General features: G+C 74.7%; 47 protein-coding genes and 1 pseudogene (1 of these 48 running past the window's edge). 20 read left to right on the top strand and 28 right to left on the bottom strand.

Annotated elements, in window-relative coordinates:
* Window positions 1-129, top strand: the 3' portion of a protein-coding gene (locus tag ACIPLC_RS12410; protein WP_400472916.1) for a putative bifunctional diguanylate cyclase/phosphodiesterase. Its footprint begins 3,045 nt before the window's first position; 129 of the gene's 3,174 nt are visible here — the last part of the coding sequence; its start codon lies beyond the left edge, outside the window; the stop codon is at window positions 127-129.
* A 9-nt stretch (window positions 130-138) separates the two neighbouring features.
* On the opposite strand, the gene ACIPLC_RS12405 is transcribed toward ACIPLC_RS12410, so the two are convergent.
* Window positions 139-1,098, bottom strand: coding sequence for a hypothetical protein (locus ACIPLC_RS12405; RefSeq protein WP_400472915.1), 960 nt, complete (start codon window positions 1,096-1,098; stop codon window positions 139-141).
* A 362-nt stretch (window positions 1,099-1,460) separates the two neighbouring features.
* On the opposite strand from ACIPLC_RS12405, the gene ACIPLC_RS12400 reads away from it, so the two are divergent.
* The 6 genes from ACIPLC_RS12400 (at window position 1,461) to ACIPLC_RS12375 (ending at window position 8,196) form a co-directional block, all read left to right on the top strand.
* The gene (locus ACIPLC_RS12400; protein ID WP_400472914.1) at window positions 1,461-2,093 is read left to right on the top strand and encodes a papain-like cysteine protease family protein; all 633 of its coding nucleotides are present in this window, start codon (window positions 1,461-1,463) and stop codon (window positions 2,091-2,093) included.
* 4 nt (window positions 2,094-2,097) lie between these two features.
* Window positions 2,098-2,964 carry a hypothetical protein gene (locus ACIPLC_RS12395; RefSeq protein ID WP_400472913.1) on the top strand — a complete coding sequence of 289 codons (867 nt, stop codon included), beginning with the start codon at window positions 2,098-2,100 and terminating at the stop codon, window positions 2,962-2,964.
* A 181-nt stretch (window positions 2,965-3,145) separates the two neighbouring features.
* Entirely contained in the window at window positions 3,146-5,851 is a 2,706-nt protein-coding gene (locus ACIPLC_RS12390) for a ricin-type beta-trefoil lectin domain protein (protein WP_400472912.1), read from the top strand.
* A 493-nt stretch (window positions 5,852-6,344) separates the two neighbouring features.
* Window positions 6,345-7,070 (top strand): RHS repeat-associated core domain-containing protein, encoded by a 726-nt coding sequence (locus ACIPLC_RS12385; RefSeq protein WP_400472911.1) that lies wholly within the window; start codon window positions 6,345-6,347, stop codon window positions 7,068-7,070.
* Between the two features lie 43 nt (window positions 7,071-7,113).
* Window positions 7,114-7,506: a hypothetical protein gene (locus ACIPLC_RS12380; RefSeq protein ID WP_350883049.1), complete on the top strand. Its 393-nt coding sequence runs from the start codon at window positions 7,114-7,116 to the stop codon at window positions 7,504-7,506.
* A 222-nt stretch (window positions 7,507-7,728) separates the two neighbouring features.
* On the top strand, window positions 7,729-8,196 hold the full coding sequence (locus ACIPLC_RS12375; RefSeq protein ID WP_400472910.1) for a hypothetical protein: 468 nt from the start codon (window positions 7,729-7,731) through the stop codon (window positions 8,194-8,196).
* Here ACIPLC_RS12375 and ACIPLC_RS12370 read toward each other — a convergent pair.
* From ACIPLC_RS12370 to ACIPLC_RS12350, 5 genes are all read right to left on the bottom strand, one after another.
* On the bottom strand, window positions 8,153-8,395 hold the full coding sequence (locus tag ACIPLC_RS12370; protein ID WP_400472909.1) for a helix-turn-helix transcriptional regulator: 243 nt from the start codon (window positions 8,393-8,395) through the stop codon (window positions 8,153-8,155). The two genes, ACIPLC_RS12375 and ACIPLC_RS12370, sit on opposite strands and share 44 nt — an antisense overlap.
* Window positions 8,396-8,499: 104 nt before the next feature.
* Window positions 8,500-9,468, bottom strand: a complete 969-nt coding sequence (locus tag ACIPLC_RS12365; RefSeq protein WP_400472908.1) for a DUF4331 family protein — start codon at window positions 9,466-9,468, stop codon at window positions 8,500-8,502.
* Window positions 9,469-9,612: 144 nt separating this feature from the next.
* Window positions 9,613-9,801 carry a DUF397 domain-containing protein gene (locus tag ACIPLC_RS12360; RefSeq protein WP_400472907.1) on the bottom strand — a complete coding sequence of 63 codons (189 nt, stop codon included), beginning with the start codon at window positions 9,799-9,801 and terminating at the stop codon, window positions 9,613-9,615.
* Window positions 9,802-9,980: 179 nt separating this feature from the next.
* Window positions 9,981-11,102: a serine hydrolase domain-containing protein gene (locus tag ACIPLC_RS12355; RefSeq protein ID WP_400472906.1), complete on the bottom strand. Its 1,122-nt coding sequence runs from the start codon at window positions 11,100-11,102 to the stop codon at window positions 9,981-9,983.
* Window positions 11,103-11,167: 65 nt separating this feature from the next.
* Entirely contained in the window at window positions 11,168-11,839 is a 672-nt protein-coding gene (locus ACIPLC_RS12350; protein WP_400472905.1) for a DUF4097 family beta strand repeat-containing protein, read from the bottom strand.
* 366 nt (window positions 11,840-12,205) lie between these two features.
* Between ACIPLC_RS12350 and ACIPLC_RS12345 the strand changes: the two genes are divergently transcribed.
* Window positions 12,206-13,426, top strand: a complete 1,221-nt coding sequence (locus ACIPLC_RS12345) for an alpha/beta hydrolase family protein (RefSeq protein ID WP_400472904.1) — start codon at window positions 12,206-12,208, stop codon at window positions 13,424-13,426.
* 248 nt (window positions 13,427-13,674) lie between these two features.
* Here the strand turns inward: ACIPLC_RS12345 and ACIPLC_RS12340 are convergent, their stop codons facing one another.
* The 3 genes from ACIPLC_RS12340 to ACIPLC_RS12330 all read right to left on the bottom strand — a co-directional run bounded on the left by ACIPLC_RS12340 (window position 13,675) and on the right by ACIPLC_RS12330 (window position 17,150).
* Window positions 13,675-14,427 carry a hypothetical protein gene (locus ACIPLC_RS12340; RefSeq protein ID WP_400472903.1) on the bottom strand — a complete coding sequence of 251 codons (753 nt, stop codon included), beginning with the start codon at window positions 14,425-14,427 and terminating at the stop codon, window positions 13,675-13,677.
* A gap of 89 nt (window positions 14,428-14,516) precedes the next feature.
* Window positions 14,517-15,065, bottom strand: coding sequence for a PadR family transcriptional regulator (locus ACIPLC_RS12335; RefSeq protein WP_400472902.1), 549 nt, complete (start codon window positions 15,063-15,065; stop codon window positions 14,517-14,519).
* A 30-nt stretch (window positions 15,066-15,095) separates the two neighbouring features.
* Window positions 15,096-17,150 (bottom strand): FAD-dependent oxidoreductase, encoded by a 2,055-nt coding sequence (locus tag ACIPLC_RS12330; RefSeq protein WP_400472901.1) that lies wholly within the window; start codon window positions 17,148-17,150, stop codon window positions 15,096-15,098.
* Window positions 17,151-17,332: 182 nt separating this feature from the next.
* On the opposite strand from ACIPLC_RS12330, the gene ACIPLC_RS12325 reads away from it, so the two are divergent.
* A complete protein-coding gene (locus ACIPLC_RS12325) occupies window positions 17,333-18,592 on the top strand; it encodes an FAD-dependent monooxygenase (protein WP_400472900.1) in 1,260 nt (419 codons plus the stop codon).
* 96 nt (window positions 18,593-18,688) lie between these two features.
* On the opposite strand, the gene ACIPLC_RS12320 is transcribed toward ACIPLC_RS12325, so the two are convergent.
* A complete protein-coding gene (locus ACIPLC_RS12320) occupies window positions 18,689-19,264 on the bottom strand; it encodes a TerD family protein (RefSeq protein ID WP_350883073.1) in 576 nt (191 codons plus the stop codon).
* 250 nt (window positions 19,265-19,514) lie between these two features.
* On the opposite strand from ACIPLC_RS12320, the gene ACIPLC_RS12315 reads away from it, so the two are divergent.
* Complete coding sequence (locus ACIPLC_RS12315; protein WP_400472899.1) at window positions 19,515-19,808, top strand: hypothetical protein; 294 nt, start codon at window positions 19,515-19,517, stop codon at window positions 19,806-19,808.
* Window positions 19,809-19,862: 54 nt separating this feature from the next.
* Here the strand turns inward: ACIPLC_RS12315 and ACIPLC_RS12310 are convergent, their stop codons facing one another.
* Window positions 19,863-21,437, bottom strand: a complete 1,575-nt coding sequence (locus tag ACIPLC_RS12310; RefSeq protein ID WP_400472898.1) for a glycerol-3-phosphate dehydrogenase/oxidase — start codon at window positions 21,435-21,437, stop codon at window positions 19,863-19,865.
* Complete coding sequence (locus ACIPLC_RS12305; RefSeq protein ID WP_400472897.1) at window positions 21,434-22,111, bottom strand: TetR/AcrR family transcriptional regulator; 678 nt, start codon at window positions 22,109-22,111, stop codon at window positions 21,434-21,436. Before ACIPLC_RS12305 ends, ACIPLC_RS12310 begins: the two co-directional genes overlap by 4 nt.
* Window positions 22,112-22,131: 20 nt before the next feature.
* Between ACIPLC_RS12305 and ACIPLC_RS12300 the strand changes: the two genes are divergently transcribed.
* Entirely contained in the window at window positions 22,132-23,754 is a 1,623-nt protein-coding gene (locus ACIPLC_RS12300; RefSeq protein WP_400472896.1) for an FAD-binding oxidoreductase, read from the top strand.
* The gene (locus ACIPLC_RS12295; protein ID WP_400472895.1) at window positions 23,751-24,662 is read left to right on the top strand and encodes a diacylglycerol kinase; all 912 of its coding nucleotides are present in this window, start codon (window positions 23,751-23,753) and stop codon (window positions 24,660-24,662) included. Before ACIPLC_RS12300 ends, ACIPLC_RS12295 begins: the two co-directional genes overlap by 4 nt.
* A gap of 28 nt (window positions 24,663-24,690) precedes the next feature.
* Here the strand turns inward: ACIPLC_RS12295 and ACIPLC_RS12290 are convergent, their stop codons facing one another.
* The 9 genes from ACIPLC_RS12290 to ACIPLC_RS12250 form a co-directional block, all read right to left on the bottom strand.
* Window positions 24,691-25,611: a DUF6891 domain-containing protein gene (locus tag ACIPLC_RS12290; protein ID WP_400472894.1), complete on the bottom strand. Its 921-nt coding sequence runs from the start codon at window positions 25,609-25,611 to the stop codon at window positions 24,691-24,693.
* An 87-nt stretch (window positions 25,612-25,698) separates the two neighbouring features.
* On the bottom strand, window positions 25,699-26,238 hold the full coding sequence (locus ACIPLC_RS12285; RefSeq protein ID WP_400472893.1) for a GNAT family N-acetyltransferase: 540 nt from the start codon (window positions 26,236-26,238) through the stop codon (window positions 25,699-25,701).
* A gap of 116 nt (window positions 26,239-26,354) precedes the next feature.
* Window positions 26,355-27,713: a DUF2252 domain-containing protein gene (locus tag ACIPLC_RS12280; protein ID WP_400472892.1), complete on the bottom strand. Its 1,359-nt coding sequence runs from the start codon at window positions 27,711-27,713 to the stop codon at window positions 26,355-26,357.
* Window positions 27,714-27,883: 170 nt separating this feature from the next.
* Entirely contained in the window at window positions 27,884-29,458 is a 1,575-nt protein-coding gene (locus ACIPLC_RS12275) for a multicopper oxidase family protein (protein ID WP_400472891.1), read from the bottom strand.
* The gene (locus ACIPLC_RS12270; RefSeq protein WP_400472890.1) at window positions 29,455-29,925 is read right to left on the bottom strand and encodes a hypothetical protein; all 471 of its coding nucleotides are present in this window, start codon (window positions 29,923-29,925) and stop codon (window positions 29,455-29,457) included. Before ACIPLC_RS12270 ends, ACIPLC_RS12275 begins: the two co-directional genes overlap by 4 nt.
* A gap of 259 nt (window positions 29,926-30,184) precedes the next feature.
* The gene (locus ACIPLC_RS12265) at window positions 30,185-32,854 is read right to left on the bottom strand and encodes an FtsX-like permease family protein (protein WP_400472889.1); all 2,670 of its coding nucleotides are present in this window, start codon (window positions 32,852-32,854) and stop codon (window positions 30,185-30,187) included.
* Between the two features lie 43 nt (window positions 32,855-32,897).
* Window positions 32,898-33,770 carry an ABC transporter ATP-binding protein gene (locus ACIPLC_RS12260; RefSeq protein ID WP_400472888.1) on the bottom strand — a complete coding sequence of 291 codons (873 nt, stop codon included), beginning with the start codon at window positions 33,768-33,770 and terminating at the stop codon, window positions 32,898-32,900.
* 197 nt (window positions 33,771-33,967) lie between these two features.
* Window positions 33,968-34,759, bottom strand: a complete 792-nt coding sequence (locus ACIPLC_RS12255; protein ID WP_400472887.1) for an aminotransferase class IV — start codon at window positions 34,757-34,759, stop codon at window positions 33,968-33,970.
* Window positions 34,752-35,816 carry a GNAT family N-acetyltransferase gene (locus tag ACIPLC_RS12250; RefSeq protein WP_400472886.1) on the bottom strand — a complete coding sequence of 355 codons (1,065 nt, stop codon included), beginning with the start codon at window positions 35,814-35,816 and terminating at the stop codon, window positions 34,752-34,754. The genes ACIPLC_RS12255 and ACIPLC_RS12250 overlap by 8 nt, the downstream gene beginning before the upstream one ends.
* 175 nt (window positions 35,817-35,991) lie before the next feature.
* Between ACIPLC_RS12250 and ACIPLC_RS12245 the strand changes: the two genes are divergently transcribed.
* The 6 genes from ACIPLC_RS12245 to ACIPLC_RS12220 all read left to right on the top strand — a co-directional run bounded on the left by ACIPLC_RS12245 (window position 35,992) and on the right by ACIPLC_RS12220 (window position 44,139).
* Window positions 35,992-37,452 carry a glycosyltransferase 87 family protein gene (locus ACIPLC_RS12245; RefSeq protein ID WP_400472885.1) on the top strand — a complete coding sequence of 487 codons (1,461 nt, stop codon included), beginning with the start codon at window positions 35,992-35,994 and terminating at the stop codon, window positions 37,450-37,452.
* A complete protein-coding gene (locus tag ACIPLC_RS12240) occupies window positions 37,338-38,519 on the top strand; it encodes a glycosyltransferase family 4 protein (RefSeq protein ID WP_400473030.1) in 1,182 nt (393 codons plus the stop codon). Before ACIPLC_RS12245 ends, ACIPLC_RS12240 begins: the two co-directional genes overlap by 115 nt.
* A gap of 317 nt (window positions 38,520-38,836) precedes the next feature.
* Window positions 38,837-39,799: a thiopeptide-type bacteriocin biosynthesis protein gene (locus ACIPLC_RS12235; RefSeq protein ID WP_400472884.1), complete on the top strand. Its 963-nt coding sequence runs from the start codon at window positions 38,837-38,839 to the stop codon at window positions 39,797-39,799.
* 1 nt (window position 39,800) lies between these two features.
* Complete coding sequence (locus ACIPLC_RS12230) at window positions 39,801-42,545, top strand: lantibiotic dehydratase (RefSeq protein ID WP_400472883.1); 2,745 nt, start codon at window positions 39,801-39,803, stop codon at window positions 42,543-42,545.
* Between the two features lie 12 nt (window positions 42,546-42,557).
* Complete coding sequence (locus ACIPLC_RS12225; RefSeq protein ID WP_400472882.1) at window positions 42,558-42,728, top strand: hypothetical protein; 171 nt, start codon at window positions 42,558-42,560, stop codon at window positions 42,726-42,728.
* Between the two features lie 142 nt (window positions 42,729-42,870).
* Window positions 42,871-44,139 (top strand): lanthionine synthetase LanC family protein, encoded by a 1,269-nt coding sequence (locus ACIPLC_RS12220; RefSeq protein ID WP_400472881.1) that lies wholly within the window; start codon window positions 42,871-42,873, stop codon window positions 44,137-44,139.
* Between the two features lie 46 nt (window positions 44,140-44,185).
* On the opposite strand, the pseudogene ACIPLC_RS12215 reads toward ACIPLC_RS12220, so the two are convergent.
* The 3 genes and pseudogenes from ACIPLC_RS12215 to ACIPLC_RS12205 form a co-directional block, all read right to left on the bottom strand.
* Window positions 44,186-44,841: pseudogene (locus ACIPLC_RS12215) on the bottom strand (response regulator).
* Complete coding sequence (locus ACIPLC_RS12210) at window positions 44,826-46,136, bottom strand: sensor domain-containing protein (RefSeq protein WP_400472880.1); 1,311 nt, start codon at window positions 46,134-46,136, stop codon at window positions 44,826-44,828. The pseudogene ACIPLC_RS12215 and the gene ACIPLC_RS12210 overlap by 16 nt, the downstream one beginning before the upstream one ends.
* A gap of 9 nt (window positions 46,137-46,145) precedes the next feature.
* Window positions 46,146-47,084 carry a DMT family transporter gene (locus ACIPLC_RS12205; RefSeq protein WP_400472879.1) on the bottom strand — a complete coding sequence of 313 codons (939 nt, stop codon included), beginning with the start codon at window positions 47,082-47,084 and terminating at the stop codon, window positions 46,146-46,148.
* Window positions 47,085-47,310: 226 nt separating this feature from the next.
* Here ACIPLC_RS12205 and ACIPLC_RS12200 point away from each other — a divergent pair, with 226 nt between their 5' ends.
* The gene (locus tag ACIPLC_RS12200; RefSeq protein ID WP_400472878.1) at window positions 47,311-48,219 is read left to right on the top strand and encodes a LysR family transcriptional regulator; all 909 of its coding nucleotides are present in this window, start codon (window positions 47,311-47,313) and stop codon (window positions 48,217-48,219) included.
* Window positions 48,220-48,486: 267 nt separating this feature from the next.
* Window positions 48,487-49,767, top strand: a complete 1,281-nt coding sequence (locus ACIPLC_RS12195) for a carbohydrate-binding protein (protein WP_400472877.1) — start codon at window positions 48,487-48,489, stop codon at window positions 49,765-49,767.
* 78 nt (window positions 49,768-49,845) lie between these two features.
* On the opposite strand, the gene ACIPLC_RS12190 is transcribed toward ACIPLC_RS12195, so the two are convergent.
* The 4 genes from ACIPLC_RS12190 to ACIPLC_RS12175 all read right to left on the bottom strand — a co-directional run bounded on the left by ACIPLC_RS12190 (window position 49,846) and on the right by ACIPLC_RS12175 (window position 56,558).
* Window positions 49,846-52,758, bottom strand: coding sequence for a hypothetical protein (locus tag ACIPLC_RS12190; RefSeq protein ID WP_400472876.1), 2,913 nt, complete (start codon window positions 52,756-52,758; stop codon window positions 49,846-49,848).
* Entirely contained in the window at window positions 52,758-54,644 is a 1,887-nt protein-coding gene (locus ACIPLC_RS12185; protein WP_400472875.1) for an HSP90 family protein, read from the bottom strand. Before ACIPLC_RS12185 ends, ACIPLC_RS12190 begins: the two co-directional genes overlap by 1 nt.
* Before the next feature lie 54 nt (window positions 54,645-54,698).
* A complete protein-coding gene (locus ACIPLC_RS12180) occupies window positions 54,699-55,727 on the bottom strand; it encodes a hypothetical protein (RefSeq protein ID WP_363588315.1) in 1,029 nt (342 codons plus the stop codon).
* A 327-nt stretch (window positions 55,728-56,054) separates the two neighbouring features.
* On the bottom strand, window positions 56,055-56,558 hold the full coding sequence (locus ACIPLC_RS12175; RefSeq protein WP_363632548.1) for a hypothetical protein: 504 nt from the start codon (window positions 56,556-56,558) through the stop codon (window positions 56,055-56,057).
* Window positions 56,559-57,136: the final 578 nt, after the last annotated feature.

Here is a 57,136-nt window from a genome sequence, read left to right as displayed (position 1 = left end):
CACCCCGAACAGCGCGACCTCCTCGCCGCCATGGGCTGCCCGCTCGGCCAGGGCTACCTCTTCGCCCACCCCATGACCGCCCCCCAGGCCCGCGCCCTCGTCGGCGACACCTCGTACGAACCGGCCTGACCGGAGAACTCAGGTCCACGCCCAGCGGATTCCCGCGACCCCGGGCCCCAGCGCCGTCGCCACCACGTGCGCCAGGTGGTGGCTGTCCAGGGTGAGGTCGACGCTGCTGTCGTCCGGCCCCTCCGAGTCGCGGGCCGTGAACCACTGGCACTGCACCGGGAGTTCACCCGGATCGAAGCGCACCCGCAGGACGTAGTGGTCGGCCGGGAAGCGGAAGGCCGCGCGGTACCGGCAGCACTCGGCGTCGCTGTGCGGGCGCACCTCGAAGGAGAACACCTGGGTCTCCGAGCAGTGCAGCGACCGGTCGAAGAGCAGTTCCGCGAGCACCACCCGGGCCGCCGGATCCCGGCGCACCCGGCCCAGCCGGCAGCTGTCCCCCGCCACGATCTCGACGGCCCCCTCGTCCACCCCCTCGTCGCAGTCGTAGATCAACAGCGCCCGGTCGACCCCGTCCTGACGGGCCCGGACCGCCACCATCGAACTGAGCGCGGTCAGTTCACGACGCCGTCCGACCGTCACCGTCGCGTGCTCGGTGACCACCTGGAGCTTCCCGGCCGCCGGGCTGTCCAGGTCCGCGAGCAGCCCGCGCAGATCGCCCGGGGTGCGCACGAGCTGCGCGTACGGGCGAGGCCGGTCGGCGGCCCCGTCCGCCCCGCCGCGTGGGCGCGGCGCGCCGAGCAGGGCGGTGAGCGAGTGCGCCGGCAGTCCGAGGATCTCCTCCAGCGCGGCCACCACCCGTAACGACTCCGGGCGTTCCGGCCGGCGCAGCCCGCGCTGCCAGTAACTCAGGGTCGTGACGGCGATCCGCAGGCCGCGCTCGGCCAACCGGCTGCGCAGCCGCTCCAGCGGCAGGCCGCGGGCCTCGATCGCGGTGCGCAGCGCGAGGCCGAAGGGCCCGGCCCGCAGCGCGGCCAGCACTGCGGCGCTCTCCGGGGCGGCGCCGGACGACGGTTCCTGACGACTGGCCATCGGGGCTCCCGGGGCTACTGGCCCGCCGGCGGTACAGGGGGAAGCGGCGGCGGTGTGGGGGGACGCGGCGCGCTGTGAAATTACCGGCTTCCCCCGGCGGCGTCCATATCCGGGAGCCAAGCCCGGGCCGCCGGTCTGCGACGCGGCACCTCCCCCGGGCCGCCCGTCTTCACAACCCCGTTCACAGTGCCGCCCGCTCCCCGCCGCAGGGGCTGGGAGCGGCCCGGCGGGCTGCCTACGCTTCCTCACACCGGTCCGGACCCGCCGCGTCGGCCGCGCGGCAATCCCCCACAAGGCACATCCCAGGGCGGCGCCGGGTGCACACGGTGCCGTCCGTGCCTCCCGCACGAAGGAGTTCCCCCATGAGTGGACCCATCCGTGGGTCGTCCCTGCGCGCCGGCTTGGCCGCGCTGTGCATGCTGGCCGCCGTCGTGACCACCGGCGCCGGCACCGCCTCGGCCTCCCCCCAGGCCGCATCGACCGGCACCGCCGTCGTCACCACCCAGGACGCGGCGGGCAGTTCCAAGCTGAACATCTCCATGCAGGCGCAGGAGCAGGACCAGTGGTGCTGGGCCGCCTCCGGCGACACCATCGCCACCTTCCTCGGCCACGGCACCGACCAGAACTCGTTCTGCGACCTCGCCTACGGCCAGGACACCTCGTACCAGTGCCCCAACCAGCCCGGCCAGCTCTCCTGGGTGCAGAACGCGCTCTCCGCCCTCGGCGTGTCCCCCGGCCAGGAGACCGGCGCGCTGTCCTTCACCACCATCGTCAGCGAGATCAACGCGGGCCGGCCGATCGAGACCGGCATCTCCTGGCTGGCCGGCGGCGGACACGCCCAGGTCATCTACGGCTACGACCAGAGCAACAAGTCGATCTACTGGGGCGACCCGTGGCCCAGCAGCAACCGCTACAACCTGGCGTCGTACAGCTACTACGCCGGCTACAACGGCCAGTTCAACTGGAACGACTCGCTGTACCGGATCGGGGCGTGACACGATGACGCACTTCCGCGCCCCGCGCGCCCTCGCCGCCATCGCCCTGGCCGGCAGCGGACTGCTCGCCGTCGCCGCCCCCGCCGTCGCCGCCCCCGCCGTCGCCGCCGACCCGGCCACGGCGGCCGGTGTCCCGTCCGCCCCGTCCGCGGCCGACGTCACCGCGGCCGCCGCGGCGGCGAAGGCCGCCCCCGTCGTGCGGACGCTCGGCGGGTTCTTCGCCCACGGCACCGGTCAGGGCTCCGACGCCCGCCAGGCAGCGGCCGCCGCCCCGGCCCGGGTGGTCGGCGCCACCGTGCCGGTGTACTACCTCAACCCGGCCTTCGTCGCGGCGTCCTCCGTCGGGGCCCCGGTCGCGAAGTTCGCGTTCATGGCGACCGAGGCCGACGCGGCCGACGGCCGCAAGGCCTCGGTGTGGACGGCCCCCGACCCGCACGACAGCGGGTCCTGGGCCGAGATCAACATAGCCTCCGGCAGCGACGAGACCGACCACGCCGCCGCCGCGGCAGCACTGGGCCGGGGAGCCGTGGCCTTCGAGGAGCCGCAGATCCGGGCCTGGTACGCCCTGGTCGACGGCCAGGTCCGACCGCTCAACCCGGACGCGGTCCGGTCCGTGGGCACCTCGGGCATCACGCTCACGCAGTACCAGCAGGTGGTCCACGACCGGTACGCCGACAAGCTGCCCGGCACCGACTACGCCAAGGCGCACCTGCTCGGCGGCTTCGACCGGGGGACGGCCCCGGTCGCGGCGCCGGCCGGCGACTCCACCCCGACCGCCGCCCTGCTCACCGGGGCGGGCACCCTCCTCGCCGCCCTCGGGCTCGGCACGGCGCTGTTGCGCCGCCGCCGGGCGGGCCGCACCACCGCCTGACGGCACCTGCACGCCTCTCTTTGCGGAGGCGAAAACGGAAATTTCTCAGGGGAATTGACAGTAGGTCAATTTCCGTCAAAACAACCTCAGGCCTCGCTCGCATCCGCGGGCGAGGCCTTCTCTACGCGTCGGATGCGCCCCGTATCAGCGCTCCTGACGCTCGGCCTGCTGGTGCAGGCCGGTGTGGTGGTGGACCAAGTTCGGCTGGCTGGGCAAGCTGCCCAAGCCCAAGCTGGAGGGCAACAAGGCGACCTACGTCAACGCCCGCCCCGGCGTCGACCTGGTCCTCGAAGCCACCCGGACCGGTTTCGAGCAGTTCCTGATCGTCAAGGACCGCTCCGCCGTCGCCCAGACCGGCACGATGACGATCCCGCTGGACACCACCGGGCTCACCGTCTCGCCGCAGCAGGCCGGTTCGATCCAGCTGCTCGACAAGGCGACCGGCAAGAGCGCGGTCAAGATCCCGGCCCCCGTCATGTGGGACGCCGCGATCGACCCGGCCTCGCAGGAGCACCTGAACCGCGGCCCGGTCGGCAACGCCACCCCGCTCACACTGTGGGGCTGCAACGGCGGTGACAACCAGCAGTGGGAGGTTCGTACCGACGGCACGGTCATGAACCGTCACTCGGGCCAGTGTCTCGACGCCGACAAGGGCGCCTCGATCTGGGTCTGCTGGACCGGGCCGAACCAGGTCTGGGACGTCCAGACCTCCGGCACCACCTACGAGCTGAGCGAGCTGGACGGCTCGAAGACCGTCTTCGCCCGCCAGGCCGGTTCGAACATCTACCAGGTGGTCAGCGAGACGGGGGCGGAAGCCGCGTCGACCACCCGCTACCAGTACGACACCACTGACGGCCGCTCGCTGGTCAAGCGCGTCATCCCGACCGTCGAGCCAGGCGTCGACGACGTCAACGGCTGCACCGTCGACCCGCTGCCGCGCGGCTGCGAGGTGATGGAGTACGACTACGCGAAGGCCACCACCGCCACCTCCTCGACGCCGGGTGACTACCTGGACCGGGTGCGAGGCGTGAAGGTCTGGTCGTGGAACCCAGCCACCTCCAAGCAGGAGGCCGTCGAGGTCGTGCACTACGTGTACGACGACCGCGGCCGCCTGGCTCAGGTGTGGGACCCGCGTCTGGCCACCCCGCTGAAGACCTCGTACAGCTACGACGACGCCGGCCGGGTCACCCGGATCGGCGCTGCCGGTGAGTTGCCGTGGAACTTCGACTACGGCAAGGCCGCAGCCGATCAGGACCCGGGCCGTCTCCTCAAGGTCCGCCGCGGCACGCTCTCGCCGGGCAGCAAGGACCAGGTCAACGGCGAGATCGCGACGTCGGTCGTCTACGAGGTGCCGCTGACCCGCGGCGCGGGCGGCCCGTACGACCTCTCCGGTGCGGACGTGGCCAAGTGGGCGCAGACCGATGCGCCGACCGACGCCACCGCCGTGTTCGGCCCCGAGGACGACCCCGGCACCAACACCGCCTCGGCGGCGAAGCCCGGCCCGGACGGCTACAAGCCAGCCGGTGTCCACTACCTCAACGCGTCCGGCAGCGAGGTCAACACCGCGACACCGTCGGTCACCCCGGGCGGTGACATCGACACCAAGGAGTACGACCGCTACGGCCACGTCGTCCGCGCCCTGGAGGCCACCAACCGCTCCATCGCGCTCGGCACGCACCCGGACGCGGACAAGATCGCAGCCGAACTGAACCTCACCACGGCCGACTCCGTAACCCGGGCACGCCTGCTGGACTCCCGCACCGTCTTCACGGCAGACGGACTGGACGTGGCGGAGACGCTCGGTCCGGTTTACCGCGCGTCGCTCGCCGAGCAGGTCAACCCGACCCTGGCCGCCGGGACTTCGGTCGTCGCCCGCGACCACAACACCAACACCTACGACGAAGGGAAGCCCGACGGCCAGGCCTACCACCTGGTCACCACCGCCACCGACGGCGCCCGCATCGACGGTTACGCCGACGACGTCGAACTGCGCGTCACCAAGACCGGCTACGACACGCCGATCGGCGGTACCTCCGGCTGGACGCTCAAGGTGCCCACCGCAGTCACCACCGACGCCCTCGGCACCAAGCCCACCTCGACGGTGAAGTACAACGCCTCCGGACGCGCGCTGGAGTCCCGCAAGCCGGGCTCGAACGGTGCCGACGCCGGAACGGTGAAGTCGGTGTTCTACACCGCCGGAGCCAACCCGGACGACGCCGCGTGCGCCAACCGTCCCGAGTGGGCGGGCCTGCCCTGCGTCACGATGCCGGGCGGCGCGATCACCGGATCCGACGACACGCGGATGCCGACCACCCTGCCGGTCAAGCGGGTCACCCGCTACTCGGCGTTCAACGAGCCCGAGGAGACCACCGAGACCAACGCGGGCAAGAGCCGAAAGACCGTCACCGTCCACGACGGGCTGGATCGCGTCGTCTCGACCGAGATCACCTCGGATGAGGGCAAGCCGCTGCCGAAGGTCACCGTCGAGTACGACCCGGCCACCGGCGACGCGGTGAAGACCACCTCCGGCGGCAAGTCCCTGACTAGGGTCATGGACCAGCTGGGCCGGCTGATCTCCTACACGGACGCCGACGGCGCCACCACCACCTCGGAGTTCGACAAGTTCGGCAAGCCGGTGAAGCTGAGCGACCCGACCGGGTCCACCAGCTACACCTACGACCGCGCGAAGGAGCCGCGCGGATTCCTCACCTCCGTCACGGACAGCGTGGCGGGCGAGTTCACCGCCAAGTACGGCACGAGCAGTCAGCTCGTCGAGCAGACCTACCCCGGCGGCATCGTCCGCAAGGACACCTTCAACGCCATGGGTGTGGCCACCGGCCGTACTTACAGCCGTAATTCCGACAACACCGTCTCGGCCGGCTGGTGAAGGCCGAGCAGACCACGGTCGCCACCGGCTGCGTCACCCGCCAGTACGCCTTCGACGCCCACTCCAACCGCCTGTCCAAGCAGACCTCCCCGCGCGGGGCGGCCGGCGAGTGCAGCACGGCCGGGGCCACGACGGAGAACCACACCTACGACAGCGCCGACCGGCTCACCGACGCCGGCTTCGTCTACGACGCCTTCGGGCGCACCGTGAAGACGGCCACCGGCGCGACCAACACCTACTGGGCCAACGACCGCGTCGCCGCCCAGGAGAAGGGGGACACCAAGCAGGAGTGGGCCGTCGACGCCGCCCACCGCCTGACCGCGTTCACCACCAGCAAGAAGCAGGCCGACGGCACCTGGGCCAACGCCACGTCGAAGCTGAACCACTACAGCGACGACTCGGACGAGGTCCGCCGGACGGTCAGGCCAACGCCCGCTACGGCTGGCTCGGCGGCAAGCAGCGCTCCGCCGAGGCCCAGGACGGCGACATCCTCATGGGTGCCCGCCTCTACAGCCCGGCCCTCGGCCGCTTCCTGCAGATCGACCCGGTGCCCGGCGGCAACGCCAGCCCGTACGACTACTGCACCGGCGACCCGATCAACTGCACCGACCTCGACGGCAACTGGGGCATCAAGAGCTTCCTGAAGAAGACGGTCGAGGTTGTCGCCAAGGTCGCCGAAGTGGCCGCCTACATCCCCGGCCCGATCGGCACCATAGCGGCCGTGGTCTCCTCGGGCTCCTACGCGGCCACCGGGAACACGGCCAAGGCTGCCGAGATGGCGGTCGTGGCAGTGGCGCAGGTCGTCGGCGCAGGCGCCGCAGCGGGGGCTGCATTCGCAGCCGTCAAGGCCGTTTCCGCAACGCGCAAGGTGGCCAAGGCCGTTGCCTGGTCGGCCACCAAGGCGAAGGTCAAATACACCGAGAAGCTGTTTCTCAGCAAGACCTTCGGAGGAAGGTCGGAGAGATTCGGCAACGTGAGCATGACTGCCTTCAAGAAGGGTGAGCAGAAGCTCGGCCTCAGAGAACCTGGCAAGGCCGGTCGGTACAATAGTGGGAACAAGGACACCAGGTGGGCCGCCGGTTGGTCGGTTCACAAGCGTGATGGCGACAAGATCTATCGAGCCGTCTTCAGGATCAAGACGCCCATCCCCAAGCTGCGGAAGATCGACGCCCTCTGGGGCCCCCGCATCGGGAAGCACGCGTTCAAGCATCACTGGTAACCGCAAGGAACGACAGAGTCAGGCATATCGACGAGGGGTCGCATTGGAAATCGAGGAGATGGCCGAGAGGATCTCGGCCGCCGGATCGTCCCGGGAAGTGATTCCCGACTTCCTGCCGATCTCGGTCAACATCGATCAGGATGATCCGATGGTCACCGTGCACCTTGGCGGCGCCTTGGACATCGACCTGCGCCCCGTAGGGGACTGGTCCCGTTACGGATTCTTCTGCGACGGATTCTCGTTCGAGGAAATGCCGGCCGAGTCGGCGGTCTCCGCAGTGCTGTCGATCGCACTGGGGGATGCCAGCGTCAGGACCACCGGGAAGTGGATCTTCCGGGAACGGGTCTTGGAGTTCGATATTGATGGAGAGCAGTGGCGGGCGTTCCGGCCGCTGTCTCACGAGACGCCGCTTTGGGAGCAGATCATCGGCAAGTAGAAAAGAAGATGTCTAGCTAGCGTTCGAGTGGCCCGCCGTCCTTTTCGGCGGGCCACTCTGCGTGGTCCGGCCCCTTCCGGGAGTCGGCCGAGACGCATCCGGTCCGGCTACCCGAACACACAGCGGGTCGATAGCCTGGGATGAGAGGTGGGTTGGTTGGGACGGGGAGGATTGCCCCCGGGGTACTCGGCGAAGGATCTCACAACACAACTGGGGGAAATCATGCAGAAGCGGCGCAGTCCCTGGGCTTTCGCGTACTTCCTGATCGGGCTCGTGTGCGCACTGATCGCGGCGTCGTCGGCGGCGTTCTCCACCAGGGTCGACGACCTCATACCGATCGTCCTCGCCGGGGTTCCGGGCCTGGTCCTGACGCTCCGCTCCCCTGTCTACGGGGTGTCCTTCGGCGCGGACGGCGTGAAGTACTGCGGGCTGCTGCGGGCTCGTTCCTACACCTGGTCCGAGGTGCGGGAGGTGCGGTCGGCCACGGTTCCCGGAACGCTCTTCTCCTCCGACCTCCCGGAACTGGTCCTGGCCGACGGCAAGTCGGACCAACTGCCGCTGCTGGCCGGCTACGGGTGGGGGACGAAGGCGAACCGACGGGTCGGAGGCCTCGTGGCCGAGTTGGAGAGGGCGCGGGCCTCAGCGCTCACAGCTTCGGCGCGGCCTCCAGCGCCCGGGAGAGGGCGGTGAGGAGGGGGAGGGTGGGGGCGACGTGGCCCGCCTCGATGGCGCGGATCTGGGCGTCGGTGAGGTCGGCGCGCTTGGCGAGGTCCGCGACGGAGAGGCCGAGGGCGGTGCGGCGTTCGTGGACGGCGCGGGCGAGGGCGCCGGCCGGATCGCCGTCCGGGTGGGCGGGGAAGTCCTCGATCAGTGGGCGCGCTTGGTTCACCGGACCTCCTCATCGGCGAGTGGGGGCGCACAGCCTGACACAGCATCACCACCTGGAGTGCGAAGCGGCGGTCAAGGATTCTTGACCGCCGCTTTGACGTCCGGCTACTTGACGGGGTGCGGGTGGCCGAGGTGGGGGAAGACGGGGAGGACGTCGGTGTGCGGAGGGATGTGGTCGCCGGTGATCTTGCCGCCGGAGACCATGGTGAGGCGGGCCGAGGTCACGTCGTCGACGAGGGTGCGGCCGTTGGGGTAGGCGGCGGGGCGGGAGCGGTCGTAGCGGAGGATGTCCGGGAGGACGAGCTTGAGGGTCTCGGTGGCAGCTGCCGTGGTGTAGTCCCCGGTGTGCTGGAGGACGGCCGTCCAGGCCTCGCGATAGGTGTCCCAGTCGTCGGCCGGCTCACCCGCGTTGTACGCGTCCTTCACCTCCTCCTTGTTGAAGTAGGCGGTGAGGGAGGGGTGCGCGCCACGGTCGACGGAGACGAGTTGGCCGTCCTGGCGGAGGCTGACCCGGGCCCAGACGCCGATCGTCGGGTCGGGGCCGAGGTCGGTGTCGGGGACTTCGAGGGCGATGCCGAAGACGTTGGCATCGGCCATGGCGTCCTTGCCGGTCCAGGTGAAGTCGTTGACGATCCCTTCGAGGTCGGCGAAGAAGGGGTCGCTGCGCAGGCCGACGGAGAGCTTGCGGTCGTTCACCTCGATGACGTCGGGCGCGTCCCCGAAGGCGACCGGGGCTTCGGAGAACAGGACGTCCCCGGTGGGCTCGTGCTTCTGCGCGGCGGCGCCGGTCGCGCGGTGGACGGTGACGGTCTGGGCGCCGGTGTGGGTGGGGGCGGAGAAGGTGAAGGAGTAGGCGACGTCGGCGCGGTGGTCGCCGTCGTTGTCGATGTTGATGCGGTAGACGGCGTCGGGGTGGAACTCGGCCGCCTGGGTCGGGGCGTAGGGGTTCGCGTTCATGATCAGGACGGTCCGGCCGGGCGCGTCGGCGGCCGGGAAGGCGAACACGTCGGTGAGGTCGAGCCGCGCGTCGCCCCGGGGGGAGCGCAGGTTGGGGCCGCTGAGGTGATGGGACATGGGACCGTTGGTAGCAGCCCCCACCCGGCACCGGCCCGACGACACCCTCACTCCGCCCGCTCGTCCGCCGATTGGCGGTCACTGCACGACGGAACGCCGACGGAACGCCGCGCGGAAGCGACAGGCCGTCAGGAGAAGGCTGCTTCAGACCTCGGCGGTCGCGGCGAACGCCACGAACGCCTGCCACGCGGCCGGCTCGAACACCAGCTGCGGGCCGCTCTTGTCCTTGGAGTCACGCACGTGGACGATGCCGGGCGTCTCGGCGACCTCGACGCACTGACCGCCTTCGTTGCTGCTGTAGCTGCTCTTGATCCACGCCAGCTTCGCGTTCATCGTTCTCCCAGCATCTTCTCGATCAAGGCCAAGGACTCCCTCAGCCGCTCCCGGAAGAGCGACTTCGCGCTTCACCCCTGCCTCACCACCATCGCACGCCGGGGCACCACCCCTAAGACGAACGGAGTGGGAAGTCGACCCCGCCGACTTCCCACTCCACGTGCCGAAACGCAGTCCCGTCAGCCCTCGGCCCGCACGCCGCCGCCGAACACCGCCTGGATGAGCCGGTCCAGCGCCTTCGGGAACTCCTGCGCCGGGTCGGACGCGGAGTCGCCGGTGGTCAGTCCGGCGGTCAGGGTCTTGCTGCCGTCGGGGGTGCCGATCATCAGTGCCCCGTAGCCCCCGGGGGCGCCGCCGTTGTGGTGGACGATGGTGCCGCCGTCCGGGCCGAGGTCCTGGACGAACAGGCCCAGGCCGTAGCCGAGCATCCCGTGCGGCGTGCGCATCTCGTCCAGCAGTGGGGCGGGCAGGAGTTGGCCGCCCAGGAGCGCGGCGAAGAAGGTGTGGAGGTCCCGGGTGGTCGAGATCAGGTCGCCGGCGCCGACCAGGAGGGAGAGGTTCTGGCGGGCGACGTCGACCACCTTCCACTGGTCGCCGTCCTGGTAGCGGTAGTAGCCGTGGGCGTGCGGCCCGGGGAGCTCCGGCGAGTCGCCCGGCACCACGGTGTCCCGCAGTCCGAGCGGCCGCAGGATCCGCTGCTGCATCTCCTCGGCGTACGGGCGACCGGCGGCCTGCTCGATCAGCAGCACGGCCAGCGTGTAGTTGGTGTTGGAGTAGCTCTGGTCGGTGCCCGGCTCGAACCGTGCCGGCTTGGACAGCGCGAACTGCACCAGCTCCTCCGGCCGGTAGCTGTGGAACCGGTTGTCCACCCACTCCTTGCCCATCGCGGGGATCCCCGGCACGAACGTCCCGTCGGGTTCGAGGTCGCCGGTGTAGCTGGCCAATCCGCTGGTGTGCTGGAGCAGCATCCGCACGGTGATCCGCCGGTCCAGCCCGAGCGCGGGCAGGTGGCCCGCCACCGGGGCGTCCAGCCCGAGCGCGCCGTCGGCCACCAGCTGCAGCACCAGCGTGGCGACGAAGGTCTTGGTGGTGCTGCCCACCCAGAACCGCCCGTCCACCGAAGGCTTCGCGGTCTCGCCCAGCTTGCGCACCCCGGCGCTGCCGACCCACTCGCCGCGCTCGTCGTGCACGCGCAGCTGCATCCCGGCGAAACCGGCGTCGACGAACTCCTGGATGGCCTGCTGCAGTTCCGGGCGGTCCTGGGCGGTGTTGCTCTCGACGGTGTGGAGGGTGCTGGTCATGGTCGTTCCTCGTCTCGCGATGGGATGTGTGCGGCGCAGTTCAGGGGCGGGTGAGCGGTGCCGCGTCAGAGGCTGCGGGCGGTGATGTCGCCGTAGGCGGTGGTCGCGTGGATGCTCAGGCCGGCGGCGGCGCCGTCGGTGTTGTCGAGCGTGTTGCGGATCCGGCCGTAGGTGGTGCCAGCGTCCAGGGTGGCGGAGACTCCGCGGGCGGCGCCGACGGACACGTCGCCGGCCTCGGTGCGCAGCGTGACGGTGCCGTGCACGGCTTCGGTGATGTGGATGTCGCCCTTGGCGGTGGTGATCTCGGCGGGGCCGGTGAGGCGGCCGACGGAGACGTCGCCGGCGAGGACTGCGAGGTGGGCGCCGGTGGTCTCGTCGAGCTTGACCGTGGCCTGCGCGCCCTCGAAGGCGACGTCGCCGAGGCGTCCGACACCGCGGAGTTCGGCGCTGGCCGCCTTCGCCTGGATGCGGGAGCCGGCGGGCAGTTGGACGGTCACCTCGACGGTGCCGGACTGGCCGAGGATCCGGTTCTCGGCCGCCGCGGCCTCGATCCGCAGGACGCCGTCGGCGTATTCGACGGTGATCCGCTCGGCCGCCTTCACGTCGCGGCTCTTCGAGGCGTCGGCGGGCAGGACCTCGACGGTGGTGTCGGCGCGGTCGGCGGCGATGAACCGGATGCGCCCGGCGGGGATGTCGAGGACGGCGGAGACCGGGGCGGGGGTGGCGAAGTTCTGCACGATGCTCTCCTGTGACGGCGACTCGTTGTTTCTGACTCCGGAAACGCTACGTTGCCTTCACGGTTCAGGCAATGGGCTTGTTGCGTTCAATCACGATCAATGCAGGTAGATGCCATGTTTTCGTTGCAACAGTCTTGGATTTAACGCAACATCAGCCACTCTGACCGTTGCATTTCCACGTAGAGAGGGCGCCGCGCCGTCAGCCCGCGGATGTAAACCCCCAGGCCAATGCGCGCGGCCGGGTTGTCATCCGGTGGTCGGATGTGGCCGAGCGGGCCGCGATGACAGCCTTCCGCTCAGGTGCACGGAGATCGACCGGACGGGCCGTCAGGGGCCGTCCCGTCCAGCACACCCAGGGAGGGGCCCATGACCACCACGCCGTTCACGAGCCGACACGCACTGACGCGCCGCCGCCTGCTGGGGGCCGCACTGGCCGCCGGGGCAGCCGGGGCCGCCGCACCGCTCGGCCTCGCCCGACCCGCGTGGGCGGCGGGCGCCGCCACCCCGGCAGCCGACGGCCCGGCGCGGCTCACCCTGCCCGAGCCCACCGGGCCGCACCCGGTCGGCACCGTCCCGCTGCACCTGCTCGACGCCTCCCGCCCGGACCCGGTGGCCGGGCCGGGCCGTTTCCGCGAGCTGATGGCGAGCGTCTGGTACCCGGCCCGCGAGGCGGGGGACTTCCCGCTCGCGCCGTGGATGGCCGAGGGCGCGCTGCGGGCGTTCCTCGCGGACACGGGCTTCGCCATCGACCCCGCCCTCGCCCCGCTGACCTCCGGCCACGTGGGCGCCCCGGTCCACCGCGCGGGCCGCCGCCTGCCCGTCGTCGTCTACTCGCACGGCGCGCACAGCCAGCGTGCCGACCACACCGTGATGGTCCAGGAACTGGCCAGCCACGGCTACGTGGTGGTCACCGTCGACCACACCTACGACGCGATCACCGAGTTCCCCGACGGCCGGGTCCTCACCCCGGACCGGAGCATCCCGATGGGGCCGAAGGACTTCGCCGCGGACATCCGCTTCCTCCTCGACTGCGTCGACGACCTCGCCGCCGGACGCAACCCCGACACCGACCGCAAGCCGCTGCCCGCCGGCCTGCTGCACGCCCTCGACCCGGACCGCGTCGGCATGTTCGGCTGGTCGAAGGGCGGCACGGCCACGGCGTACACCATGCTCACCGACCAGCGCGTCCGCGCCGGGCTGAGCCTGGACGGCCCGATGCAGCCCACCATCACCACCGACCTGGACCGGCCGTTCATGATGATGACCGCCGCGTTCACCCGGGCCGAACAGCCGGATGTCGCCGGGTTCTGGCAGCACCTGCGGGGCTGGCGGCTCGACGTCCAGGCCCAGGGTGCCGTGCACGTCTCGTACGGCGACAACCAGGTGCTGATCCCGCAGGCGGCGAAGCTCCTCGGCCTGACCGACGAGCAGGTCCGGGGCATGATCGGCACCCTCGACCCGGCCCGCGCGGTCAGGATCCAGCAGGCGTACCCGGTGGCCTTCTTCGACCAGCACCTGCGGCACCGCCCCAGCCGGCTCCTCGACGGGCCGTCCGCGGCCTTCCCCGAGGTGACGTACCTGCCGTAACGCCGGTCAGCCCACGACCGTGGCGGCCGCCCCTCCCCCGGGGGCGGCCGCTACGGCGTTTCGGCCCGGATCTCGTCCAGCGACTCCCCCAGCACCCCCTTGGCCCGGGTGAACCAGTCGGCGATGACCGCGATCTCGTCCGGCGTGTAGTCGGCGAACAGCGCGCCGATCCGCTCAGCACCGGCGCCCCCGCACGCCGCGGCCCCCGTCGGGCTGCCTGCCCGACGGGGGCCGTCGCGTTGCCCGGCTCAGACCGAGGTGCCCCGGGTGACGGGGGCCGTGGCGGTGGGCGGGGTGGTGCTGCCGGCAGTGGTGCCGAGGGCGCGCTGGACCTTGGCGACGGCCGCGCGGTACTGGAAGGAGGCGAGCTGGGAGGAGGCTCCGTCGCGCTGGAAGAAGCCGAAGGCCATGCCGACGGTGCCGAAGCGCTCGACGCCGACGAAGGCGTTCAGCTGGACGCCGGCCAGGGTACCGTCGAGGCGGACGGCGGGCGCGTCCTGGCGGTCGCCGAGGGTGACCGGGGTGACGGTGAAGGTCACCGAGTCGTTGGTGCCGGCGTTGAAGGTGATGGTGTGGCAGCTCTTGAGGGCTGCGGCGGCGGCGTCGAGGTCCGCGGTGAGCTTGCCCGCGTCCTCGGCGGTCAGGGACTCGGTCACCATCGGGTTGCCGCCCTGGCCGTCCAGTTCGACCTCGGCGCGCGGGGTCTCGGGCCCGGGTACGCCGGTGTGCATGTTGATCAGGTCGCTGAGGGCGTCGCAGCCGTTGACCGGGGACGGCATCGCGCTGGGGCCGGCGCTGGGGCTGGCCGTGGCGGGGGCCTGGGCGAAGCCGGGGCCGACGTCGTCGACGGTGAGCAGGGCCGCTGCGAGTTGTTCGGAGGTGGGCAGGCCCTGGGCGGGCTGGCCGGGCGTCGCAGCCGCGGCGAGGTGGGCCGGGCCCAGGGCGACCGCCGCGGCGAGGGCGGCGGCGGCGAGGGCGTGGAGCGGCTTCGGGTGGGACATCCGGGCCCCCGGTCGAGAGTTCGGGCAGGGACAGCCACCAGTGTCCCACCGGGCCCGGGAAGGGGCTCGCGGGCGTGGATCGCCGCAGGTCAGGCCCCCTGGCCCGGCTCCGGCGGAAGCGCTTCGAGGGTTTCGGCGAGCCACTGCACCCAGAAGGCCTCCAGCCCGATGCCGGCCCGCAGCACGGCGTGCTGGAGGCGGTTCTCCCCGACCGCCGCCTCGGCCGGGAAGTCGCGCCGCTCGATCTCCCGGTAGTCGTCCAACTGCGCACGGTGCAGGGCCAGATGCCGCTGCAGCTCGGCCGCCAGGCCGTCCGTGCCGACCACCGCGGCAGCACGCAGCCGCAGCAGCAGCGGTTCGCGGACGGCGCGCGGCGCGGCGCCCTCGGCCGTCCAGCGGGCGAGTTCGGCGCGGCCCTCGGGCAGGACCTCGTACTCCTTCTTCTGCCCGCGGACGGGGCCGGCCGGCTGGAGGGCCCGGATCTGCCCGGAGGCCTCCAACCGGCCCAGTTCGCGGTAGATCTGCTGGTGGGTGGCGGGCCAGAAGAAGCCGATCGACTTGTCGAAGCGCCGGGTCAGCTCCAGCCCCGAGGACGGCCTCTCCAGCAGAGCGGTGAGGATGGCGTGCGGCAGCGACATGCCGTCGATCCTAGGGGGCGGAGGGAAAGGTCAGATCGCCGCGGCCAGTTCGGTGCCCTGCTTGATGGCCCGCTTGGCGTCGAGTTCGGCGGCGGCGTCGGCGCCGCCGATCAGGTGGGCCTCCAGGCCGCGCTCGCGCAGCGCCTCGTACAGGTCGCGGCGCGGCTCCTGGCCGGTGCAGAGCACCACGGTGTCCACGGGCAGCAGTTGGCGCTCGCCGTCGACGGTGAAGTGCAGGCCGGCGTCGTCGATCAGGTCGTAGGTCGCCCCGGCGACCATGGTGACGCCGCGGTGCCGGAGTTCGGTGCGGTGGATCCAGCCGGTGGTCCTGCCGAGCCCGGCGCCGACCTTGCCGGTCTTGCGCTGGAGCAGGTGGACGGCCCGGGGCGGTACGGGCCGCTCGGGGCGGCGCAGTCCGCCGCGCTCGCGGTACTCCGGGTCGATGCCCCACTTGGCCTGGAACACGGGCGGGTTGAGGCTGGCCGCGTCGCCCTGGTCGGTGAGGAAGCCGGCCACGTCGAAGCCGATGCCGCCCGCGCCGAGGATGGCGACCCGCTCGCCGACGGGGGCGCCGTCGCGCAGGACGTCGAGGTAGCCGAGCACGCTGGGGTGGTCGACGCCCGGGAGGTCGGCGGGGGTTCGCGGGGTGACGCCGGTGGCGAGGACGAGTTCGTCGAAGCCTTCGGCGGCGAGCCGTTCGGCGGTGGCGGTGGTGCCGAGGCGCTGGGTGACGGCCAACTCGGCGAGCCGGGTGCGGTAGTAGCGCAGCGTCTCGTCGAACTCCTCCTTGCCGGGCACGAGCCGGGCGGTGTTCAGCTGCCCGCCGATGGCCCCGGCGGCGTCGAACAGGGTGACGTCGTGGCCGCGTTCGGCGGCGGAGACGGCGAACGCGAGTCCGGCCGGGCCGGCTCCGACGACGCCGATGCGCTTGCGCAACCTGGTGGGCGCGAGCACGAGTTCGGTCTCGTGGCAGGCGCGCGGGTTGACCAGGCAGGAGGTGATCAGACCGCTGAAGGTGTGGTCGAGGCAGGCCTGGTTGCAGCCGATGCAGGTGTTGATGGCGTCGGCGCGGTCGTCCGCCGCCTTGGCGACGAAGTCGGCGTCGGCGAGCAGCGGGCGGGCCAGCGAGACCAGGTCGGCGCAGCCCTCGGCGAGCAACTGCTCGGCGATGTCCGGGGTGTTGATGCGGTTGGTGGCGACCAGCGGGATGCCGACCGTGCCCATCACCTTCCTGGTCGCCCAGGCGAAGGCACCGCGCGGCACGGAGGTGGCGATGGTGGGGATGCGGGCCTCGTGCCAGCCGATGCCGGTGTTGATGACGGTCGCCCCGGCGGCCTCGACGGCCTGGGCCAGGCGGACGACCTCGTCGAGGGTGGAGCCGCCGGGCACCAGGTCGAGCATGGAGAGGCGGTAGACGATGATGAAGTCCTCGCCGACCCGCTCGCGGACCCGGCGGACGATCTCCACCGGGAAGCGCATCCGCCGCTCGTACGGGCCGCCCCACTCGTCCTCGCGCCGGTTGGTGGCGGCGACGACGAACTCGTTGATCAGGTAGCCCTCGGAGCCCATGATCTCGACGCCGTCGTACCCGGCGCGGCGGGCGAGTTCGGCGCAGCGGACGAAGTCCTCGATGGTCCGCTCGACCTGTTCGGCGGTGAGCTCGTGGGGGACGAGGGGGCTGATCGGGGCCTGGAGGGCGCTGGGGGCGACCAGGTCGCGGTGGTAGGCGTAGCGGCCGAAGTGCAGGATCTGCAGGGCGATCTTCCCGCCGGCGGCGTGCACGGCGTCGGTGACGACGCGGTGGCGGTCGGCTTCGGCCCCGGTGGTGAGCATCGCGCCGCCCTCCCAGGGGCGCCCGGCCTCGTTGGGGGCGATGCCGCCGGTGACGATGAGGCCGACGCCGCCGCGGGCCCGTTCGGCGTAGAAGGCGGCCATCCGCCGGTAGCCGCCGGGGGCCTCCTCCAGGCCGACGTGCATCGAGCCCATGATGACGCGGTTGGGCAGGGTGGTGAAGCCGAGGTCGAGCGGGCTGAGCAGGTGCGGGTAGCGGCTGCTGCCGGGGGTGGCGCTCATCGACGCGCTCATCGACGTCTCCTGGGGGCGGCGGGGTGTCGGTGTTACCGCAGAGTAGGGGACGGGGTCGGGATGTGCAACTAGTTGCATAAGGAGGCCGGGGTGATGGCCCGCGCTCCGCCGTTCCCGCCAACTCCCCCGCATGATCCGCGTATTGTCAGATTGGCATTGTGAACAGCTGGGAGAGGACCGCCATGCGGGGTAGCTCGATAGCCGTGATCGGCGGCAGCATCGCCGGAAGCGCCTTCGCCGGGGCCGCCGCCCGGCTGGGAGCCGACCGGATCGTGGTCCTGGAACGCAGCGAGGGCCAGCTGGAGGACCGCGGCGTCGGGATCTGCATCAACGACGACCGCTTCGACGAACTGGTCCACGCCGGCCACCTCCACGACGGCGTCCGCCGCCACCGCCTCACCGTCCGCCGCTGGGTCACCCGGGAGACGGCCGCGGACGGCGGCGGCGACGGACCGGACGGGCGCGGGCGGGTGCTCTGGAACCAGCCGATGCCGTTCCACTCCCACCACTGGGCCGTCCTCTGGCAGGCCCTGCGCGAACGCGCCCCCGACCGGATCGAGTTCCGGCAGGGCCACACCGTCACCGCGGCCGACGGCGACCAGGACGGCGCCTGGACGACGGCCGCCGACGGCACCCGCGAACCGCACGACCTGGTGATCGGCGCCGACGGCTACCGCTCCGTGGTCCGCGCCGCCGTCTGCCCGCAGGCCCGGCCCGAATACGCCGGGTACGTGTGCTGGCGCGGCAGCTACGACGACGCCCTGCTCGCGGAGCTGCCCGGCGGGGCCGCGGCCTGGCCGGAGGACGAGTGCGCCACCGTCTGCTACCCCGGCGGCCAGGTCGTGATCTACCGCATCCCCGGGCTCGCCCCCGGCAGCACCCAGGTGAACTGGGTCTTCTACGCGCCCACCCCCGCCTGGCTGCGCCTCGACGGCCCCACCAGCATCCCGGCGGGCGCCCTCACCGACGAGCGGCTGGACGAGCTGCGGCAGCTCGCCGAACGGCACCTGCCGCCGTACTGGGCCGCCCTGGTCACCGTCACCCCGCGCGACCGGACCTTCCTCCAGCCCGTCTACGACCTGGAGACCCCGCGCCGTACGGCCGGCCGGCTGCTCCTCGGCGGGGACGCGGCCACCGTCGTGCGCCCGCACAACACCAGCGGCGCGGTGAAGGCCCTGCAGGACGCCCACGCCTTCGAACAGGCCGGGCGGGCCGCGGCGGCGAGCGGCCGGTCCTGGCCGGCCCTGCTGGCCGCGTACGACCGCGAACGGGGCGCGGTCGGGCGGGAGCTGGTGGAACTGGGCCGACGGCTCGGCCGGGAGCAGGTCGCCGCCGCACCGGACTGGTCGACCATGGACGCACCGGGGATGGACGCCTGGTGGCGCCGCCAGCTCACCGGCAGCGGGGGTTTCGGCGGCCACGCCCTCGGGCGTCCCGAGTGAGCGCCGACCCGGCCCCGGCCCTGGAGACGGAGTCGGCCCCGGACCCGGAGCGCCGGATCCGGGGCCACCGAAACCCCGTCAGATCACCTGAGGGGATCAGACGTTGACGCCGTAGTCGGTCGCGATGCCGCGCAGGCCGGAGGCGTAACCCTGCCCTATCGCACGGAACTTCCACTCCGCGCCGTTGCGGTACAGCTCGCCGAAGACCATCGCGGTCTCGGTGGACGCGTCCTCGCTGAGGTCGTAGCGGGCGATCTCCTGGCCGTTGGCCTGGTTCAGGACCCGGATGAACGCGTTGCGGACCTGCCCGAAGTTCTGCAGCCGGGCATCGGCGTCGTAGATCGACACCGGGAAGACCACCTTCGCCACATCGGCCGGCACCCGCGCCAGGTCGACCTTGATCTGCTCGTCGTCGCCGTCGCCGCCACCGGTCAGGTTGTCGCCGCTGTGCTCGACCGAGCCGTCGGGGCTGCGCAGGTTGTTGAAGAAGACGAAGTGCTGGTCCGAGACCACCTTGCCGAGCGCGTTGCACAGCAGCGCGCTGGCGTCCAGGTCGTAGTCGGCACCAGTGGTGGTGCGGACGTCCCAGCCGAGACCCACGATCACGGCGCTCAGACCGGGCGCCTCCTTGCTCAGCGAGACGTTGCCGCCCTTGGCCAGCGAAACTCCCACAATGCCCTCCTCGATCTCTCCCTGCGGACGAATCTACAACACTGTAGAGATCACGGGAATCCACCTGCGGTCGGGCCCCACCCCCGGGATTTCTCAGGGGCTCCACCGGGAACCACCCGCCACCTTGGCCCACGTCTCCCTCGCGCCCGACCACCGTGGCCGCCGGGGCGCCGCGGCCGGGCGGCCGCCCTACACTGGCCGTGGATCCCCTGGTCCGCCCCGACCAGTGGCCCCCGCGCGGGAGGTCCCCATGCGCCAGCGGTACAGCTTCCACTTCGACCAGGCCGGACACTCGGTCACCGTCAACGTCCGCTCCGGCTGGATCACCGAGACCGAGTTGCTGGTGGACGGCAAGGAATGTGCCTTCCACCGCGTCCACGGGCACGGCGGCTACCCGCTGACGCTCGCCGCCCAGCTCGCCGAGGAGCCGCCGCTGCCGCTCTCGGTGCGGCTGGACCGCACGGGCGCGGCCGAGCACCCGTACTCCTGCGTCCTGGAGGTCGCGGGAGCCGAGCACCCGATGCCGGAGCGCGCGGCGCGCTGAGTCCTACGCGGGGAGTCCTGCGCCGGGAGTCCTCCGCTGGGAGTCCTGCGCTGGTTACAGGCGCTCCGACACGATCTCCTCGACCGCCTTCCGGGCCCGCTCGGCGTCGTCGGCGACCAGGCCGATCCTGGTCCGGCGGTCGAGTACGTCCGCGACGTCCAGCGCGCCCTCGTGCGTGACGGCGTAGGCGACCTCGGCGCGCGTCACGTCCAGGCCCTCGGCGATCCGCCCCGGGTCACCGGCCGCCAGCACCTCCCAGGCCGCGCCGCCGTGCCGGGCGAGCAGCGAGCCGGGCGCGGCGCCCGCCGGGAGCGGGCGGCTGTCCCGGTGGGCCGGGGCGCCGACCAGCGGCAGGCGGGCCGTCCAGCAGGCCCGGGCCGGCAGGCCGCGCAGCCGGACGGCGGCGTCCACCGCGTCCTCGGCCATCCGCCGGTAGGTGGTGAGCTTGCCGCCGACCACCGTGACCAGCCCGGACGGCGACTCCAGCACCGCGTGCTCCCGGGAGATGTCGGCGGTGCTGCCGCCCCCAGTGTCGATCAGCGGCCGCAGCCCCGCGTACGCGCCGCGCACGTCCGCCCTGGTCAGCGCGGTGCTCAGCGCGGCGTTGACGGTGTCGAGCAGGAAGGCGAGCTCCCCCTCGGTGGGCTGCGGCTCGTCCGGGACCGGGCCGGGCGCGTCCTCGTCGGTCAGCCCGATCGCCACCCGGCCGAGTTGCTGGGGCAGCGCGAAGACGAAGCGGCTGGTCGAACCGGGCACCGGCACGGTGAGCGCCGCGGTCGGGTGGCCGAGCGCTGCGGCGTCCACCAGGAGGTGGGTGCCCCGGCTGGGGCGCAGGCTGATCGACGGGTCCACCTCGCCCGCCCAGACGCCGGTGGCGTTGATCACCGCGCCGGCCTCGACGGTCAGCGACCGCCCGGTGACGGTGTCGGTGAGCCGGGCGGAGGTGCCGGTCACGGACTCCGCGCGCACCCGGGTCAGCACGGTGGCGCCGTACTGTGCGGCGGTCCGCGCCAGCGCCACCACCAGCCGTGCGTCGTCCACGAGTTGGCCGTCGTGCGCGACCAGCGCGCCGGACAGCCCGGCGGTCCGCACGCCCGGCACCAGCCGGCGCGTCCGGGCGGCGTCGATCCGGCGCACCCGGGGCAGCAGCGCGCCCGGCGTCCCGGCGCTGAGCCGCAGCGCATCCCCGGCGTGGAAGCCCACCCGGATCAGCGAGGCCTGCCCGGGGCGCAGCAACCCCGGGAGCAGCGGCACCAGTTGGGGCAGCGCGCGGATCAGGTGCGGGGCGGTGCGGGTCATCAGCACGCCGCGCTCGATCGCGCTCTCCCGGGCCACCCCGATCCGCCCGGACGCGAGGTAGCGCAGGCCGCCGTGCACCAGCTTGGAGCTCCAGCGGCTGGTGCCGAAGGCCAGGTCGCGGGACTCGACCAGCACCGTGCGCAGGCCGCGCGAGGCGGCGTCCAGGGCCACTCCGGCACCGGTGACGCCGCCGCCGATCACCAGCAGGTCGACGCGCGGGCGGTCCCCCAGCGCTTCGAGTTCCACCCGGCGCCGGCCGGCGTCGAGTCGACTGGAGCCGGCGAAGGGAGCGGAGGAGGCGGCGGAGCGACCGGCCGGCGTCGAGGTCATGGCGCGAGGTATCCGTTCAGTGCTCTGGTCAGTTCGCGCCGCCAGGCGGCCTCCGGCAGCAGGGAGGCGACCATGCGGTGCGACTGGACGGTGGACTGGGCGATCAGCAGGACCATGGCGGCCAGTTCGACCGGCTCGCCGGCCCGGATCGAGCCGTGGGCCTGCCCCTGCTCGATGCCGGCCCGAAGTGCCTCCAGCAGGCCTCGCTGGCTGGTGCCGAGGCGCTCGACGACGTACTCCAGCAGCAGGTCGGAGTCGGCGGAGCGCAGCAGCGCGCCGAGCACCGGGTGGTCCCGCAGCCGGACGGCCACCTCGACGACCCCGTCGACGAAGGCCTCCCGGCCGATCGGGGCCCCGTCGCCGCCGAGCGTCAGGGCGACGCCCTCCCGGGTGGCCCGGATCTCCCGGGTGAGCAGGGCGCCGATCACCGCCCGGACGTCCGGCCAGCGCCGGTAGACGGTCGGCCGGCTGACCCCGGCGCGGCGGGCGATCTCCGCCAACTGCGTTCGGCGCACGCCGAGATGGACGATCAGGTCGGCGGCGGCGTCCAGGATCGCGTCGTCGGTGCTGCGGGGCTGCTCGGCGGCGTGCAGCCCGGCCGGGGGCTCGGCTGGCGGCCCTGCTGCGGGCTCGACCGGAGGCTCGACTGGGGGCTCGGCGTTACTACTTGACATGATGTGTGAAACTGTAACGCATGGCACCTGAGACGCAAGCGGGAGCGGCCGGCGCCGCGCTGCCGCTCCCCCCGATGAAGTGGGACGCCTGGGGCGACCCGGCCCTCGCCAAGGACCTGTCCGCGGACATCAAGGGACTGCTCGCCGCCGCCCTCGGCGTCACCGGCGACGCCACCCCCGGACCGGCCGCCGACGAAGTCCTCCTGCACCCCTCGCGGATCACCGCCGACGACCTCAAGGCCCTCGCCGCCGCCGTCGGCGAGACCAACGTCAGCGCCGCCGACGCCGACCGGCTCCCCCGCGCCGGCGGCAAGTCCACCCCCGACCTGCTGCGCCGCCGCAGCCGCGCCCCCCAGGACGCGCCCGACGCCGTCGTGCTGCCCGGCGACGAGCAGGAGATCGCCGCCGTCCTCGCGCTCTGCGCCGAACGCCGCATCGCCGTCGTCCCGTTCGGCGGCGGCACCAGCGTCGTCGGCGGCCTCGACCCCGAACGCGGCGACCTCACCGCCGTGATCTCGCTCGACCTGCGCCGCCTCGACCGGCTCCACGAGCTCGACGAGACCTCCGGCGAAGCCGTCCTCGGCGCCGGCCTCACCGGCCCCGCCGCGGAAGCCCTGCTCGCCGAACGCGGCTACGAACTCGGCCACTACCCGCAGAGCTTCCGCTACGCCACCCTCGGCGGCTTCGCCGCCACCCGCTCCTCCGGCCAGGACTCCGCCGGCCACGGGCGCTTCGACGAGATGGTCCGCGGCCTGCGCGTCGTCACCCCCGTCGGCGTGCTCGACCTCGGCCGCGCCCCCGCCTCCGCCGCCGGCCCCGACCTGCGCGAACTCTTCCTCGGCTCCGAAGGCACCCTCGGCGTCATCACCGCCGTCCGGCTCCGTGTCCACCCGCTGCCCGCCGTCAAGGCCCACGAGGCGTGGAGCCTGCCCGACTTCGCCACCGGCAGCGCCGCCCTGCGCGCCGTCGAGCAGGCCGGCACCGGCGCCACCGTCATCCGGCTCTCCGACGAGGCCGAGACCATGGTCAACCTCGCCATGACCGAACAGATCGGCGGCGCCCCCGCCGTCACCGGCTGCCTCGCCGTCACCGTCTTCGAGGGCACCGCCGAACAGGTCGCCACCCGCCACCGGCTCACCCGCGACACCCTGCTCGCCGCCGGCGCCACCTCCCTCGGCGAAGCCCCCGCCCGGGCCTGGGAACACGGCCGCTTCAACGCCCCCTACCTGCGGGACTCCCTGCTCAGCGCCGGCGCCCTCTGCGAAACCCTGGAGACCGCGGCCAGTTGGAGCCGGCTGCCCTCCCTGCGGACGGCCGTCACCGAGGCCCTCACCACCGCCCTGCCCGGCGCCCTCGTCCTCTGCCACATCTCGCACGTCTACCCGACCGGCGCCTCGCTCTACTTCACCGTCGTCGCCGCCCTCGGCGAGGACCCGCTCACCCGGTGGGCCGCCGCCAAGCGCGCCGCCGGAGACGCCATCGTCGCCGCCGGCGCCACCATCACCCACCACCACGCCGTCGGCGCCGACCACCGGCCCTGGATGACCGACGAGATCGGCGAGTTGGGCGTGCGCATCCTGCGCGCCGTCAAGGCCGAACTCGACCCGGCGGGCATCCTCAACCCCGGCAAGCTGATCCCGTGAGCGGCGGCCCGCGAGCCATCAGGCGAGTGGCCGTCCTCAGCAACCCGGCGGCGGGCGCCGGCCACGCCGCACCCGCCGCCCACCGGGCCGTCGCCCGCCTGCGCGCCCTCGGCCTCCACGTCGAGCGGCACGCCGGCCGCGACCCCGAGGACGCCGTCCGCCTCGCCCGGCAGGCCGTCGCGGACGGCGTCGACGCGGTCGTGGCCGTCGGCGGCGACGGCATGGTCAACCTCGCCCTCCAGGCCGTCGCCGGCACCGCCGTCCCGCTCGGCGTGATACCCGCCGGCACCGGCAACGACCACGCCCGCGCCTACGGCCTCCCGCGCGACACCCCCGAAGCCGCCGCCGACGTCGTCGCCGCCGGACGCACCAGGACCGTCGACCTCGGCCGGGTCACCGCCGCCGACGGCACCACCCGCTGGTACGGCTCCGTCCTCGCCACCGGCTTCGACTCCCTGGTCAGCGACCGCGCCAACCGCCTGCGGTGGCCCCGCGGCCGGATGCGCTACAACCTGGCCATCCTCGCCGAGTTCGCCAACCTGCGCCCGCTGCCCTTCCGCATCACCCTCGCCGACGGCACCGTCATCGAACGCGACCTCACCCTGGCCGCCGTCGGCAACACCAGCAGCTACGGCGGCGGCATGCTCATCTGCCCCGCCGCACTCCCCGACGACGGCCTCCTCGACCTCACCCTCGTCGCCGCGATGCCCCGCTTACGCATCGCCCGCTTCTTCCCCACCCTCTTCAAGGGCACCCACACCACCCACCCCGAAGTCACCACCCACCGCACCGAATCCCTGCGGATCGACTCCCCCACCATCACCGCCTACGCCGACGGCGAGTTCATCGCCCCCCTCCCCGTCGACGTGACGATCGCCCCCGCCGCCCTGCACCTCCTGGTGCCGTAACCCGCCCCAGCCCCGGGAGCCCGCCGGCTCACCCGGCCAGGCGGCGACGCCAGAGGAGGGGGCGGATCTCCATCGCGTGGGAGGGATCGGCGTTCCAGAGTGCGGGCAGGCCGGCGTCGGTGAGGGCGGCGGCCACCTCGTGGCCGATGGCGGTGGTGGTCAGCGGGGAGGCGTCGAAGCCGCCGTAGCGGAGGGCGAGGCCGTGGCCGGCGGCGGCGGAGTCGGTGGCCTGGGTGTGGAAGTAGACGTAGCCGCGGGCGTCCGGCGCCCCGGCGGCGGCGATCTCGGCGTCGCCGCAGGAGCCGCAGCAGGCGAAGTGCTCCCGGGCGGTGATGCCGCCCTCCTCCAGGGTGGCGAAGGCCCGGGTGAGGCGTTCCGGGTCGGTCTCGCCGATCCAACCGGTCTGCTCGCCGACGCGCTCCAGCCAGAGCCGGTCGGCCAGTTGCTCGGCCTGGTCGCGGGAGAGCGGGCGGTGGCCGCCGGAGACCAGGTGGTCCTCGGCGAGTTCGGCGAGCTCGGCGCGGGTGGTGTAGCCGCCGGCCAGGGTGAGGCGCAGCCGGTCGTGCAACCGGCACAGGTCGTCGGCGGGCAGGTCGAGCGGCGGGGCGGGCTCGGGCCGCGGGCCCAGGTCGAGCGGCTGCCAGTCCAGGCCGTCGCCCCAGCCCGGCTCGCGCCGCGCCCAGCCCGTCATCGCGGCGATGACCGCGTCGGGCCCGTCGGTCCGCACCTCGAAGTGCCGGGCGGCGGAGCCGTCGCGGTGTTCGAGCGTGTAGTCGCCGCCTTCGGCGTGCCACACCTGGATGAAGACGTCCGGCAGGTCCGGTATCCGCTGGGCGACCAGGAAGCGGTCGCCCTGCGCACCGATCCGCCGCACCAACCGCGCCAACTCGCCCGCCTCCACCCGAAGGTGGCGCGTGCCGTCGTTCTCCTGCACCCCGATCGCCAGCATGTGGATCACCCAACCACACGCCACTGACAACGGCGCCGGGCCCGGAGCCGCCCGGCCTCAGCCCACCCGACCCCGGCCGGCCCGGCCTCAGTCCGTCTGCTCGCGGTGGAGGCGGAACAGCACGTTGGGGCGCAGCGGGCCCTCGGGGGCGGTCGGGTCCTCGAAGTCGTCGGCGGGGTCGGACGTCATGCCGAGGCGGCGCATGACGGCCTGGGAGCGGTGGTTGGTCGCGGTGGTGACGGCGAGGATCTCGGGGAGGCGGAGGGTGTCGAAGCCGTGGGCGAGGACGGCGCGGGCCGCCTCGGTGGCGTAGCCGCGGCCCCAGGCGGCGCGGGCGAGGCGCCAGCCGATCTCGACGCCGGTGAAGGGCAGGCCCTCGTCGACCTCGTCGAGGCCGGCGAAGCCGACGAACTCGCCGGTGGCGCGCACCTCGACGGCCAGCCAGCCGTACCCGCGCACCGCGGCCTCGGCCTCGAAGCGCGCCACCGAGGCATCGCTCTGCTCGCGGGTGAGGACATCCCCGAGGTGTTCGCGGACTTCGGGGTCGGCGTTCATCGCGGCCCAGGGCGCGAGGTCGGTGTCCCGCCAGGGGCGGATGAGCAGCCGGTCGGTGCGCAGTTCGGTCATGCGGGCCAGCCAACGCCGACCGCCCCCGCCGGGGCAACCCGTTTCCCGGGCCACCGGGCCACCGGGCCACCGGCCCCCTGGCCCCTGCACCCCGGGGGGCGCTCGGCGCGCGGCGCTCAGACGCCCCGGGTCGCGGTGATCCGGCCGGCGTCGATCGCGGCGACCAGTTCGGCGTGGTCGAGCGCCGTCTGGTCGGCGTACTGGACGGAGAAGTCGGCGATCGCGTCGGCGAAGGCGTCCGCGGTGCCCAGGTAGCCGGCGATGGCGAGGCGGTCGCCGGTGCGGGCGTGGGCGCGGGCGAGGGTGCGGCCGCACAGGTCGGCGTAGGCGCGCAGGCCGGACGGGGCCAGGTCGGCGACCTCGATCGAGCCCTTCATGTCGCGCAGTTGGCGGCCGTAGAAGTGGCGCCCGGCAGGGCCGGTGGTCCAGCCGAGGAAGATGTCGCTGGCGGCCTGCATGAGGTGCTGGCCGGTGACGACGCGGCGGCCGCCGTGGTGGACGGAGACCTCGGCGTCGACCCGGGTGGGCGGCAGGTGGTCCTCCAGGACGGACCGCCCGGCCTCCTTGAGCTGGAGGAACAGCGGGTCGCGGGTGTCCCGGCCCTCCAGCAGGACGATGTAGCAGCGGGTGCCGACGCTGCCGACGCCGACGACCTTCATCGCCGCGTCGACGAAGCGGTAGCGGTCGAGGAGGACGCGGCGGTCCTCGGCGAGGGTGGCCCGGTAGTCGCTGAACACCTTGCCGATGTCGCGCAGTTCGTTCGGCTTCAGCGGTTCGATGAGCGGTGGCGCGCTGATGATGCGCCGCTGCCCGTCGCGTTCCTCGGTGAGCTTGCCGAAGGCGCGCAGGCTGGTGCGGCGGCGGGCCTGGGTGAGGTCGGCCTCGGCGCGCTCGCGCTGCCGGGGTCTGCGGAACAGCGGCAGCAGGTCGCCGGTGTCGATCCGGGAGTACCAGACGTCGAGTTCGCCGAGCCCGGCGAGGTGGCGCATGGCGGTGGCGTAGCCCTGGACGGCGGTGCGGGCGGCGCGGCGGGCGCGGTCCTCGTCCTGCCCGTGGTCGCGGGCGGCGACGGCGATGCTGGCGGCGAGCCGTTTGACGTCCCATTCGAAGGGACCGGGGTGGGTCTCGTCGAAGTCGTTGACGTCGAAGAGCAGCGCGCGTTCCGGCGAGGCGAACACGCCGAAGTTCACCAGGTGGGCGTCGCCGCAGAGTTGGACGGTGAGGCCGGTGTCGGGGACGGCGCCGAGGTCGGCGGCCATGACGGCGGCGGCGCCGCGCAGGTAGGTGAAGGGGGTGTCGGCCATCCGCCCGTAGCGGATCGGCAGCAGCCGGGCGACCCGGTCCTCGCCCTGGCGCACCAGCACCTCGACCGGGTCGGGCCGGTCGGCGGCGGGGATCCACCGCCCGTGGGCGGAGCGGGAGGCGCGGTCACGGGCGGCCCGGCCGTGCCGACGGCGTTCGGCGGGGGTGGTCATGCGCGGCTCCTCGGTCGGCGGGACGGCGGACGGCAGGACAACGGACGGCGGGACAACGGACGGCGGGACGGCGGGTGCGCCTCCTCGCGACGCTAGGTCACGGGTGCCGGAGGGCGCACCGCGCAGCCTCCGGCAGTCCGCCGAACGGATGAACCCGGCTGGACCCCGGCTCACCGCACGGTGAAGTCCGCCATCATCGCCATGTCCTCGTGCTCCAGGTTGTGGCAGTGGATCATGTACGTCCCCTGGTAGTCGGTGAAGCGCACCAGGACCTCGACCGCCTCGGCCGGGCGCAGGTCGACGGTGTCCTTCCAGCCGTCGTCGTACGGGCCCGGGGCCCGGCCGTTGCGGCTGAGCACCTGGAAGTGGTTGAGGTGGACGTGGACGGGGTGGTGCAGGTCGGAGGTGAAGCGCCACAGCTCGGTGCTGCCGAGGGCGGGCCGGGCGAGGTCGCGGCCGGGCCGGTACAGGTCGCCGTTGATGGTCCAGCCGTAGCCGCCGCTGCGCCGGAAGATGAACTTGCGCTTGACGTCGACGGCGGAGGCGTCCAGTTCCTCGATCGTGGACAGCTTGGCGGGCACGGTCGAGTCGTCGCGGACCTGCTTGCCGGAGACGTCGAAGCGCATCACCTCCGCCGTGCGGCCGCGGCCGAAGCGGTTGAGCAGGCGCACCGAGGTGCCCGGGGCGTAGCGGGAGAAGTCGACGACGATGTCGAAGCGCTCGGCGGGGGCGATCTCCAGCGCGTCGTGGGTGATCGGGGCGGCGAGCAGGCCGCCGTCGGAGCCGATCTGGACGAGGGCGTCACCGCCGGAGGGCTGCGGGTCGAGTTGGAGCCGGTAGGGGCGGACGTTGGAGGCGTTGAGCAGGCGCAGCCGGTAGCGGGCGCGGTCGACGTCCAGGCGGGGCCAGGGGGCGCCGTTGACGAGGATGACGTCGCCGAGGACACCGTTCATGTAGTCGTCGGTGACGCCGGGCTCGGCGAGGGAGTCATCAATGGCGGGGTAGAGGAAGGAGCCGTCGTCGGCGAAGGCGCGGTCGGTCAGCATCAGCGGGAGGTCGCGTTCGCCGCGCGGCAGCGGCAGCGCGTTCTCCTCGTCGTCGTGGACGAGGTGGAAGCCGGCCAGGCCGCGCCAGACGCCGGGGCCGGTGAAGCCCATCCGGTGGTCGTGGTACCAGAGGGTGGCGGCGCGCTGGCGGCCCGGGTAGGTGTGGGTGCGCTCGCCGGTCTCGGTGCGCCCGGCCGTGTGCTGCATGCCGGGCATCCCGGGCATGTCCGACATCCCCCGGGCCGCGCCGGAGGAGCCGACCGGCAGCAGCAGGTCGACGGGGTAGCCGTCGCTGTCGGCCGGGGTGTGGCCGCCGTGCAGGTGGACCACGGACGGCACCGGCAGTTCGTTGCGGTGCTTGACCACCGCCGTCCGGCCGGACCGGGTGACCACCGTCGGCCCGGGGAAGGTGCCGCCGTACGTCCAGGCCTCGGTCTTGACGCCGGGCAGGATCTCCAGTGCGGCGACCCGCTGGGTGATCTCGTAGTAGTCGGCCGTCCCGTCGGTGCGCACCGGCTGGAGCACCGCGGGCACCGGCAGCGGGATCTGGAACGGCCCGGGCAGGTCGAGGTCGCTGCTGAGCAGCCGGCCGGGGTGGCCCTCGGCGAACAGCCGGGCGGCGGCGGGGACGGAGACGGCGGCCAGCGCACCCGCGCCGAGGACGGAGGCGCCGGCGCCCAGGAACCGCCGGCGGTTCACTTGGACACCTCCAGCGGCCCGCCGGGGCGCGGCAGGCGTCCGCTGCCGTCCGGCTCGGGCAGGCTGTCCGCGCGGGCGGGCAGCGGCAGCCGCCAGACGCCGACCAGCCCGAACAGGACGCCGCTGACCAGCAGCACCCCGAGGGTGACGTGCGCGCTGATGGACCGCGCGTAGCCGGCGGCGATCTGGCCGATGACGGCGGCGGTCAGCCCGGTGGTCGTCCACAGCGGCCAGAGCGGGCCGCGACCGGGCCGGCGCACCAGCGCGGCCACCACCAGCTGGCAGACGACCACGGTGGCCAGCGTCATCGCGTTGCCCTCGTGGTCCTTGAGGGACTCGTAGGTGCCGTTGAGGAAGCTGCCGGCCAGCATGACCTGGAGCAGGGCCAGGAGCGCCAGGGTGGTGGCGCTGATGCGCAGCAGGATCAGCGGCCAGCGGGGCGCGGCCGCCGCGGGAGGACTGCTCATGTCGGGCTACTCTCTGCTTCGGCGGGTCGGGCGGGGCGGGCGAGAGCGTAGCTGATCCGACATCACGATCAGCTCCGATCAAGGGGTTCGGACTTTCCCCGCTACCCCATTGCGCCTACTCGGCCCGGCTTTTGTCACCCGTACGAGCGAGGCCCTGGTGCGGTCGTCCAGCGATCCTCGAGCGGGTGCCGCGGCCAGCCCGAAGGGGCCCCGTCCGGTACCGCCGGACGGGGCCCCTTCGGGCGTTCACGGGCCTCGGCTACTGCCGGGCGGCGCCCAGCGCCACCGGGCGGGTGCGCAGCAGGGCGCGGGCGGGCAGCCCGGTCGCGCCGAGGCAGAGCAGGACGGCTCCGGCGGCCAGCGGCAGGGCGAGCGCCGGCGGGACGTACGGGGAGGAGTTGGCGACGCCCCGGGCGATCGGGACGAGGGCGATCCAGGCGATCACCCCGCCGATCACCAGGCCGGTCGCGGCGACCAGCAGCGCCTCCCAGCGCAGCATGCCGCGCACCTGACGCCGGGTGGTGCCGGCCAGCCGGAGCAGCGCGACCTCGCGGCGCCGGTCGAGGACGGTCATCACCAGGGTGTTGGCGGCGGTGACGGCGGCGAACCCGCCGAGCACGCCGGCCATCACGGTGTTGGCCCAGGCGCTCAGCTCCATCATCTTGTCGGACTGGGCGACGAACCCGGCCCGGTCGGTCACGGTCGCCCCGCCGGGGCCCGCGAGGCCCGCCAGGCCGGCCGCCACCGCCGTGCGGTCGGCGCCCGGCGCGTCGGCGACCAGCACCTGGCTGTCGTACCCGGCGGTGACGTGCCCGGCGACGGCCGCCCGGGGCAGCAGCACCTGGCCGAAGCCGAGCCCGCGGTCGTAGACGGCGACCACGGCGGGCCGCACGGGGGTGCCGTCGCCGAGCCGCAGCGGCACCCGGTCACCGACCCCGACGTCCAGGGCGTCGGCCAGCGTGCGGTCCAGGGCGACGGTGTCGGCGGCGCGGCCCAGGTCGGCGAGCGAACCGCTGCGCACGCCCAGGTCGAGCACCCGGGCCAGCCGGGCCGGGTCGCCGTCGACGCCGAGCGCGGTGGCGGAGCCGAGCTGCTGGTCGTGCGTGTACACGGCGGCGGTGCGCAGCACGCCGACCGCGGCCTCCACGCCGGGCACCTTGGCAGCCCGCTCGGCGGTGCCCGCGGGCAGGCCCGGGCCGGTGGAGCCGACCACGTGGTCGGCGACGATGCCGTCCCGTACGTTCGCGCCGGTGGCGTGGCCGATGGTGCTCTGGATGAACAGCAGGGTGCCGCAGAAGGCGGTGACCAGCACGATCGGGGTGATCGCGGAGGCCAGCCGGCGGGCGTTGGCTCGGGTGTTGTCGGCGGCCAGCGAGCCGGGGGCGCCGCCGGCCCGCAGCGGGGCGCCGAACACCGCGGCGGCGACCCGCGCCACCCAGGGGCCGAGCAGGGCGACGGCCAGCATGAAGCACATGACCACGCCGAGCGCGGTGTTGGCGGCGTTCATGCCGTCCAGGGCGGCCGCGAAGGCGGCGGCCACCACGCCACCGGCGGCGAAGAGCAGCCCGATGACGGTCCGCACCTTGCCGGGGTGGCCCGGTTCGACGGCGGCCGCGCCGAGCGCCTGGCCGGGGCGCAGCTTGGCGGGGCGGCGGCCGGCCAGGAAGCCGGCGGTCAGCGCGGCGAGGGTGCAGATGAGCACGGCGGCGACCATCGGCAGCGGGCCGACGTCCAGCCGCACGCCCTGCGGCACGGCGCCGCGCGAGGTCAGTTCGTCGAACCACCAGCGGGCCAGGGCCAGTCCGGGCAGGATGCCGAGCGCCCCGGCGACCGGCGCGACCAGCATCGCCTCGGTGGCGATGGTGCGGCGGATCTGCCGCGGGGTGGCGCCGATGGCGCGCAGCAGGGCGAACTCGCGGGCGCGCTGGCCGGTGGCCAGGGCGACGGTGCTCATCACGACGAAGATCGCGGTCATGGTGGCGTAGCCGCCGAAGCTGCCGCCGAGCCCCATCAGCAGGGTGCGGGCCTCGCCGATGGCGGGCTGTTCGACGGTGCCGCGGCCGTCGCCGGTGAAGACCTTGGCGCCGGTGCCGAGGGCCTGGGCGTCGGCGGCCTTGGCGTCGGCGGCTTGGGTGCCGGCGGCCTTGGCGTCAACGGCTTGGGTGCCGGCGGCCTTGGCGTCAACGGCCTTGGTGCCGAGGGCCTGGGCGTCGAGGGCCTGGGCGTCGAGGGCCTGGCGGACCTGCGCGACCAGCGCGGCGCGGTCCACGCCCTCGCGCGGCTGGACGGCGATCGCGTCGATCCGGCCGGGGTGGCCGGAGAGGCGGTCGGCGGTGGCGTCGGCGAACCAGGCGGTGGGGCCGGCCGGCTGGGCGGCGGCCAGGCCCGAGACCCGGTAGTCGCCGGTGCCGCCGGGCGCGGTGAGGGTGAGCTTCGCTCCGGGCGCGAGGTGCGCGGCGCGCGCCGTGTCGGCGTCCAGCACCACCTCGTCGGCGCCGGGCGCACGGCCCTCGACCAGTCGGTCGGCCGGGCCGGCGATGCCGAGCGCGGCGAAGCCCCGGCCGGTCAGGACGGGGGTGCCCGCCCCGGCCGGCAGCGGGAAGGCGCTGTCCGGGCGGGCGGCCGCGACACCGGGCAGTGCGGCGATCCGGCCCACCAGGGCGGCGTCCGTCCGGGCCCGCTCGGGGGTGGTCAGCTCCCTGGTCTCGGTGTCGCTGCCGACCTTGGCGGTGATCCGCACCATCGGATCGGCCGCGACCACCACCGGGGCGCCCGCGTACCGCTGCGGTGCGACACCCGCGGTCAGGCCGGTCTGCAACAGCACGCCGCAGGCCACCACCACGGCGGCGCCCAGCAGCAGGGCGACCAGGGTGCCCGCGAAGGAGGCGGGTCGAAAGCGCACCGAGGCGCGCGCCAGTCCGTTGCTCATGCCCCGGCCCCGTTCCACTCGTCGATCGGTCCACGCCGCCCGTTCACGCCGCGACCCCCACCGGGCGGGCGGTGAGCGAGACCATCCGGTCGGCCACGGCCTGCGGCTGCGGGTGGTACAGCTCGTCGACGAGCGCGCCGCCGGCCAGGAACAGCACCCGGTCGGCGAACGAGGCCGCCACCGGGTCGTGGGTCACCATGACCACCGTCGCGCCCAGGTCGTCCACGGCGCGCCGCAGCAGGCCCAGCACCTCGTGCGCGGTGCGGGTGTCCAGCGCGCCGGTCGGCTCGTCGGCGAACACCACGTCCGGACCGGTGATCAGCGCGCGGGCGATCGCCACCCGCTGCTGCTGGCCGCCGGAGAGCTGGCCGGGCCGCCGCTTGGCGTGCTCGCCGAGGCCGACCTGGGCCAGCAGCTCCCGGGCCCTGGCCCGGTCCTGGCGCTCGCCGGCCAGCCGCTGCGGGAGCAGCACGTTCTGCTCCACGGTCAGCGAGGGCAGCAGGTTGAAGGACTGGAAGACGAAGCCGATCCGGCTGCGGCGCAGCTTGGTCAGCCGGTTCTCGCTCAGCTGGGTGATGTCCTCGTCGCCGAGGCGGATCTCCCCCTGGTCGGGCTTGTCCAGGCCCGCCGCGCACTGCAGGAAGGTCGACTTGCCGGAGCCGGACGGGCCCATCACGGCGGTGAAGCTGCCGCGGGCCAGCGCCAGGTCGATCCCGCGCAGCGCCTGCACGGTCTCGCCGCCGCGGCCGTAGGTGCGGCGCACCCCGCGCAGCTCGATCGCCGGACGGACGCCCTGCTCGGCGTGCGGGCCGCCGCCGTACGCCCCGGTGGCGTACGAGCCGCCACCGTACGGGCCGGCGGCGTGCGGGCCGGCCGCGTACGGCTCGGTCGATGGGCGGTCGTGGCGGCGTGCCATGGGTGGGCCTTCCCTCGGGGATCGTCGGTGGTCGTCGACGGGTTCCACGCTAGAAAAGACCAGGCCAGCGGACCATGGAGGCCGCTGGCGGACCGGGGGTGGGGATATCCCCACCCGCTTCCGGGGGCCTGCTCGTGCCCGGGTCGGGCCGCGCCGGGGCGGGTGGGGCGGGGCGGGGCGCGCCGCGCCGGGGCGCCCTACACCGGGTCGGCGGTGATCTCCCCGTAGGCGGCGGCCAGTTCGGCGAGCACGGGGTGCGCCGGGTCGAAGGCCGTACCGTCGACCGCGGCCAGCGGCCGGACGCCGACGCCCGCGTTCACCGCGAACGCCGCCGCGAAGCGGCCCAGCCCGGACGCGTCCACCGGCTCGCGCGACTGCGGCCCGCCGTACGCGCCGGCCAGCAGTGCGGCGGTCACCCCGGGCAGGCTCGGGCCGTCCGGCCAGACCAGTCGGCGGCCGTCGAGGAAGCCGACGTTCCAGGTGGCGCCCTCGACCACCCCGCCGCCGTCCGGGTCCACCAGCAACACGTCGTCATAGCCGTCGAGTTGAGCCCGCCTGCGGTGGTGGACCAGACCGAACAGGCCGACGTGCTTCACCTCCGGCAGCTCCCGGCGGTACGCGACCGTCCGCGCCCGCAGCGGGCCCGGCGCGGCCACCGCCGCCGGGCGGGTGGTCAGCAGCAGCCGGGGCACCGCCGGGGCGCCGGGGCGCTCCAGGCCGAGCTCCGGGTCGTACACCGTCACCCGGACGGTCACCGGCGCGCCGCCGGCGGGCAGCACCGCGCGGATCCGCTCCCGCACCACCGCCCGGTCCAACTCGGCGGCGAACAGTACCCGGCAGTCCCGGACCAGCCGGTCCAGGTGCAGCGCCAGACCCCGGACCCGGCCCGCCTCGGCGCGCAGGGTGGTGAAGTGCCCGTAGTTCAGCAGCCCCAGCGCAGTCAGCCGCGCCGGGTCGGCCGGCGCGCCGTCGATCTCGATCTCAGCCATCCCCCGAGTCTGCCAGCCCCGGCGACGCCGCCACCGGGGCGGCCGCTCTCGGCGCCGGAGCCGGGGTCGGGGCCGGAGTCGAGGTCGCGGTCGGAGTCGAGGTCGCGGTCGGAGTCGAGGTCGCGGTCGAGGTCGCGGTCGCTGCCGGGCTCGCCGCCACCGCCGGGCGGTACGGGCTGACCACCTGTCGGCCCGCCGCCAGGGCCAGCTGCTCGAACTGCTCGATCTTGTACGCCAGCCCCTCCGGCTCCCCCGCGTCCGACCACCGCCACGCCTCCGCCCACCACTGCGGGCCGCGCACCAGCGGCCGGCCCGCGAGCGCCAGATGCAGCGCCAGCGTCGACCGCGCGTACTCGTGCACCCAGCCGTCGGCCGCCCGGTAGTCGGGCGTCTCGTCCAGCCGCAGCCAGCGGCCCTCGCGGCCGGCGGCGAGCATCGGCACCCAGCCCCAGGCCCGGTCCGCGACCAGCAGGTGCACCCATCCGCCCTCCTCGCACACCCGGTAGGGCGGGAGCTGCGGCATCCGGGCCAGGGCCAGCGAACGCTTCCAGCCGACCACCCAGAGGCCGCGGCGCAGGTAGTAGCGGACGGCGTGCTGCCAGGCCCAGTGCGCCTCCAGCCGAAAGCCGGGCAGGCCCTCCGCGGCGGCCGCCGCGTACACCTCCTCCAGCGCCCCGGCGGCCAGCCCCCGGCCACGCGCCTCCGGAGTCAAGTAGAGGGAGGAGACGGCGAGTTGGCCGGGCCCCTTGGTCCAGTTGTCCACCGCCACCGTGCCGGCCGCGGCACCGTCCCCGTCCAGCACCCAGTAGCGGCGCCGGTACAGCTCGCCGCCGGGCCACTCCCGGCCGCTCTCCCCCAGCCGCTCGCGCCACCGCCGCTCGACCTCCGGCGCCAGCGCGTCCGGGGCCACCAGCTCCCCGAGCTCACCCTCCACCAGGGACGCCAAGTCCCAGAGCGCGAACCGCCGTTCGTCCCCCTCGGCGACCGCCCGCAGCCGCGGCCCCGCCGCCAGCCGGTCCTGCGCCCGCTCCACCGCCGCATCCCACGACCTCACCACGCCGCCACGATAGCGGGAGCGCGGGCACTTTCCGTAATCCGGCGAACACCGAACGTCAGATCGGGTGCGAATGCCGCCGGGCCGAGGCGCCGACGGATGGTAGGGGAAACCCGACCAGAGGACTCGACCTGACCGTGATGACCAGGCTGACCTGCGGCGATGCAATGAACGGGTGATGAATCGGCACGACTCCCCAGACCGGCGACACGCCGCCGCGTGGTGCGGCGGATGGCTCCTCGCGGCCGGCTGGGCCGGGGCCTTCCCGCTGCTCTCCGGCCTCGGCCCGCACCGCGCCTGGGGCACCTGCGCCGCCGTCGGCTACCTGCTGGCGGCGCTCGCCGCCCTCCTGCCGACGCGCCGGAGCCGGTCGCTGTCCCTCGCCCTCGCCCTCACCGGGGCCGTCGCCGTACCGCTGCTCGCACTGGTGCTGACCGGCCGGGGGCAGAGCGAGGTCGGGGTGATCGAACGCTCCGGGGCCCTGCTGCTGCACACCGGCACGCCGTACCTCGCCGAACCCCGGACAGTGGCCGAGTACACCCCGTACCTGCCGGGGATGGCGCTCCTCGGACTGCCCCGGGCCCTGCTCGACGGGCTGCCGCTCGGCGGTCTTCCACTCGGCGGTCTTCCACTCGGCGGTCTTCCACTCGGCGGTCTTCCACTCGGCGGGCTGCCGCTCGCCCGGGTGGCGGGCGACGCACGGCTCTGGTGCGCGGCCGCGTTCCTCGCCTGCCTGCTGCGCTCCGCGCCCGCCGGGCGACGGACCGCCCTCGCCGCGCCGACCACCCCACCCCTCGGCCCGCGGACCGCCCTCGCCGCGCTGACCGCCTCGCCCGTCGTCGCGCTGCCGCTCTGCGTCAGCGGCGTCGACCTGCCGATGACCGGCCTCTGCTGGCTCGCCCTCACCCTCGCCGCCCGGCGACGCCCCGTCCCCGCCGGACTGGCCCTCGCCGCCGCCTGCTCACTCAAGTGGACGGCCTGGCCGGCCGTCGCCGTGGTCACCGCGCTGCTCGCCGCCACCGCCGGACGGCGCCCCGCCCTGCGCGCCGCCGCCGTCGCGGTGGGCGGCACGGCCCTGCTGGTCCTGCCCGGCGCCCTGCGCTCACCCGGACCGATGCTCGACCAGGTGTTCGCCTTCCCCACCGGCCGCGGCGACCTGCCCACCCCCGCCGCCAGCCCGCTGCCCGGACGACTGCTCGCCGACCTCGGCCCGCCCGGCTGGTACGCCGCCGTCGGCCTGCTGCTGCTCGCCGCACTCGCCCTCGCGGCCTCCCTGCTCACCCACCCGCCCCGGCACGCGGCGGCCGCCGCCGACCGGCTCGCCCTCGGACTCGCCCTGGCCTTCCTGCTCGCCCCCGCCGGGCGCTTCGGCTACCTCGCGCTGCCGCTCCTGCTGGTCCTGCTCGCCCGGCTGCTCCCGCCGGCCCTCCCCGCCCCCTCCGCTCCGACACCGAACCGAGGTCTCACCCGCCCATGGGCAGCACACTCATCGTCACCAACGACTTCCCGCCCCGCCAAGGCGGCATCGAAACCTTCGTCCACGCCCTGGCCACCCGCCTGCCCGACTCCGAGGTCGTGGTCTACACCTCCGCCGAGCCGGGCGCCGATCGGCACGACGCCGCTCTCCCCTTCCCGGTGATCCGCGACCGGGCCCGCACCCTGCTGCCCACCGCCCGGGTCACCCGCCGGGCCGCCGAGATCGCCCGCGCCCACGGCTGCGACCGGGTCTGGTTCGGCGCCGCCGCCCCGCTCGCCGCGATGACCCCCGGCCTGCTCCGCCAGGCCGGGGGCATCCGCCGCACCGTCGCCACCACCCACGGCCACGAGATCTGGTGGGCCCGCACCCCCGGCGCCCGCCGCCTGCTGCGCCGGGTGGGCCGCAGCGTCGACGTCGTCACCTATCTCGGCGAGTACACCCGCGCCCGGATCGCCCCCGCCCTCGGCCCGGACGCCCAACTGGCACGCCTCGTCCCGGGCGTCGACCCGGACCGCTTCCGGCCCGCCCCCGACGGCGCCCGGCGGACCCGGACCGGGCCGGTGGTCCTCTGCGTCGCCCGGCTCGTCCCGCGCAAGGGGCAGGACGTGCTGATCCGCGCCCTGCCCGCGATCCGCCGGGCCGTCCCCGGCACCGTCCTCGTGCTCGTCGGCCAAGGCCCGCACGAGGACCGCCTGCGCGCGCTCGCCCACCGGTGCACCGAACCCGGCAGCGTCGAATTCGCCGGCGGCCTCGACCACGCGGCCACCGCCGCCCACTACGCCGAGGCCGACGTCTTCGCCATGCCCTGCCGCACCCGCCGGGCCGGCCTCGAAGCCGAGGGCCTCGGCATCGTCTACCTCGAAGCGGCCGCCGCCGGCCTCCCCGTCGTCGCCGGCCGCTCCGGCGGCGCCCCCGACACCGTCCTCGACGGCGTCACCGGCACCGTCATCGACGGCCGCGACCCGGCCGACGTGGCCGCCGCCCTCACCCGCCTCCTCCTCGCCCCGGCGGCCGACCGCGCCCGGATGGGCGCCGCCGGCCGCGACTGGGCCACCACCCACTGGTCCTGGACCGCCTCCGCCCACCAGCTCGCCCGCCTCCTCGACCCCACCCGCCCCCTCCCCCGTGCCACCGACGCCACCGACACCCCCGCCGACACCCCCGCCGCCGCCCCGGCAGGCCGAACAGCCGCGCGCGGGAAGTCGGGTGGGCCGACTTCCCGCGCGTGAACCAAACCCGTGCCGCCCCCGGCCGTGTGAGCGAGGCGGAGGGGCGACCGGCACGGGAAGTCGGCGAAGGCGGCTTCCGGCGCCCCCGGCGGGGCTCACGCCGGTCACACCGCCCCCGCGGATCACTCGCGCCACCGGAGTCGGGGGCGACCGGGGCCCGGCACGCCACAGCAGGGTGCGCCGCCAGCGCACGGCGCCCCACGGGCGCACCGGGGCGTGACCTTTTCCATCATATGAATATTGGCCTTCCGTTTTTCAGCCGTCCGAAATTGCGGAAACCCAAGGAGGGAAGCGGAAACCACGAGGGGACGGGCGCCATGATGGAGGTCGAACAATTGCTGACCGACTGCCTCCGGGACGTGCGCGACATTCCCCCGGGAACGGTCCCGGTCGATTCCACGGGCCCCGATTACGAGGCCGCGCGCCACACTTTCCTGACGGCCGGGCTGTCCGCACTGCGCAACGACCCACCGGGGGCCGGCTGGGTCCAGATCAACCTCGCACCGGGCCCGACGGCCTGGCACCGGACGTACCGCGTCATCGCGGACACGGCTCGCGAGCTGATCGCCGCCGACGCGGTGCGGTCCTTCTTCTTCATGCACAAGCCGCCGGGGCTGCGGGTCCGATTCGAGGCCGGCCGGACGGACCTCGCGGCGCTGCGCCGGGAACTGATCCGCCGTTTCCGCGAAGTGGACGGACAATCACGCCCGCCGCTGTGCGGGAGGTACGAGCCGGAGGCGTATCTCTTCGGCGGTCCGTCATCAATGCGATACGTGCACGACCTGTTCACGGTGGATTCCCTGGCCTGGCTCGATCACCACGACACCCTCGCGACGGCGGGCCGGCCGGAGCTGGTCGCGGACTGGCGGCTGTCCCTGTACCTCCTCGGTGAACTCCTCGGCGGCCTGGGCATCGTCGGCTGGGAGCACCGCGGGGTCTGGCAGGTGGTGCGGGACGACACCGGGCGCCGGCTGGGCACCGACCCGGACGACGACGCCCGGCGTGCCGCCGCCGGCATCCTCGCGGCCTGGCGGGCCGGAGGTCCGGGCCTGCTCGCCCCGGTGGCGCCGCAGCGGCGGGCGGCGGTCGAGGCGCACGGGGACGCCGTGCGCCGGGCCGCCGAGTCCTGGCGCACCGGGTACTTCGAGTCCGGTGACGCCGTGATCGGCCCGCGCCGTGCCGCTGCGTACCACGTGATCTTCCACTGGAACCGGGGGCGGCTCTCCCTGGCCCGACAGAGCCTGCTGACCCACGCGCTCACCGGTGACGGAGGGTTCTGACATGCACGAGGACGACGGGTGCGAGGACCAGGTCCTGGGCGGCACGGCACTGCTCCGGGTGGCCGGCATGCCCTTGGACGCGTGGGCCGCGGCAGGCAACCCGGAGCTGTTCGCCCAGGTCGCCGACCACGCCCGGCAGGACGAACGGCGAGCCGGGCACGCCCGCGGGCTGGCCGAGCGGCTGGGCGCCGTCGTCGTGCCGCACCACGACCTCACGCCCGCCGACCGCCGCGCCGTGCTGGCCCTGCGCCGCCGGCTGCACTCCGGCGCCGTACCGGGCCCGGCCGACCGCCGGCTGCTGGAGCGGTTGCCCGCCGCCCGCGGCCTCGTCGCGGACGCCGAACGGCTGTCCGCCGAAGGCGAGTCGGCGGCCGTCGCCCTGCGGCGACTGGAGTGTGCGGTGGTGGCCGAACGCGAGCGCGTGGGCGCGCTGGGCTGGTCCCTGGTGTGCGCGTCCCCGGTCATGCGGGCCTTCCTGGACGAGGCGGAGCCCGATGCCGCCGCGGACGTGTCCGGGCGGCTGGCCGCCGGCGAGTCCTGGAGCGGGAAGCGGCTGCGCAAGCGGGGGGCGTACGTGTGGCGGGCCCTCGGCCGGGCCGCGGCGAAGACCACCCCGCGCGGCTGGGTCGGCCAGGTCACCCTGCTGCCGGTCACCCCGACGGGCGACAACGGTGAGGAGGCGGGCGGCGCCCTGCCGCGGCTCGTCCCACCCGGCGCGGCCCTCGGTGAGGTGGCGGCCGAGGCCGTGGAGAACCTCCACGTGGTGCGGGCCCGGCTCGGCACCCTGGACCTGCGAACGGCGGACCCGACCACGATGCTGGCCCTGGCACCGCTGCACTTCCTTCAGCCGGCGGGCACCGACCCCGGCGCCGGTGTCCTGCGCTGCTGGGCGATCGACCCGCGCGATCGCGGCCGGATGCGGCAGGTCGCCCTGCGTCGGATCCGCCTCCTGGAGGGCGTGTTGGCCGAACTGGCCGACGGCCCGCGCCCGTTGGGCGATATCGAAGCGGCTCTGCTGGGCACGGCGGCGGCCGGTGCGGTGGCGACCGGTGCGGCGGCTCCCGGTCTCGCGGTGCTGCGCGGCTTCCTCGCCCACCTGCTCGGACTCGGCGTGCTCCAGGCCTGCGCGGCCCCTCGCCGCCGTGCCACGGGCTGGCTCGCCGCCGAGGACGTCCGCGAACGCGGCACCCTTCCGCGCCCGGTACCGGTACCGGTACCGGTACCGGGCGACGATGCCGCCATACCCGTGCCCGCACCGGGCCTCCAGACCACCGGCACCAGCGACACCACCGCCCCCGCCGACGGCTCCCGCCCGTGGTTCACCGATTCCTACCGCACCATCGCCTCCGCCGTCCCCGGAGCGGCCGCCCGCCAGGTGCAGCGGGGCCTCGGCACCGCCGCCCGCGTGGCGTGGCTGCGGGAAGCCGACCGGCTCGCGGCGCCGGACGCGCACCGGCTGCCAGCAGAGCTGGCGCAGCTCACCGAACGGCCTTGTCCGCTCGGCGAGATCCTCGCGCGCCAGCTGCCCGAGGGCGACTACCCGCCGCCGCAGACCCTGCGCCGACCCGCGGGCTGGCACCCCGCCCGGACCCCCGGCTCCGGCTACGCCGGGCTGCTGGCCCACCTGTCCGCCCGGGCCGGCGCCGGGCAGGTGGACCTGGACGACGACCTGCTGGACACCCTCGGGGCGCCCCCGGCCCGGACGGCACTGCCGTCCTGGCCCCTGGACTGCCTGCTGCGTCCGCTGCCGGGCCCCGGACCGGTCGCGGTACTGGAGACCGCCTCGCCGGCGGGCGTGCTGGACGCCCGGTTCGCCGACGCGCTCCACACCCTGTACGGCGCCTACGACAACCTCCGGGGCTACCGGGCCTACCTCGCGGCCGTGGAGCGGCTGTCCGGGGCGCGCTTCGTCGAGCTGCTGGTTCCGCCGCTGGCCGAACGCGCCGCCAACGCCGTACGGCGGCCCGTCATCACCGGCTGGTGGACGGGCGATCCCGATCCCGTGCCGTACCAGGGGCCGGCCGGCCTGACGGCCCGGTACCTGCCGTTGGACCGCATCACCCTGCGACGTGCCGGCCCGCAGATCATCGCCGAGGCCGACGGGTGCCGACTGCTGCCCGTCCACCACGCCACCCGCACGCCCCTGCCCCCGTACGACGTCCTGGTCCGACTGCTGCTGGCCGCCGGCCACCCGGCGGGCTCGCGCGTGATCCGCCTGGACGGCCTGGCCGAGGCGTTCCCCGGCACGGACCGCGTGCCCCGGGTGACCGTCGGTGGCGGCACCCTGGTGATCAGCCCCGCGGTCTGGCGCGTGCCAGCGGCCCTGTTGTGGCGGCCCGGCGCCGACGACCTGACCAAGGTGCGCGCCCTCACCGGCCTCGCGCGCTCCGCCGGGCTGCCGCGCTTCGCGTTCGTGCGGGCCGTGCCCCAGGTGAAACCGGTGCCCGTGGACTTCGAGGCGCTGACCGCCGTCCCCCTGCTGGAGCGGATCCGCGCCCGCCACCCCGGCGCGGACCTGCTGGTCGAGGAGATGCTCCCCGCCCCGGGCGGCCTGCTGCTCCACGACCCCGTGCACGGCGGCGCCGCCGTCGCCGCCCAACTGCTGCTCCGACTTCCGTACGACCAGGGCATCGAGGAACTCGCGGTGCTCGCCACCGCCGCGCTGCGCGGCGAAACCGACGTCCCCGGGACGCCCGCATCCAGCGGGCGGGCCACCGGGGCGGCCCACACCGGTCACCACTCCTGAAGGAGGAGAACCATGCCCGACATCACGACCCTCACCGACCTCGACGCCCTGATCGGCGACCTGGACGCGCGCATCACCGAGACCACCCTGCCGACCCCCGAGGCCAGCAGCGGGGGCTGCAGCGGCGTCTGCACCGTCCTGATCTGCGACACGGTGCTGCTCTGTAGCGGCGTCTTCTGCTGATCTCCCGTCAGGCCGTCCGAGGGCACGCCCTCGGACGGCCCACCCGGACAGCGGCCTCTGACGGCCGCCGCCACCGGCGCTCCGCCCGGCCCGTCACGGCCACAAGGGCGGGGCGCCGACCCGTCGTTCCCGAGGAGCCAGCGTGCCGCAGCACACCGAGAGCACCAAGAACACCGCGGACACCGAGGACACCGGCACCGCCCTCACCGGACTCGCCGCCCGGCTCCTCGACGCCTGGTCCGCCCGGCCCCGCGAGGGCCTGGCGGGCGCCGAGCCGCCCTCCGATCCGGGCGTCCCCGTCCTGGCCTCCCTGGTGCACGCCGCCGGAGAGCCGGAGACCGAGCGGTCCGCGGCCCGTGCCGTGGCCGTGTGGGCCCGCACCGCCGGTCGGGGGCCGGGCCACTGCGGGCTGTACGACGGCGGACTCGCCGGAACGCTGGTGGGTCTGCAGCTGGGCGCCCGGGTGCACCCGGCCCTGAACCCGGTCGCCGACCGGCTCCGCGACCACCTGGTCCGCACCGCGCCGGCCCTCGGCTGGCGACGCGAGCAAGTCGCCTTCCCGGACTACGACCTCATCGTCGGCCCCTCCGGCACCCTGCTCGCCCTGAGCACGGGCACCCGCCCAACGCCGGCCGAACTCGGCCCGTTCGCCGACCACCTGACCCTGCTGTGCGACACCGACGAACTACCCCGACTGCGGACGGGGCAGTACGCCGGCCACCCGCACCTGGGCTGGCTCGACGGACGGATCAACACCGGCATGGGCCACGGCACCGCAGGAGTCGTCACCGCGCTCACCGCGGCGGTGCGTCACCTCGGCCCGCACCCCGACCTGACCCCCGACCTGGCACCCGACCTGGCACCCGCGCTGGCACCCGCGCTGCGCCGCGCGACCCGGTGGCTGATGCGGCAGTCCTTCGACGACGCCCGCTCCATCCACACCTGGGACGGCGCCGGACTCGACGGCCCACCGCCCACCGGACCGCGCGCCCGCCAGGCCTGGTGCTACGGCACGCCCGGAGTGTCCTGGGCGCTGTGGGACGCGGCGGACGCGCTGGGCGACCGGGAGGCGGCCGCCTGGGCCGCGGCGGCCTTCACCACGCTCGCCGAGCGGTACGACGAGCGTTTCCACCTCTTCGGCGACCGCCCGGCCGACCTGCTGGCCCTCTGCCACGGGGCCTCGGGCGTGCTGGTGGTGGCCGACGCCTTCGCCCGGCACGCCGGCCTGCCCGCCGCGGCCACGCTGAAAGCCCGTCTGCTCGCCCACCTCAGGGCCCGCCTGCCCGAGCTGGAGGCCCTCGGCGCGGAAGGGATGGGGCTGCTCGGGGGAGCCGCAGGCCCGCTGTGCGCCCTGCTCACCGCGGGCCACGGCGCCTCACGGGCCTGGCTGCCCTGCCTCGGTCTGCGCTGAGCCACCGACGCCTGTTGTCGGACCCGAGCCTGTTGTCGGACCCGCCCTACGCCTCCCGGAGGTGGGCCAGGACGGCGAGGACGCGGCGGTTGCCTTCGGTGGGGTCGAGGTCGAGCTTCATGAAGATGTTGCCGCAGTGCTTGACCACCGAGGCCTCGGTGATGGTGAGCCGGGTGGCGATGGCCTGGTTGTTGAGGCCTTCGGCCATGAGGGCGAGGACTTCGCGTTCACGGGGGGTGAGGCGGGTGAGGGGCGGTCGGCGGACTGCTGGCGGAGCAGGACGCGGACCACGTCCGGGTCGATGACGGTCTCGCCGGCGGCGACCCGGCGGAGGGCGTCGAGGAAGTCGGCGACGTCGCCGACGCGGTCCTTCAGGAGGTAGCCGAGGCCGGCGGGTTGGGCGCCGGCGGCGGCGAGCAGGCGGGTGGCGTACGGGGTGGCGACGTACTGGGAGAGCACCAGGACGGGCAGGCCCGGGTGGCGTTCGCGCAGGTCGAGGGCGGCGCGCAGGCCCTCGTCGGAGAAGTCGGGCGGCATCCGGACGTCGGTGATGACGGCGTCGGGCCGTTCGGTGTCGACGGCGGCGGCGAGGGCGCGGGCGTCGCCGACGGCGGCGGTCACCCGGTGGCCGCCGAGGGTGAGGAGTTCGACGAGCCCGGCCCGCAGCAGGACGGCGTCCTCGGCGATCACGATCCGGAGCACGGGACCTCCAGCCGCAGCGTGGTCGGGCCGCCCGTCGGGCTGGTCACCATGAGCCGTCCTTTCAGGAGTGCCACCCGGTCGGCGAGTCCGCGCAGTCCGGCCCCGGCGGCCGGGTCGGCCCCGCCGTGGCCGTCGTCGGTCACCTGGACCACCAGGCGGCCGTCGGCGACGCGCCCGCTGACGGTGATCGTGGTGGCGCCGCTGTGCTTGGCGGCGTTGGTGAGCGCCTCGGTGACGGTGAAGTAGGCGGTCGTCTCGACGGGGGCGGCCAGCCGGCCGGGGAGGTCGAAATCGGACCGGACCGGGATGGGGTGGCGCAGCGCGACCTCGGCGACGGCGGCGGCGAGGCCGTGGTCGGTGAGCACCTGGGGGTGGATGCCGCGGACCAGGCCGCGCAGTTGTTCCAGGGCCTGCCGGGCTTCGCCGCGGGCCCGGGCGACCAGGGCGGTGGCCCGGTCGCCGGACTGGGCGCTGCCGTCGCGCAGCGCGTGGTCGGCGAGGCCGAGGGTCATGCTCAGTGCGACGAGCTGCTGTTGGGCGCCGTCGTGCAGGTCGCGTTCGATGCGGCGGCGTTCGGCTTCGAAGGCGTCGGCGAGCCGGGCCCGGGAGCGGGTGAGTTCGAGGACCTGTCGGCCGGTGTCCTCGTCGCGGGGGCCGAGCAGGAGGCGGGCGAGGGCCACCTGGGCGGTGGTCAGCAGGGCGCCGGCGTAGGCGCAGAGGAGGAGCCCGGCGAGCCCGGCGGCGGTGAACGGCAGGGCGGCGAGCGGCCCGGACACCGCCCGGCCGGGGATGATCATGACGGTTTCGGGGGCCAGCGCCCAGACGATCACCGGGGAGGCGACCAGGGCGCCGGAGAACAGCAGCACGGCGGTGAAGCCGAGCGTGGCGGCGGCGAGGGCGGTCGCGGTGAGCGCGGTGTGGGCGAGTTCGCGCCAGGTGGCGCGCTCGCGCAGGCGGGTCCGCAGCCGGGCGCGGCGGCCGACGCCGGGCAGCGGGCGGTGCGGGTCGGACAGCGGCACCGGTTCGACCAGCCGCAGCCGTCGGCGTTCGAGGGTGGCGGCGGGGATGCCCGCGAGGGCCAGGGCGAGGAGCACCGGCAGCCCGACACCGACCACGGACAGCCCCAGGCCGAGCACCAGCAGCACCGTCAGGACGGCGAGCAGCAGCGGGCCGAGCAGCGCGCCGCCGAGCAGGTACGCCCAGCAGCGCGGCACCCACGGGGTGACGGGGAAGCGCAGCGGGTGGGCTCGCAGCGCGGCCCAGACGGCCGTCGGCTGCTGCTCCTCCTCGTTCACCCGGTCACTCTAACGAACCCTCTGACCAGGCCCCGGGGCGTCAGTCGTGGAGGCGGCGGAGCCGGCCGGGCGGGGTGCGGGCCGGGGACGGGTCAGGGCGACGGCGGCGATCACCAGGACGCCGCCGGCCAGGGCGTTCCAACCGACGGGTTCGGCGAGGAAGGCCGCGCCGAGGGCGGTGGACCACAGCGGCATGACGTAGGTCACGGCGGAGGCCACCGCGGTACCGGCCGTGCGGACCAGCCCGAGGTTGAGCAGGTACGCGAGGCCGGTGCCGGCCGCGCCCAGCACCAGCAGGGCGCCGGCCGCGCCCGCGCCCGGCCAGTGCGGGGCGCCCGCGGCGAACGGCGCGACGGCGGCCAGCTCGGCGGTGGCGCAGGCGATCTGGACGGCTGAGAGGGTGACCACCGACTCCGGCCGACCGGAGAGGAAGCGGCGCAGGTAGGCGAAGCCCGCGCCGTAGCAGCAGGCGGCGGCCAGGCAGGCGAGGCCGCCGACGGCCTCGCCGGAGCCGATGCCGCGCCAGACCCCGAGGACGGTGAGCACGCCGACGAAGCCGAGGGCGAGTCCGGAGAGCCGGCGGGCGCCGGGGCGGCGCTCCTCGGCGACGGCGAGGACGGCGAACAGCAGGGTGAACAGCGGGGTGGTCGCGTTCATCACCCCGGCGAGGACGGAGCTGACCCGGGTCTCGCCGAACGAGAACAGCGTGAACGGCACGGTGTTGAGGAGCACCGCGACCACGGCGGAGTGCCCCCAGAGCGCACGGTCGCGGGTGACGCGTTCGCGGCGCAGCACGAGGATCGTCCACAGCGTGGCCGCGCCGAGGGCGGAGCGCCACAGCGCCACCCACAGCGGCGGCACCCCCGCCTCCACCGCCACCTTGATCAGCGCGAAGCTCGCGCCCCAGATCGCCGACAGCGTCACGAAGCCCGGCAACCAGCGCCGCACCCGAACCACCTCCACCTTCGTCCCGTTGGTTCCGTCTCGGGTGCCGTCTCGGGTGCCGTCTCGGGTGCCGTCTCCGGTGCCGCCCTGGGCTCCACCTCGGGCTCCACCTCGGGCTCCACCTCGGGCTCCACCTCGGGCTCCACCTCGGTTCCGTCTGGACAGAGGGTGTCCCGGCAACGGAGCATGAGTCCAACAAGTGGCAGTGCCGGATGGATGAGGAAGTCTCATGGCCTCGGAGGTCAACCTGGCCCAGCTGAGGGCGCTGGTCGCGGTCGCCGACACCGGCGGGTTCGGCGCGGCCGCCGACGAACTGGGCATCAGCCAGTCCGCCGTCTCGCACGCCGTCGCCGCGCTGGAGCGGGCCCTCGGCGCGCCCGTCCTGCTGCGCGGCACCCCGGCCCGGCCGACGCCCCTGGGCGAGCAGGTCCTCCCGCACGCCCGCACCGCCGTCGCCTCCGCCGCCGCCGTACGCGCCATCGCCACCCGGCACTCCGGCGGCCCCGTCGGCACCGTCCGGCTCGCCGCGCCGACCACCGTCTGCCAGGCGCTGCTACCCGGACTGCTCCGGGACTGGAAGGCCGCCTACCCGCAGGTCACCGTCCGGGTCTTCGAGGGCGAGGACGACGAACTCGCCACCTGGCTGGAGGCGGGCACCGTCGACGCCGCCGTCCTGGTCGACGCCGGGCCGCTCCCGCCCGGGGCGGTCGCGCTCGGGGCCGACTCCATGCACGCGCTGCTGCGCCGCGACCACCCGCTCGCCGGGCAGGAGACCATCCACGTCGCCGACCTGGAGGACGACGACTTCCTGCTCTCCGAGGGCGGCTGCGAACGCCACATCCGCGAGGCCTTCCGCCGGGCCGGCACCCGCTTCACCCCCCGGCACCGCATCCGCGACCTCAACACGCTCATCGGCATGGTGCACGCGGGCGTCGGGGTCTCGGTGATGCCCGCGCTGGCGCTGACCATGCTCCCGGCCGACTGCGTGCTCGTCCCGATCCGGCCGGCCGTCCACCGCACGCTCACGCTCACCGGGCCGACCAGCCGGCCGTGGTCGCCGGCGGTCGGCGGGCTGCTGGCGGCGGTGGGCGCCGCGCAGGGGGCGGGGGCCGGGGTCCGCATGGCGGCGCGCGCCTGACGGGGAGCCTGTCCGGCGTCCGGTCGACGGCGGGCGGCGGGCGGCGGGCGGCGGGCGGCGAGCGGCGAGCGGCGAGCGGCGAGCGGCGAGCGGCACACTCCGGCTTGACCTTTTCGGGGTTGACCATCTTTCCCCGACAGGTCTATACCAGTGACAGCTTTCGGCAACTACCCCCATCCGGAGGCCCGTTCGGTCTGCGCGCCACCCCCACCTCCGGCGCGAGCAGCCCCTCCCCCACCGTCGCCCCCCCGCCTGGAAAGGCCCTCGATGGAACGCGTTCTTCCCCCACACCCCGCCCCCCGGAACCCGCGCCGCCGCCCGCGCCGGGCCGCCGTCGCCGTGGCCGGGGTGCTCGGCCTGGTCGCCGGCGGTGTCGCCGCGCTGGCGGGCACCGGCTCCGCCGCCGCCGACACCACCACCGGCCTCGGCAGCAACTGGTACGCCTCGGCGCCCTACCTGATGCCCGAGGACAACAGCCCGCCGGACGCCGCCGCGGTGATGGACGCCACCGGGCAGAAGGCCTTCCAGCTGGCGTTCATCCTGGCCCAGGGCAGCAGCTGTTCGCCGGCCTGGGGCGGCACCTCCTCGATCGACACCGACACCACCATGCCCGGCGTCATCCAGACCGTCCGCGGCAAGGGCGGGGACGTCTCGGTCTCGGTCGGCGGGTACGGCGGCACCAAGCTCGGCCAGGTCTGCGGCACCCCGGAGGCGACCGCCGCCGGGTACCAGAAGGTGATCACCAAGTACCAGTTGAAGGCGATCGACTTCGACCTGGAGGAACCGGAGTACGAGAACACCGCGGCGATCCACAACGAGATCGGCGCCGCCCGGATCCTCCAGCAGAACAACCCCGGCCTCTACATCTCGATCACCACCGCCGGGACCAACGCGGGGACCGGCTGGTTCGGCACGCAGATGCTGAACGAGGCCAAGTCGGAGGGCTTCACGCCGAACAACTACTCGATCATGCCGTTCGACGGCGGGTTCAACGGCGCGGCCGCGCAGACCGACGCGCTGGTGAAGTTCAACCAGATCCTGCAGACCACCTTCGGCTGGTCCGAGGCGACGGCCTACGCCCACGAGGGCGTGTCGATGATGAACGGCCGCACCGACGCCGCCGAGTACTTCCGGCAGGCGGACTTCCAGGCCGTGCTGGACTTCGCCACCGCGCACAACCTGGCCCGGTACACCTACTGGTCGGTCAACCGGGACCGGCAGTGCACGGGCCCGGTGGACCCGGGGCTGTCCGGCTCCTGCTCCAGCGTGGCGCAGAACGACTGGGACTTCACCAAGTACACCGTGAAGTTCGCCGGGGCGACGCCGCCCACCACGCCTCCGACCACCCCGCCCACCACCCCGCCGACGACTCCCCCGACCACCCCCGGGGCCTGCGCCGACCCGGCGTGGAGCGCGAGCACCGCCTACACCAACGGCAGCAAGGTCTCGTACGGCGGCCACGAGTACCACGCCAAGTGGTGGACGCTGAACGAGGTGCCGAGCGCCAGCGGCCAGTGGGGCGTCTGGGGCGACGACGGGCCCTGCTGACGGACCGGAGGAAGGGGGCCCGGGGGCGCGGTGCCGGTGCGCACCCCCGGGCTCCGTTGCGTCAGTCGGCGTCCGTGATCAGTCGGCGTCCGTGAACCGCTCCCGCAGTTCGGCCAGCACCTGCGCCGCCTCCGGGAGGCCGGCGGCCTCGCAGTGCGAGATGGCGGCGGTCAGCCGGGCGACGGCCGCACCGGTGCGGCCGAGGTCGGCGCCCTCGATCAGCGCGGCCAGCCGGACGGCCTCGGCCCGGGACGCCCCGGCCCGCTCGTCGCCGCCCTCGTAGACCGCGATCGCCCGCTCGACCTCGGCCAACGCCTCCTCGTAGCGCTCGGCCATGGCCAGGCAGCGCGCCCGCTCGTAGTGCGAACCGCCGCGCAGGTACCAGGGGTTGTACTCCTGACCGGCCTGCTCGGCATGCTCCCCGGCGGCGTCCGCCTCGGCCAGCCGGGCCAGCGCCGACGCCAGCCCCTCCGGGCCCTCGGCGTGCATGGTCAGCCGGGCGAACTCGCGCAGCGTCGCCGCCAGTTGGTCCACCTGGGGAGCCTGGGCGTGGGCCGCGAGCGCGCGGTCGATGGCGGCCTTCGCGGCCTCCCAGCGGTCCGCCCGGGCCAGCGCCAGCGAGGCCTCGCAGGCGACCATGGTGTGGGTGTCCTGCTCCTCCCAGCCGGCGACGACGTCGGCCAGCCGCAGGTACTCCTCGGCGGCGTCCCGGTGCTCGTCCAGCTCGGTGAGGCCCCGGGCGAGGTCCAGCCGGGCCTGCGCGAGCATCCGCGCGTCCAGCTCGGACGCGGCGGCGTCCAGCAGCACCGACTCCAGCACCGCGACGGCGTCGGCCGTGCGGTCGGCGGCGCGCAGCACATCGGCCAGCTGGAGGCGGGCCTGGGCGGCGTCCTCGGCCGCCTCCCGGCCCTTGCGGTCGAAGCGCGCGGCCGCCTCGGTGAGCGCCCGGACCGCGCCGCCGCGGTCGCCGGCCCCCATCGCCGCGTGGCCGAGCATCAGGTAGGTCGGCGCGTACGGGTAGGAGTCGTCGCCCCAGCGGGCGGCCTCGGCGAGCGCCCGGTGGAACGCCTCGACGGCCTCCGCGGGTGCGCCGCTCTGCAGCAGCACCTGGCCCAGCAGGCCGAGCACCCGCGGGGTGTGCCAGGGCAGTTCGGCCGTGTCCAACTCGCCGAGCACCTCGCGCAGTTCGGTGGTGGCCTCGGCCAGCCGGCCCTGCCGGGCGGCCGCGTCGGCCCGGTACTGGCGGGAGGTGGCGGCGCGGCGGGTGGAGCCCAGCTCCACGGCGGTGCGGTGGTAGCCGCCGGCCGCCGTCTCGAAGCGCTCGACGGCCTCGGCGGGCGGCTCGGGCAGCGCCTCGACCAGGTCGTGGTGGGCGGCGTAGGCGCGGACCTGCCACACGATCAGGTAGTCGTCGTCGGCCATCGCACCGGCGGCCCGCAGTTCCTCGGCCCGGCGCAGCACCTCGTCGAGCGCCGACCAGTCGGCCACCGCGCCCTCGACGTCGCCGAGTTCCACGATCAGCGCGCGGGCCCGGGCCATCAGGGCCTGGCCGGGCAGCCCGGCCTGCTCGAACAGCTCGGCGGCGGCCAGCAGCCCGGCCCGGCCCTCGGCGTGCTCGTCCCGCTCCAGCGACTGGTGGGCCCGCTGCTCGGCGAGTTCGGCGCGCAGCCGCGCGGGGCTGCCGACCTCGGTGCCCTCGGGGTGGGTGAAGCCGTCGGCGGCGGCGCGTTCGGCGATCCGCCGCCAGAGCCGGTCGGCGTCCGGGTGCCCGACGAGCTCCAGCTCGCGGGCCCGGACCACCAGGGCGGTGAAGTCCTCCGGCTCCGGCTCGACGGCCCGGCGCGGCGCGGGCGCGAGGGCCGGGGCAGCGGCCAGCTCGGGCGCGGCGGCGGCGCGCACGCCGAGGGCCAGCGGCTCGGCCAGCAGCGGCTCGCGGGCCAACCGGGCGCGCCGGTCGGCGCCGACCGCGTCGGTGCCGTTGCGGGCGTCGAAGCGGGCGGCGAGCGCGTCGGCCTCGGCGCGCACGTGGGCGAGCAGGGTGTCCGCCGTCCAGGAGGTGCCGGGCGGGCCGCTGACCGCGAGCCCGCCGTGGCCGCCCCGGGCCAGGACGGCGAGCAGCACCTCGACGCCGGTGAGGAAGGACAGCAGCGCGGACGGCTCGCCAGCCACCGCGAACAGGTCGCGGTTCTCGGCGAGCAGTTCCAGGCCGCGCGGCTCGTTGCCGGACAGCGCGCAGAACTCGACGTGCCGGCCGACGGCGTGCATCATCGAGGCCTTGCCGCGCGCGGCGCGGTAGCCGGTCAGGTGGCTGGAGCGGGCCTCGTCCAGGCGGCCCTGGCGCAGCAGCGGGAGCAGGGCGGCGGCCTGGCTGAGGGCGGGCTCCTGCTCGCAGCTGCTCCGGCCGTCGAGGACCGGCTGCAGGACGTCCAGCGCCCGGGCGTCGTCGCCGGCGTCCACGAAGTGCTCGGCGCGCGCCCGGGTCTCGCAGGCGTGGCAGTCGCTCAGCTCGGAGCGCGGGCGGGCCGTCCACAGCTCGTAGGCGTCCTGGCGGCCGGTGCCGGTCTGCGCGGCCAGGTGGTAGCGCTGGGCGTAGTACGGCTGGAGGTCGAAGTCGGCCGCCCGGTAGCGGTCGCGCAGTTCGGTGTGCCAGCGCCGCAGGGCCGTCAGCGGCACGTCCGGGTTGTCCAGGAGCGCGCCGGCCACCCATTTGAAGCGCCAGAACACCTGCTGGCGGGCCCACTCGCCGAAGCCGTCCGGGTCGGTGTCCCAGAGCTTGAGGACGCGGGCGAAGGCCACCGGGGTCTTGCTGCGCTCGCCGTCGTACTCGTACGCCTCCATCAGCTCCAGCAGGGCCATCGAGCGCACCCCGGTGTCGTCGAACTGCTCGGCCGCGTCGACGAGTTCCTCGGCCGCGACGGTCCGCTGGCGGCCGTACGGGCGGGCGTCGTTCTCGCGCAGCGCGGCCATCACCGCGTCGGGGGTGTCCAGCATCAGGCCTCCTTCGGATCGGTGCGGTCCGGGCCGGCCGACTCGTGGCCGAGCATGGCGTGGTCGAGCAGGCTGATGAACGAGCGGTTGAGCAGGGCGCTCTCGCTGGCCTTGAGCGGGCGGCGGGTCATCAGCACGGCCTGGCCGTACAGCGCCTCGACGGCGGTGACGGCCAGCTCGCGGTTGGTGACCGTCGCGGCCCGGCGCACCAGCGGGTTGAGGTGGTTGAGCACCAGCTGGGCGCGGGGCGCCTCGGCGCGCAGCGAGCCCAGGATGTCCGCCCACAGGCCGTCGGCCTCCTCGGCGAGCTGGGCGCGGCTGCGCTCGTGCCGGGCCTCCCGGTTGTCCAGCAGCAGCGCGGGCGCGTTGGTCGGGTGGAAGCTGCGCAGGGCGACGTCGCAGTCGAAGCGGCCGACCACCTCGCGGGCGACGGCGAGGAAGGCGTTCGCGGCGAGCTCGGCGGCCGGGTCGACGGTGTCCAGGTGCGCGGTGACGGTGCCCGGGTCGAGGTCGGAGACCGAGACGCCGGGGCGGATCTCGGGCAGCCGGTGCACCAGGTCGCGGTCGTAGGTGTAGCCGCCGTTGACCACGCCGAGGCCGGCGGCGCCGGCGATCGGGGCGACCTGGCGGAACTCCTCGACGGTGCGGGTGACCAGCACCACCGGGTGGCTGCGGGTGAACTCGTCCAGGGTGACGTTGCCGTCGGTGGTCTCGAACGGCAGCCACGGCAGCATCATCCGCAGCAACTCGTCGTCGTAACGGGCGAGTTCCTTGACGGCCAGGTGGTGCACGGACAGGAAGCGGTGCAGCAGCGCCGGATCGCTCGCGGACAGGCCGGTCAGCCAGTCACGGATCCGGACGCCCAGCGCGTCGCGGACGGCGGCCAGCGTCTCGTCCGCGTACAGGCCCTCGCGGGAGGCGGTCGGGCGCAGGCCGTCGGTGTCCACCACGCAGCGGACGAAGAACGCCCAGTCCGGCAGCAGTTCGGCGGCCTGGTCGGACAGCAGCATGCCCTTGAGGTGCACCCGGTGGCCCGAACGGCGGGACGGCGGGGCCGCGTCCGGCAGCACGTAGGCGACCCCGCGCAGCCCGACCAGCGGGAGGTCCAGGTCGATGGTGTCGAGCGGGGCGAAGTCGAAGGCGGCGCGGCAGTACTCGGTCAGCGCGTCGCGCCGGGCCAGCGGCGAGCCGTGCCGCTCGGCCCACGGCGGGGTGCGGTTCACCCGGTGCTCGGTGCCGTTCGCGTCCACCACCGTGACGTCGTGGCGCAGCAGGCTGCCGAAGTCCCGGGCCAGCGCGAGGACACGGCCCGACCGCGTCCACTCGACGGCGTCGGCGCGGGGGACCAGCGTCACGGTGGTGCCCGGCTCCGGCTTCGCCGCGGCGGGCAGGGTGCGGATCGTGTAGCGGCCGTCGGAGCCGCCGCGCCACTCGATCACCGGCGCGTCCGGGGTGGCGGCGGAGCGGGTCACCACGGTGATCTCGTCGGCGACCACGAAGCAGGCCAGCAGGCCGATGCCGAACTGGCCGATGAAGTCGCCGCGGGCCTGGGCCAGCCCCGCGCCGTCCAGCCGGCCGTCCGCGTCGCGCTTCGAACTGCGGCCGATGGTGGCGAGGAAGGTGTGGACGTCCGCCTCGGTCAGGCCGACGCCGGTGTCGGTGACGCTCAGCTCGTCGTCGGCGCGCACGACGATCCGGGCCGGCGCCTGCGGGTCGAGGGCGCGGCGGGCGGAGATGGCGTCCACCGCGTTCTGCAACAGCTCGCGCAGGTACACCCGCGGGCTGGAGTAGAGGTGGTGGGAGAGCAGGTCCACCAGGCCGCGCAGGTCCACCTGGAAGGTGTGCGCGCTCGCCGCGTTGTCGGGCGTCGGGTTCTCGGATGGGGACACCGGGGGCTCTTTCGATCGCGGGGCGGGTGACGGAGGTTCTGGGGGGCCGGGGCGTCAGTACGCGCAGCGGTCCCGGTGGGAGGCGAACGCCTTGAGCGGATCACCGGACAGGAAGTGCCAGGGCGACTCGGTGACGGCGCCGTCCAAGGCCTCGAACAGCAGGCGCGCGGTCTTGCGCTGGCCGGCCAGCGAGAAGGCCATCGCGAAGGCGTTGAAGGAACCCTGCCAGCCGCGGACCGGCGTGAAATCCGGGTGCAGCACGGAGCGGAAGGCCGCCTCCTGCAAGTCGGCCACCACCTCCGCACTGGCCAGGTAGGCGCGGTCCTCACCGTCCGGGAGGTCCAGCCAGCGCTCCAGGTGCGCCAGCACGACCAGCTCGCCGAGCTGGCTGCCCTCCGGCGCCGCGAGCATCGAGGACCGGGCGAAGGCGTGCATCTCCTCGTGCGAGCCGCCCCACTTGGCGCACAGCTGCTGGAGGCGCTGGCGGTGCGAGGCCGGATGCCCGGGAGCACGGCGCACGGCGGCCTCGAAGCGGCAGGTCGCGACCTCCGCCGGGAGCGAGGCGCCGCGGGCGCTGATCTGCAGGAAGTACCAGGGGGCGAGCCAGGACGGCTCGCGCTCGGCAACCTCCAGCAGCTGCTCCTCGGCGACGTCCAGCCGCTCGTGGAACACCTTCCACTGCTTCTCGGACACGTGCTTCGCCCGGGCACCCGTCCGGGCCTCCCAGGCCCAGGTGACGTGCCGGGCACCGGACAGCAGCAGCGCCGACGTGTCCTCGGGCCGGTCGGCGAGGGCCCGGGCCGTCCACTCCTCGACCCGGGGCACCTCGGCGATCGCGCCGACCCGCCCGGTCAGATCGGCGCCGTCCCCGACGGCGGCCAGCGCGGGGCCCAGGGCCGCCCAGTCACCGGCGGCGGCCTGGCCGAGCATCAGGCGCAGCGACTCGTCCCCGAGCGCCGGATCCAGCCGCGGCGCCGCAACGGCCGCCACGGGCGCGGACCCGACGGCCCGTCGCACCCTCCCGCGCCAGCCCGCCCCGCTCTGCGCGGCCTCCTCGCCGGAGCGGCGTCGGAACAGCGGCATGTGTGGCCCCCTCGAATATCATCGGCATCTTTCGCATGGCCGCACGACGGCCACCCCAGATGAGTAGATATCACGGCCGACCGACATCCGTTTCCCCAGCCCAGGGGCGGTCCCGGTCCGGCCCACCCGGGGACCGCCCCACGGCCCGCCGACCGGGGCGAACGGCCGGGGCCGACGGCCGGGGTGAGGGCACGTCGAACGGGGTGAGGGCACGTCGAGGGCGGCGGCGCCGTCCGGTCCGACGCCGTCCGGTCCGGCGCCGAGCGCAAACGGCCCCGGCGCCTCCTCGGCCCGGGGCTTCGCTTCGCTTCGCGTACGCGGCGGCCGTCAGGCCAGTCCGAGCCCGGCGTCCGGGGTCCTGCCCGCCTGGGCCTGCTCGATCCGCTTGACCAGCATCGCCCCGAACCGCCGGGCGGCAGCCACGTCGGCCGGCCCGCCCTCGGTGGTCACGCTGGCGACGACGGTGCCCGAGCGCAGCACGATGCCGATGCCCTCACCCTCGCCCAGCTGGCCCTGGAAGACCTGGCTCTCGCTGCCCAGCACCGGGGAGTCGACCTTGCGGAACGGCCCGGCTCCGTAGGAGGCGTAGGACTCCTTGAGCTTGCCCTTGGCGGCGTCGCGGTTCGGCAGCGTCTCGACGATGAAGCGGGCGACCAGATCCCCCGAGGAGAACCGGACGGAACCGCTGAGCGGCTTGCCGGTGCACGGCACCGACGCGGTGCAGGTGGTGGCGTGGTCGATGGTGTCGACCTTGCGCTTCTCCTCCTCCCAGCCCGCCATCGCCTTCGCGTCCGGCAGCACCTGCCCGACGAGCTTGTCGTCCAGCAGCACCGCCTCCAGGTCCGCCCCGGGCGTCGCCGCACCGGCCGGCGGAGCGGAGGCCCCGGTGCCGCCGCCTCCGGTCGCCGGCGCCGAGGCCGCACCCGAGGCCGCACCCGCCCCCGTCGCGGCAGCAGACGCGGACGCGGACGCCGACGCGGAGACCGAAGCCCCTGCACCGCTCTCACCGCCCGCCGGACCCGTCGCGCTCGCCGCCCCCGCCGCGCCCTTGGCCGCGTCCGAGCCCGCCGGGGAACTCCCCGTAGAACCCGACGAGCACCCGGCCAGCACCCCCATCAACGCCCCGGCCGCCACTGCGGCAGCCACCCGCCGACCAGTCGTCCCCATCCCCATCGCCCGCTCCCTCCGGATGTCCGTGACCCATCAAGATAGCCGCCGCCCCCGGCCCACCCGCGTCCGGGTGCACCCGGGCCGATCAAGGACGGAGCCGGGGCATGAACGGCGGCGGGGGGGGGGCCCGCGAGGGGCCCCCCCCCCCCCCCCCCCCGCCGGGGCCCCCGGGGCCGGCCGGGGGGCACGGCGCCGGGGGCGGGGGGGGGGGGGGCTCCCCCCCCCCGACGGGCGTGTCG

The sequence above is a fragment of the Kitasatospora sp. NPDC086801 genome, assembly GCF_044745805.1.
In the GTDB taxonomy this organism is placed as follows: Bacteria; Actinomycetota; Actinomycetes; order Streptomycetales; family Streptomycetaceae; genus Kitasatospora.
Note: the sequence above shows the minus strand (reverse complement) of the source record. Positions and strands in the feature narration are given on the sequence as shown.

Coding starts and splice junctions, on each gene's coding strand:
- ACIPLC_RS12405 (WP_400472915.1), bottom strand. CDS start 1,098: ATGGCCAGTCGTCAGGAACCGTCGTCCGGCGCCGCCCCGGAGAGCGCC.
- ACIPLC_RS12400 (WP_400472914.1), top strand. CDS start 1,461: ATGAGTGGACCCATCCGTGGGTCGTCCCTGCGCGCCGGCTTGGCCGCG.
- ACIPLC_RS12395 (WP_400472913.1), top strand. CDS start 2,098: ATGACGCACTTCCGCGCCCCGCGCGCCCTCGCCGCCATCGCCCTGGCC.
- ACIPLC_RS12385 (WP_400472911.1), top strand. CDS start 6,345: ATGGGTGCCCGCCTCTACAGCCCGGCCCTCGGCCGCTTCCTGCAGATC.
- ACIPLC_RS12375 (WP_400472910.1), top strand. CDS start 7,729: ATGCAGAAGCGGCGCAGTCCCTGGGCTTTCGCGTACTTCCTGATCGGG.
- ACIPLC_RS12365 (WP_400472908.1), bottom strand. CDS start 9,468: ATGTCCCATCACCTCAGCGGCCCCAACCTGCGCTCCCCCCGGGGCGAC.
- ACIPLC_RS12360 (WP_400472907.1), bottom strand. CDS start 9,801: ATGAACGCGAAGCTGGCGTGGATCAAGAGCAGCTACAGCAGCAACGAA.
- ACIPLC_RS12355 (WP_400472906.1), bottom strand. CDS start 11,102: ATGACCAGCACCCTCCACACCGTCGAGAGCAACACCGCCCAGGACCGC.
- ACIPLC_RS12345 (WP_400472904.1), top strand. CDS start 12,206: ATGACCACCACGCCGTTCACGAGCCGACACGCACTGACGCGCCGCCGC.
- ACIPLC_RS12340 (WP_400472903.1), bottom strand. CDS start 14,427: ATGTCCCACCCGAAGCCGCTCCACGCCCTCGCCGCCGCCGCCCTCGCC.
- ACIPLC_RS12335 (WP_400472902.1), bottom strand. CDS start 15,065: ATGTCGCTGCCGCACGCCATCCTCACCGCTCTGCTGGAGAGGCCGTCC.
- ACIPLC_RS12330 (WP_400472901.1), bottom strand. CDS start 17,150: ATGAGCGCGTCGATGAGCGCCACCCCCGGCAGCAGCCGCTACCCGCAC.
- ACIPLC_RS12325 (WP_400472900.1), top strand. CDS start 17,333: ATGCGGGGTAGCTCGATAGCCGTGATCGGCGGCAGCATCGCCGGAAGC.
- ACIPLC_RS12315 (WP_400472899.1), top strand. CDS start 19,515: ATGCGCCAGCGGTACAGCTTCCACTTCGACCAGGCCGGACACTCGGTC.
- ACIPLC_RS12310 (WP_400472898.1), bottom strand. CDS start 21,437: ATGACCTCGACGCCGGCCGGTCGCTCCGCCGCCTCCTCCGCTCCCTTC.
- ACIPLC_RS12305 (WP_400472897.1), bottom strand. CDS start 22,111: ATGTCAAGTAGTAACGCCGAGCCCCCAGTCGAGCCTCCGGTCGAGCCC.
- ACIPLC_RS12300 (WP_400472896.1), top strand. CDS start 22,132: ATGGCACCTGAGACGCAAGCGGGAGCGGCCGGCGCCGCGCTGCCGCTC.
- ACIPLC_RS12290 (WP_400472894.1), bottom strand. CDS start 25,611: ATGCTGGCGATCGGGGTGCAGGAGAACGACGGCACGCGCCACCTTCGG.
- ACIPLC_RS12285 (WP_400472893.1), bottom strand. CDS start 26,238: ATGACCGAACTGCGCACCGACCGGCTGCTCATCCGCCCCTGGCGGGAC.
- ACIPLC_RS12280 (WP_400472892.1), bottom strand. CDS start 27,713: ATGACCACCCCCGCCGAACGCCGTCGGCACGGCCGGGCCGCCCGTGAC.
- ACIPLC_RS12270 (WP_400472890.1), bottom strand. CDS start 29,925: ATGAGCAGTCCTCCCGCGGCGGCCGCGCCCCGCTGGCCGCTGATCCTG.
- ACIPLC_RS12265 (WP_400472889.1), bottom strand. CDS start 32,854: ATGAGCAACGGACTGGCGCGCGCCTCGGTGCGCTTTCGACCCGCCTCC.
- ACIPLC_RS12260 (WP_400472888.1), bottom strand. CDS start 33,770: ATGGCACGCCGCCACGACCGCCCATCGACCGAGCCGTACGCGGCCGGC.
- ACIPLC_RS12255 (WP_400472887.1), bottom strand. CDS start 34,759: ATGGCTGAGATCGAGATCGACGGCGCGCCGGCCGACCCGGCGCGGCTG.
- ACIPLC_RS12245 (WP_400472885.1), top strand. CDS start 35,992: ATGAATCGGCACGACTCCCCAGACCGGCGACACGCCGCCGCGTGGTGC.
- ACIPLC_RS12235 (WP_400472884.1), top strand. CDS start 38,837: ATGATGGAGGTCGAACAATTGCTGACCGACTGCCTCCGGGACGTGCGC.
- ACIPLC_RS12230 (WP_400472883.1), top strand. CDS start 39,801: ATGCACGAGGACGACGGGTGCGAGGACCAGGTCCTGGGCGGCACGGCA.
- ACIPLC_RS12225 (WP_400472882.1), top strand. CDS start 42,558: ATGCCCGACATCACGACCCTCACCGACCTCGACGCCCTGATCGGCGAC.
- ACIPLC_RS12200 (WP_400472878.1), top strand. CDS start 47,311: ATGGCCTCGGAGGTCAACCTGGCCCAGCTGAGGGCGCTGGTCGCGGTC.
- ACIPLC_RS12195 (WP_400472877.1), top strand. CDS start 48,487: ATGGAACGCGTTCTTCCCCCACACCCCGCCCCCCGGAACCCGCGCCGC.
- ACIPLC_RS12190 (WP_400472876.1), bottom strand. CDS start 52,758: ATGCTGGACACCCCCGACGCGGTGATGGCCGCGCTGCGCGAGAACGAC.
- ACIPLC_RS12180 (WP_363588315.1), bottom strand. CDS start 55,727: ATGCCGCTGTTCCGACGCCGCTCCGGCGAGGAGGCCGCGCAGAGCGGG.